General features: G+C 54.3%; 48 protein-coding genes (2 of these 48 only partly in view). 40 read left to right on the top strand and 8 right to left on the bottom strand.

What is annotated here, in order from left to right; translation table 11 throughout:
- The 5 genes from ACFQ2I_RS11835 to ACFQ2I_RS11855 all read left to right on the top strand — a co-directional run.
- Positions 1 to 1,343, top strand: partial view of a response regulator transcription factor gene (locus ACFQ2I_RS11835; RefSeq protein WP_377564420.1) — the 3' portion only. Its footprint begins 298 nt before the window's first position; the window shows 1,343 of its 1,641 coding nt (coding positions 299-1,641); its start codon lies off the left edge, out of view; the stop codon is at positions 1,341 to 1,343.
- Positions 1,344 to 1,526: 183 nt separating this feature from the next.
- On the top strand, positions 1,527 to 3,104 hold the full coding sequence (locus ACFQ2I_RS11840) for a HAMP domain-containing methyl-accepting chemotaxis protein (RefSeq protein WP_377564422.1): 1,578 nt from the start codon (positions 1,527 to 1,529) through the stop codon (positions 3,102 to 3,104).
- Between the two features lie 39 nt (positions 3,105 to 3,143).
- Positions 3,144 to 3,584, top strand: a complete 441-nt coding sequence (locus ACFQ2I_RS11845; RefSeq protein ID WP_377564424.1) for a chemotaxis protein CheW — start codon at positions 3,144 to 3,146, stop codon at positions 3,582 to 3,584.
- Positions 3,585 to 3,598: 14 nt separating this feature from the next.
- Entirely contained in the window at positions 3,599 to 6,172 is a 2,574-nt protein-coding gene (locus ACFQ2I_RS11850) for a chemotaxis protein CheW (RefSeq protein ID WP_377564426.1), read from the top strand.
- A 546-nt stretch (positions 6,173 to 6,718) separates the two neighbouring features.
- The gene (locus tag ACFQ2I_RS11855; protein WP_377564427.1) at positions 6,719 to 6,865 is read left to right on the top strand and encodes a hypothetical protein; all 147 of its coding nucleotides are present in this window, start codon (positions 6,719 to 6,721) and stop codon (positions 6,863 to 6,865) included.
- A gap of 236 nt (positions 6,866 to 7,101) precedes the next feature.
- Here the strand turns inward: ACFQ2I_RS11855 and ACFQ2I_RS11860 are convergent, their stop codons facing one another.
- Both ACFQ2I_RS11860 and ACFQ2I_RS11865 read right to left on the bottom strand, forming a co-directional pair.
- Positions 7,102 to 8,118, bottom strand: a complete 1,017-nt coding sequence (locus ACFQ2I_RS11860) for an electron transfer flavoprotein subunit alpha/FixB family protein (RefSeq protein WP_377564429.1) — start codon at positions 8,116 to 8,118, stop codon at positions 7,102 to 7,104.
- Positions 8,119 to 8,268: 150 nt separating this feature from the next.
- On the bottom strand, positions 8,269 to 9,075 hold the full coding sequence (locus tag ACFQ2I_RS11865) for an electron transfer flavoprotein subunit beta/FixA family protein (RefSeq protein WP_377564496.1): 807 nt from the start codon (positions 9,073 to 9,075) through the stop codon (positions 8,269 to 8,271).
- A 294-nt stretch (positions 9,076 to 9,369) separates the two neighbouring features.
- Here ACFQ2I_RS11865 and ACFQ2I_RS11870 point away from each other — a divergent pair, with 294 nt between their 5' ends.
- The 14 genes from ACFQ2I_RS11870 to ACFQ2I_RS11935 all read left to right on the top strand — a co-directional run bounded on the left by ACFQ2I_RS11870 (position 9,370) and on the right by ACFQ2I_RS11935 (position 24,948).
- The gene (locus tag ACFQ2I_RS11870; protein ID WP_377564498.1) at positions 9,370 to 11,643 is read left to right on the top strand and encodes a (Fe-S)-binding protein; all 2,274 of its coding nucleotides are present in this window, start codon (positions 9,370 to 9,372) and stop codon (positions 11,641 to 11,643) included.
- A complete protein-coding gene (locus ACFQ2I_RS11875; protein WP_377564430.1) occupies positions 11,640 to 14,096 on the top strand; it encodes a 3-hydroxyacyl-CoA dehydrogenase/enoyl-CoA hydratase family protein in 2,457 nt (818 codons plus the stop codon). Before ACFQ2I_RS11870 ends, ACFQ2I_RS11875 begins: the two co-directional genes overlap by 4 nt.
- A 74-nt stretch (positions 14,097 to 14,170) precedes the next feature.
- The gene (locus ACFQ2I_RS11880) at positions 14,171 to 15,388 is read left to right on the top strand and encodes an acetyl-CoA C-acyltransferase (RefSeq protein ID WP_377564432.1); all 1,218 of its coding nucleotides are present in this window, start codon (positions 14,171 to 14,173) and stop codon (positions 15,386 to 15,388) included.
- Positions 15,389 to 15,430: 42 nt separating this feature from the next.
- On the top strand, positions 15,431 to 17,233 hold the full coding sequence (locus ACFQ2I_RS11885; protein WP_377564433.1) for an acyl-CoA dehydrogenase family protein: 1,803 nt from the start codon (positions 15,431 to 15,433) through the stop codon (positions 17,231 to 17,233).
- 15 nt (positions 17,234 to 17,248) lie between these two features.
- Positions 17,249 to 19,099 (top strand): long-chain-fatty-acid--CoA ligase, encoded by a 1,851-nt coding sequence (locus tag ACFQ2I_RS11890; RefSeq protein WP_377564434.1) that lies wholly within the window; start codon positions 17,249 to 17,251, stop codon positions 19,097 to 19,099.
- 5 nt (positions 19,100 to 19,104) lie between these two features.
- On the top strand, positions 19,105 to 19,536 hold the full coding sequence (locus ACFQ2I_RS11895) for a PaaI family thioesterase (protein ID WP_377564435.1): 432 nt from the start codon (positions 19,105 to 19,107) through the stop codon (positions 19,534 to 19,536).
- A 230-nt stretch (positions 19,537 to 19,766) separates the two neighbouring features.
- Complete coding sequence (locus tag ACFQ2I_RS11900) at positions 19,767 to 19,979, top strand: hypothetical protein (protein ID WP_377564436.1); 213 nt, start codon at positions 19,767 to 19,769, stop codon at positions 19,977 to 19,979.
- A gap of 181 nt (positions 19,980 to 20,160) precedes the next feature.
- Positions 20,161 to 20,349: a hypothetical protein gene (locus ACFQ2I_RS11905; protein ID WP_068687297.1), complete on the top strand. Its 189-nt coding sequence runs from the start codon at positions 20,161 to 20,163 to the stop codon at positions 20,347 to 20,349.
- 452 nt (positions 20,350 to 20,801) lie between these two features.
- Positions 20,802 to 21,563: a type I methionyl aminopeptidase gene (gene map, locus ACFQ2I_RS11910; protein ID WP_377564437.1), complete on the top strand. Its 762-nt coding sequence runs from the start codon at positions 20,802 to 20,804 to the stop codon at positions 21,561 to 21,563.
- Positions 21,564 to 21,723: 160 nt separating this feature from the next.
- A complete protein-coding gene (locus ACFQ2I_RS11915; RefSeq protein ID WP_377564438.1) occupies positions 21,724 to 21,942 on the top strand; it encodes a hypothetical protein in 219 nt (72 codons plus the stop codon).
- 26 nt (positions 21,943 to 21,968) lie between these two features.
- Positions 21,969 to 22,688 carry a hypothetical protein gene (locus ACFQ2I_RS11920; protein WP_377564439.1) on the top strand — a complete coding sequence of 240 codons (720 nt, stop codon included), beginning with the start codon at positions 21,969 to 21,971 and terminating at the stop codon, positions 22,686 to 22,688.
- Positions 22,685 to 23,881, top strand: coding sequence for a glutathionylspermidine synthase family protein (locus tag ACFQ2I_RS11925; protein WP_377564440.1), 1,197 nt, complete (start codon positions 22,685 to 22,687; stop codon positions 23,879 to 23,881). Before ACFQ2I_RS11920 ends, ACFQ2I_RS11925 begins: the two co-directional genes overlap by 4 nt.
- A gap of 6 nt (positions 23,882 to 23,887) precedes the next feature.
- Positions 23,888 to 24,559 (top strand): signal peptide protein, encoded by a 672-nt coding sequence (locus tag ACFQ2I_RS11930; protein WP_377564442.1) that lies wholly within the window; start codon positions 23,888 to 23,890, stop codon positions 24,557 to 24,559.
- Entirely contained in the window at positions 24,556 to 24,948 is a 393-nt protein-coding gene (locus ACFQ2I_RS11935; protein WP_377564443.1) for a DUF350 domain-containing protein, read from the top strand. Before ACFQ2I_RS11930 ends, ACFQ2I_RS11935 begins: the two co-directional genes overlap by 4 nt.
- A 57-nt stretch (positions 24,949 to 25,005) precedes the next feature.
- Here ACFQ2I_RS11935 and ACFQ2I_RS11940 read toward each other — a convergent pair whose 3' ends face one another.
- Together ACFQ2I_RS11940 and ACFQ2I_RS11945 are read right to left on the bottom strand one after the other, a co-directional pair.
- Entirely contained in the window at positions 25,006 to 25,518 is a 513-nt protein-coding gene (locus tag ACFQ2I_RS11940; RefSeq protein WP_377564444.1) for a DUF4178 domain-containing protein, read from the bottom strand.
- An 8-nt stretch (positions 25,519 to 25,526) separates the two neighbouring features.
- Complete coding sequence (locus tag ACFQ2I_RS11945; RefSeq protein ID WP_377564445.1) at positions 25,527 to 26,195, bottom strand: PspA/IM30 family protein; 669 nt, start codon at positions 26,193 to 26,195, stop codon at positions 25,527 to 25,529.
- Between the two features lie 93 nt (positions 26,196 to 26,288).
- On the opposite strand from ACFQ2I_RS11945, the gene ACFQ2I_RS11950 reads away from it, so the two are divergent.
- Both ACFQ2I_RS11950 and ACFQ2I_RS11955 read left to right on the top strand, forming a co-directional pair.
- Entirely contained in the window at positions 26,289 to 27,302 is a 1,014-nt protein-coding gene (locus ACFQ2I_RS11950) for a potassium channel protein (protein ID WP_377564446.1), read from the top strand.
- Between the two features lie 710 nt (positions 27,303 to 28,012).
- Positions 28,013 to 28,885, top strand: coding sequence for an SDR family oxidoreductase (locus tag ACFQ2I_RS11955; protein ID WP_377564448.1), 873 nt, complete (start codon positions 28,013 to 28,015; stop codon positions 28,883 to 28,885).
- 29 nt (positions 28,886 to 28,914) lie between these two features.
- On the opposite strand, the gene ACFQ2I_RS11960 is transcribed toward ACFQ2I_RS11955, so the two are convergent.
- Complete coding sequence (locus ACFQ2I_RS11960) at positions 28,915 to 29,250, bottom strand: hypothetical protein (protein WP_377564449.1); 336 nt, start codon at positions 29,248 to 29,250, stop codon at positions 28,915 to 28,917.
- Positions 29,251 to 29,431: 181 nt separating this feature from the next.
- Here ACFQ2I_RS11960 and ACFQ2I_RS11965 point away from each other — a divergent pair, with 181 nt between their 5' ends.
- Positions 29,432 to 30,439: a helix-turn-helix transcriptional regulator gene (locus tag ACFQ2I_RS11965; protein ID WP_377564450.1), complete on the top strand. Its 1,008-nt coding sequence runs from the start codon at positions 29,432 to 29,434 to the stop codon at positions 30,437 to 30,439.
- Here ACFQ2I_RS11965 and ACFQ2I_RS11970 read toward each other — a convergent pair.
- The gene (locus tag ACFQ2I_RS11970) at positions 30,431 to 30,961 is read right to left on the bottom strand and encodes an MgtC/SapB family protein (protein ID WP_377564451.1); all 531 of its coding nucleotides are present in this window, start codon (positions 30,959 to 30,961) and stop codon (positions 30,431 to 30,433) included. The two genes, ACFQ2I_RS11965 and ACFQ2I_RS11970, sit on opposite strands and share 9 nt — an antisense overlap.
- A gap of 185 nt (positions 30,962 to 31,146) precedes the next feature.
- On the opposite strand from ACFQ2I_RS11970, the gene ACFQ2I_RS11975 reads away from it, so the two are divergent.
- From ACFQ2I_RS11975 to ACFQ2I_RS12010, 8 genes are all read left to right on the top strand, one after another.
- Positions 31,147 to 32,382, top strand: a complete 1,236-nt coding sequence (locus ACFQ2I_RS11975) for an aminopeptidase (RefSeq protein WP_377564452.1) — start codon at positions 31,147 to 31,149, stop codon at positions 32,380 to 32,382.
- A gap of 87 nt (positions 32,383 to 32,469) precedes the next feature.
- A complete protein-coding gene (locus ACFQ2I_RS11980; protein ID WP_377564453.1) occupies positions 32,470 to 34,488 on the top strand; it encodes a hypothetical protein in 2,019 nt (672 codons plus the stop codon).
- Positions 34,489 to 34,654: 166 nt separating this feature from the next.
- On the top strand, positions 34,655 to 35,701 hold the full coding sequence (locus ACFQ2I_RS11985; protein ID WP_377564455.1) for a fatty acid desaturase: 1,047 nt from the start codon (positions 34,655 to 34,657) through the stop codon (positions 35,699 to 35,701).
- 180 nt (positions 35,702 to 35,881) lie between these two features.
- Positions 35,882 to 37,021 carry a sensor histidine kinase gene (locus ACFQ2I_RS11990; RefSeq protein ID WP_377564456.1) on the top strand — a complete coding sequence of 380 codons (1,140 nt, stop codon included), beginning with the start codon at positions 35,882 to 35,884 and terminating at the stop codon, positions 37,019 to 37,021.
- Positions 37,018 to 37,623: a response regulator gene (locus ACFQ2I_RS11995; RefSeq protein ID WP_377564457.1), complete on the top strand. Its 606-nt coding sequence runs from the start codon at positions 37,018 to 37,020 to the stop codon at positions 37,621 to 37,623. The genes ACFQ2I_RS11990 and ACFQ2I_RS11995 overlap by 4 nt, the downstream gene beginning before the upstream one ends.
- 128 nt (positions 37,624 to 37,751) lie before the next feature.
- Positions 37,752 to 40,082, top strand: coding sequence for an ornithine--oxo-acid transaminase (rocD, locus tag ACFQ2I_RS12000; RefSeq protein WP_377564499.1), 2,331 nt, complete (start codon positions 37,752 to 37,754; stop codon positions 40,080 to 40,082).
- Positions 40,079 to 40,996 carry a proline dehydrogenase family protein gene (locus ACFQ2I_RS12005; protein ID WP_377564458.1) on the top strand — a complete coding sequence of 306 codons (918 nt, stop codon included), beginning with the start codon at positions 40,079 to 40,081 and terminating at the stop codon, positions 40,994 to 40,996. Before rocD ends, ACFQ2I_RS12005 begins: the two co-directional genes overlap by 4 nt.
- A gap of 774 nt (positions 40,997 to 41,770) precedes the next feature.
- Positions 41,771 to 42,454, top strand: coding sequence for a hypothetical protein (locus ACFQ2I_RS12010; RefSeq protein ID WP_377564460.1), 684 nt, complete (start codon positions 41,771 to 41,773; stop codon positions 42,452 to 42,454).
- Between the two features lie 187 nt (positions 42,455 to 42,641).
- Here ACFQ2I_RS12010 and ACFQ2I_RS12015 read toward each other — a convergent pair whose 3' ends face one another.
- Positions 42,642 to 43,421, bottom strand: coding sequence for an exonuclease domain-containing protein (locus ACFQ2I_RS12015; RefSeq protein ID WP_377564463.1), 780 nt, complete (start codon positions 43,419 to 43,421; stop codon positions 42,642 to 42,644).
- Positions 43,422 to 43,608: 187 nt separating this feature from the next.
- Between ACFQ2I_RS12015 and ACFQ2I_RS12020 the strand changes: the two genes are divergently transcribed.
- The 4 genes from ACFQ2I_RS12020 to ACFQ2I_RS12035 all read left to right on the top strand — a co-directional run bounded on the left by ACFQ2I_RS12020 (position 43,609) and on the right by ACFQ2I_RS12035 (position 47,856).
- The gene (locus ACFQ2I_RS12020) at positions 43,609 to 44,421 is read left to right on the top strand and encodes an undecaprenyl-diphosphate phosphatase (RefSeq protein WP_377564465.1); all 813 of its coding nucleotides are present in this window, start codon (positions 43,609 to 43,611) and stop codon (positions 44,419 to 44,421) included.
- 5 nt (positions 44,422 to 44,426) lie between these two features.
- Entirely contained in the window at positions 44,427 to 45,605 is a 1,179-nt protein-coding gene (locus tag ACFQ2I_RS12025) for an MFS transporter (RefSeq protein WP_377564466.1), read from the top strand.
- 74 nt (positions 45,606 to 45,679) lie between these two features.
- The gene (locus ACFQ2I_RS12030) at positions 45,680 to 46,888 is read left to right on the top strand and encodes a multidrug effflux MFS transporter (RefSeq protein ID WP_377564468.1); all 1,209 of its coding nucleotides are present in this window, start codon (positions 45,680 to 45,682) and stop codon (positions 46,886 to 46,888) included.
- A 422-nt stretch (positions 46,889 to 47,310) separates the two neighbouring features.
- A complete protein-coding gene (locus tag ACFQ2I_RS12035) occupies positions 47,311 to 47,856 on the top strand; it encodes a 50S ribosomal protein L25 (protein WP_377564470.1) in 546 nt (181 codons plus the stop codon).
- A gap of 173 nt (positions 47,857 to 48,029) precedes the next feature.
- Here ACFQ2I_RS12035 and ACFQ2I_RS12040 read toward each other — a convergent pair whose 3' ends face one another.
- Positions 48,030 to 48,710 carry a class I SAM-dependent methyltransferase gene (locus ACFQ2I_RS12040; protein ID WP_377564471.1) on the bottom strand — a complete coding sequence of 227 codons (681 nt, stop codon included), beginning with the start codon at positions 48,708 to 48,710 and terminating at the stop codon, positions 48,030 to 48,032.
- Between the two features lie 304 nt (positions 48,711 to 49,014).
- Between ACFQ2I_RS12040 and ACFQ2I_RS12045 the strand changes: the two genes are divergently transcribed.
- From ACFQ2I_RS12045 to ACFQ2I_RS12070, 6 genes are all read left to right on the top strand, one after another.
- On the top strand, positions 49,015 to 49,683 hold the full coding sequence (locus ACFQ2I_RS12045; protein WP_377564473.1) for a bifunctional 2-keto-4-hydroxyglutarate aldolase/2-keto-3-deoxy-6-phosphogluconate aldolase: 669 nt from the start codon (positions 49,015 to 49,017) through the stop codon (positions 49,681 to 49,683).
- A 72-nt stretch (positions 49,684 to 49,755) separates the two neighbouring features.
- Positions 49,756 to 51,141 carry a class II fumarate hydratase gene (gene fumC / locus ACFQ2I_RS12050; protein ID WP_377564475.1) on the top strand — a complete coding sequence of 462 codons (1,386 nt, stop codon included), beginning with the start codon at positions 49,756 to 49,758 and terminating at the stop codon, positions 51,139 to 51,141.
- A 170-nt stretch (positions 51,142 to 51,311) separates the two neighbouring features.
- Positions 51,312 to 53,279: an ABC-F family ATP-binding cassette domain-containing protein gene (locus ACFQ2I_RS12055; RefSeq protein ID WP_377564477.1), complete on the top strand. Its 1,968-nt coding sequence runs from the start codon at positions 51,312 to 51,314 to the stop codon at positions 53,277 to 53,279.
- A gap of 46 nt (positions 53,280 to 53,325) precedes the next feature.
- The gene (locus ACFQ2I_RS12060; RefSeq protein WP_377564478.1) at positions 53,326 to 53,961 is read left to right on the top strand and encodes a fumarylacetoacetate hydrolase family protein; all 636 of its coding nucleotides are present in this window, start codon (positions 53,326 to 53,328) and stop codon (positions 53,959 to 53,961) included.
- A 92-nt stretch (positions 53,962 to 54,053) separates the two neighbouring features.
- Complete coding sequence (locus ACFQ2I_RS12065; RefSeq protein WP_377564480.1) at positions 54,054 to 55,268, top strand: GntR family transcriptional regulator; 1,215 nt, start codon at positions 54,054 to 54,056, stop codon at positions 55,266 to 55,268.
- Between the two features lie 174 nt (positions 55,269 to 55,442).
- A protein-coding gene (locus ACFQ2I_RS12070; RefSeq protein ID WP_377564482.1) for an alpha-mannosidase crosses the window boundary here: on the top strand, positions 55,443 to 57,671 show its 5' portion. The gene runs 912 nt beyond the window's last position; 2,229 of the gene's 3,141 nt are visible here — the first part of the coding sequence; the start codon lies at positions 55,443 to 55,445; the stop codon falls past the right edge of the window.

Here is a 57,671-nt window from a genome sequence, read left to right on the forward strand (position 1 = left end):
GCCCGATCATTGAGCGGCAGAAGCGGGAACTGATCTATCATGCCTGTGGAACGGTTCGCGACAGCGCGTATATCCGGTTAGCTCTAATGGACATAGCGGATACGCCCGAAGAGCAGAAGCAGGAAATTCTCGAAAAGCTGTCCCAAATGGCGGGGATTTGCTCAACGATGATGCAACAAGCTGGAATGCTGAATGCAACGGAACGGAGACTGGACGAGCTGCACCGATATATACATTATGAGTATGCTGAAGCATATTCCACCGAAAAAGCGACAGAGCTTATGCGAGAAATGCTGGAGCTGGAATTTTCGGGTTATGCAAGTCTGGATGATCGCGACGGAAGATTTCGCATTATACATACTTCCGGCGGCTCGCCCTATCATTCGCTTGACGGCTGCCTTTTTTCACCGGGAGAGGGCTTTCTGGGCCAAGCGGCTGTTGCGGGTGAAGCGAGGCTGTGGGAACGTATTGCCTGGGACCGACGAACGGATTTCTTCGCAGAGCGCGGCATCTGGCTCAAAGGTCTGATTGTGTATCCCGTCAAGCATCATCAACGCGTCTGTGGCTTATTGTTCGGCGGGGTTGTCTCAGATGGGATGATGTCATCGCACGGGGTTGCGCTTGGCAGCGTACTTGCAGGCGCATTCGCCAGGATGCTGGGCAGCAAGCATATGGAGAAGCTGCTGCATAGAGAGAGCGCACATCTGCCCCTCTTAATGGAGGTGTCCGGCGCCCTACGCGCACGACGGGATATCGAGCATATGATGCATACGCTCGCGGAAGCTGTACTGACAATTGTGCAGGGTGCATCTGTATCGGTCCTCATGCAGAGGGGGCAAGAGGAGAGGCCCTCCTGTGTTGTAACGAGGGGACCAGAAGGCGACAGTACGGCATGCAAGCTGGAATTCCCACTGTTGAATGGCAATGACAGAATGGTCGGTATCCTCGAGGTGTGCCTGAACGGACATGGCATTAATGATGGACAGCGAGCCTCTCTGACCATGCTGGCATTGATGGGCGGCTTGTACTTGGAAGACAGACTTCATCGCGAAGGGCAATCCGATCCCCATCAGTCGTCCGGCTTCCCCTGTACGGATTCTGCTTCCGCACTGCTCTTGGGATTGAAGCTGGATAATCCGCTTACGTCCAGAGAGAAGGAAGTGCTGGAGCACGTCCTGCAAGGGCTGAACAATCAGGAGATCGCCCAGACTCTGTTCATAAGCGCTCATACGGTGAAGAATCACATGACCAAAATTTTTGAGAAACTGGAAGTGACCGATCGTACGCAAGCGATGGCCAAAATCTATGCAAAGGATGTACGTCGGCTACGGCTTCGCGCGTAATCCGGAAAAGCTTATTCCGCACGAAAACGGAATAAGCTTTTTTTCTGTTCTCTCCCGTCTATAGGAACAGCTTCCCGTATTGGTTTTCATTTGTGTGAAAAGGGATGGGAAGTGGCGGTGATATTCCTTTCACACTGCTCTTGTCACAATAGAACTACATTAATAACTAATAGGAGGGTCTACATGAAAATGACTGTTGGCAAAAAAATGTACGCTGGTTTTATCGGCTTATTGCTGCTCATGCTGCTGCTGGGGGCAACGGCCGTCTATCAAATGTCCAATATGGACAAGAAGACACAGTTGATTACGGAAAACTGGATGCCCGGCGTAGAGATGATTAACAAAATTAACTATCTGAAGGAATATATACTCACCTTGACGATGACACATATCGTATCTTCTGATGCGCAGGAGAAGGCTGAAGCGGAGAAAGACCGCGAGGAGATACTCGCTCAGTTGCAAGAAGCAGCTGATAATTATGAAAAGAGCATCTTTTTTGATGAGGATCGCGTATATTTCAATAAAATGGTCCAGTCATGGTCGGAATTCCTGCCGCTTAATGAGGAGGCGATCAGTGTTAGCCGCACGGATGATAAGGCGAAGGCTTATGCCCTCCATGAAGAGAGCTTGACAAAGCTGGGAGGTATGTTCGAAGGCTTGACGTTCCTGAACGACTTGAATCATGATGGCGCCGTACAGGCAAGCGAGGATTCCCACAATGCCTATCTGTTCGGTGTATGGCTGGCTATCATTCTAAGCATCGTCAGCATCGGGGGCGGCCTGTTCATCGCGTTCTTCCTCACTCGCTCCATTACGAAGCCGCTGACACTGGTGACGGAAAGTCTGAGCCAGGTGGCGAAGGGCGACCTGACTGTACAGCCTGTCCAGGTGAAGAACCGCGATGAGCTGGCACAGTTGGCGGACTCTATGAACGGTATGCTGACGACGCTGAGAGCGATGATCGGACGCATTCTGTCTTCATCGCAGAATGTAGCGGCAGCTGCCCAGCAGATTTCTGCCAGCACAGAGGAGATTGCGAGCGGAGCAGGCAACCAATCAGGCTCCGCTCAGACGGTGAACGAACTGTTCAATGAGCTGTCGGCGGCTGTCCGAACGATTGCCCACAGCGCTGAAGCGGCGGCTGAGGCGTCCACGGAAGCGAAGGATGTCGTGCTAGTCGGCGGCCGTACGATCGAAGCAGCGATGCAGGCGATGATGAAGCTGGAGAAGCAGATGGAGCTGCTGCAGGACGATTCCGGCAAGATCGGACAGATCATATCGGTCATCGACGATATCGCCGATCAGACGAATCTGCTCGCCTTGAATGCGGCTATAGAAGCAGCCAGAGCGGGAGAGCAGGGCAAGGGCTTCTCGGTCGTGGCCGATGAAGTGCGCAAGCTGGCGGAGCGCAGCGGGGAAGCGACGAAGGAGATTGCGGGCATTATTAAGGGCATGCAGGCGAATACCTCCAGCAGTACAGAAGCGGTGGCGCATGCGACCGGATTGGCGAAGCAGATTGAGGCGGCGTTGGAACAGATTATGCATAAATCGACGGATTCCGCAGCGCAGGTGAATGAGATCGCCGCAGCCAGCGAGGAGCAATCCGCACAGACCGATGACGTACTGACTGCTGTGGAATCGATCGCTGCGACAAGCGAGCAGACTGCCGCGGCGGCGGAAGAGACCGCCTCCGCTTCGCAATCGCTGGCCCAACTGGCAGAAGAGCTGAACGATGCGGTAGCCACATTCAAAATACGCTAGCTGTTCAAGAGACGGTTAGCACGAATATGGGGGGACGGCATGTCGGACGGCAATAATGACAAATATGTGGAAGTCGGTATACAAAACGAGCGGTATGCGATCGGCATACAGGATATTCATGAAATTATTAAAGTGCAGCATTTGACGGAAGTACCCAATAGCAAGTCCTATCTGCTCGGCGTTATTAACCTGAGAGGAACGATTGTGCCTGTCGTTAGCCTGCGTATGCGCTTGGGACTATCGGAAGCTGCGTCAACGCCGGCGAGTCGGATTGTCATCGTGAACGGCGGCGGAGAAGCGATAGGCTTAATGGTGGATAGAGTGTATCAGGTCATCTCCATCCAGCATATAGAACCACCTCCTGAACGGAACGGAAGTGCAGGGGGGCGCTTGCTGGACGGTATCGCCAGAGAGGGAGGCAGGCTGATCAGCCTGCTGAAGCTGGGACCTGTTTTGGATAGAGACAACAGCATAAGATAGGAAGGAGGGGGAACATGGACTTCCAGACTTCGGAATATTTAGGTATCTTTCTAGACGAGCTGGACGAGCAGCTCCAGCATTTGGACAGCGGCTTGCTCAAGCTGGAGCAGGACTGCCGTGACATGGATACAATATCCGTTGTGTTTCGGGCAGCGCATACATTGAAGGGCTCCTCCGCTGCAATGGGGTTTCACCCGCTGAAAGAGCTGACCCACAGCATAGAAAATATATTCGAACTTATTCGCAATCGCCAATTAGTCATTGATCGTCCGATGATGGATATCCTATTCCAGGCTATCGATTATATTAAAGTGCTGAAGGCTGCGATCTTGAGCGGAGACATCCACGAGATGGACATTCGTCCGCTCAAGGAGCAGTTGGAGCACATCTACCGGACAAGTCAGGATAACGGGGGAGGAGCGGAGCCGGACGATCGGGACGAACAGCCTGGAGAAGGGCGCTACGAAGGCATTCGGCTGGATGAGTATGAACGGAACTTGATTCTGCAGGCTTGCAGGAACGGCTATCAAGTGATGGCCGTGTCGATCTCGATCTCCAGTGCGGCGGAGATGAAATCCGTGCGTGCTCTTCTCGTGCATAACAGACTTAAGGTGTTGGGTGAGCTGATCGTCGCATATCCGGCGGCGGAGCAGATCGAAGATGAAGAAGCCTTCGACGGAAATCTCGTCTTTATGATTGCCACGAAGGAGAACAGGTCGACCATCCTATCTGCACTCTCGGAAATCTCCCAAATCAACAGCTATCATCTTACGCGAATGAATGAGCATACTCTGGATCCATACAGCGAGACGGTGTCCCTCGGCAGATTGCCAGCAGCAGCTGGCGCCGAAGCTGCTGCAGCCGTGTCGAGCGCTGTCAGGCCGGATAGCGAGGCGGACGGGAAGAGGAAGTCGGGGCAGACGGTGCGGGTCGATGTCGATCGGTTAGAGCAACTGCTTAATTTTGTGGGCGAGCTCATCATTGATAATACGAGGTTGCAGCAATTCCAGAGCCGCTTCCAGCGTCAATTCAAAGATGACGAAGAGGCTGGAGAGCTGAACGATATCGTTAGCCGGTTCGGCCGGGTTATCTCCAATTTGCAGGATGGCGTCATGAAGACCCGAATGCTCCCGATCGAGCATTTGTTCAGCCGGTTCCCCAGAGTGGTGCGCGATGCGGCGCAATCGGTAGGCAAAGAGGTAGAGCTGGTCATGGAGGGGAAGGAAACGGAGCTTGACCGCAGCCTGATTGAAGAAATCGTCGATCCTATTATTCATATTTTGCGCAATTCGGTAGACCATGGCATTGAAAGCCCCGAGGAGCGGGAACGTGTGGGCAAGACAAGGCGTGGCAGGCTTGTGCTGAAAGCGTCGCATCAAGAGAACGGGATTGTGCTTACAATCGTCGACGATGGACGAGGCATTAATCCGGAGAAGGTGAAGCAGGCCTCAATACGCAAAGGCTTCATAACGGCGGAGGAAGCAAGTCGCATGACCGACAAGGAGCTTGTGCAGCTTATCTTCCATTCCGGACTTTCTACCGCTGAGCGAGTGACTGATCTGTCCGGCCGGGGCGTCGGCATGGATATTGTGCGCTCTCATCTGGAGAGGCTGAATGGCGTTATCGATATCGAGACATCGCCCGGAGAGGGAACGGCGATTACGATCAAGCTTCCGCTGACGCTGGCCATCATCCGATCCTTGCTGGTGAAGCTTGGCGGCAGTACTTTCGCCATTCCGCTTGTCAATGTCGTCGAGATCGTACGGCTGTATGTCCATGAGATCGGTATGGTGCAGGGACGGGAAGTGTGTCATATTAGAGGCAGGACCTTTCCGCTCATTCGCATGCATCGTAGGCTACAGCTGTCAGAGCATGAAGATCAGCGCAGCCAAGATCGGTTATTCGTCGTGGTATTGGGCATCGCGGACAAGCGGGTATGCCTTGTCGTCGACAAGATGATCGGCAATCAGGAGATTGTCATCAAGTCGCTGGGAGACTATATTGGAGAGGTTCCTTATCTATCTGGCGCTACCATACTGGGGGATGGGAGTGTCGCCTTGATATTGGATGTAGGTGCGATTGTGAAGGAAGAGGGATCATTCTATGAATCTCATCATATAGAAACGAACGACGGGCAGGGTGAAGGCAAGACGGTTATGCAGATGGTTGCGTTCCAGCTTGCTGGCGGGCAATATGCGCTTCCAATCCAGCGAGTGAAGGAGATCATTCCTGTACCTCCGGTGACGCAGGCTGTTCATGCTCCGCCGCATATGCTGGGTCTCATTCATTTACGGGAGGCTGTATTGCCTGTCTTCAATCTTCGCAGCTTCTTCGGCTTACCGGAGCAAGCTTGTACACAGGATAAAGCTCGAATTATTGTCGTCGAGACGAATCGCCGGGATGTGGGCATTCGTATTGATGAAGTGACAGAAGTGCTGATGTTATCGGAGTCCGATGTGGAAGACTTGCCGCATACAGCGGACAGGCGAGGAAGGCATGAGGTTGTGAAGCGTCTGTATCGTCATGGAGAGCGGCTTGTGATGCTGATGGATATCGACTGTTTCTTGCGGGAGTGCGAGTACTCCTGAGCATTTCTTCCGGAATATGAGGGGGGAGACAATATGCTGGAGCAGGTGGGCCAATGTTGTAAGTGTCGGACATCAATTGTTTGCAGGGACGGCTTCCTGGACGGGATTGTGCTTGAGGATCAACGGCTGATCTGTTTCCCTTGCTCTGAAGAGGGCGGGCTTAATTCAGATGAGGATAAGGGGCTAGGGAGCAGCAGTAAGCGATGTGACCTCAGCTAGAGATTGGCAAGTGGACGAATGGGGAGCAATAAGCGATGTGACCTCAGCTAGAGATTGGAAAGTGGGCGAATGGGGAGCAGTAAGCGATGTGACCTCGGCTGCAATAAGGGAGTAAGTGTGAAGGACGCTGTCAGGCGGTTTTCTCAAGTAATGGAACGAATTCCTGATTAGTGTGAGCAGCATGCAAGCAATGCGACGGCGCCGGGTGATTGCTATCACCCGGCGCTAATGCGTTATTAAGGCGCAGATGCTAGTTTAGAGAGTTGCACGACACGACATATCATATAAAACGATGTAATGACGCATCTAGCTCGGAACACATTGGCAGTGACTCGTGACTCGCTGAATGTTGATACGCACGAGTTTGGCAAGCATAGTGTAACGGATCATCTGACGACGGATGAAATCATCGGACAGATTGCAGCCAATGCCGGGCTGGAGCTCGAACCGGACAAGCGAGTGGACACTCGTTGAGCTGTGACATGCTCCTGATCATATGGAATGGATTTTGTACAGTTTATTTTGTTGAAATACTCATTATGCAGGACAATAACTGGAAAATATACAGTTGCATGGAGAGAAACGGTGCGATATGGCACATGAAGGTCGAATTAGTGACATGAAATCCAGTTATTATGCATAAAAAGGCAAAAAAAGAAACGTTTATAGCAGTGAATCCAGTTAGCGCATGTAAATGAAAAGAAAGGTCATCAGCCAGGTTGGCGGACGCGCAGCACTTCTTCCGTGAGCAGGGGCACCGCCTCGAACAAGTCGCCGATGATGCCATAGTCGGCAACGCCGAAGATAGGCGCATCGGAATCCTTGTTGATCGCGATGATCGTGCGGGACTGGCTCATGCCGGCCAGGTGTTGGATCGCACCGCTAATGCCGCAGGCGATATAGAGCTGCGGCGTCACGACTTTGCCCGTCTGCCCGATCTGGAGGGCATAGTCGCAGTAGCCGGCGTCGCAAGCGGCGCGCGAGGCGCCGACTGCGCCGCCGAGCGCAGCGGCAAGCTGGCGCAGCGGCTCGAAGCCCGCCGCGCTGCGCACGCCTCTGCCGCCCGAGACGATGATGTCGGCCTCGGACAAGTCGAGCTGTCCGCCGGCGCGGCTGACGATGCCGCGGACGGCGGTGTAGAGCTTCGGCACCGTGAAGGAGAGCTCCTTCACGGTGCCGCCCCTGTCTGCGGCGTCCTGCGGTTCCGCCGCGGGCATATTGTTCGGGCGCACCGTGATGATCCACGGGTGGCCCGGGAGGAACTGCCGCCGCTCGAACGCCTTGCCGGCGTAGAGCGGGCGGATGAAGCCGACGTCGCCGTCATCGTCAATCTCGATGGCGGTGACGTCGGCAATGTGGCCGGCGCCATGGGCAGCGGCCACACGGGGCGCGAGCTCGCGCCCCGCAGCGGTATGGCCGAGCAGCAGCGCGTCCGGCCCCACCGCAGCCATGGCCGCGCCCAGGACGGCGATGTACGCCTCGGGCGCGAAGTCGCGCAGGGCGGGATCGTCGGCGACATGCACGACGTCCGCGCCCCGCGCGATAAGCGCGGCGGCGTCCTCCGCCGCGCCGTCTGCGCAGGCGATGACGGCATGGACCTGGCCGCCATCGCCTGCAAGCCGCCTTGCCGCGCCTAGCGCTTCCAGCGCGACGCGGCGCAGAGCGCCGTTCCTGCGCTCTGCGAACAGTAGTATCGTTCTGCTCGTTCTGGTCGTTTTGGTCATCATGCAGCAGCTCCTTTTCCTCCGTATTTCTCCAAGCTCGCCCTCTTCTCTCATCCCTCTACCCAGCCTGCCAGTCGCTTCTTATCGTAATTGCGTTACAAGGGCTGGTAACTCATGGCTCTTGTCATCTCTGCCGAATTGCCCGCCAGTCCGCTACAACAGCTTCGCTTCCGTCTGCAGCAGGCGGACGAGCTCGCGTGCCTGCTCCTCCGGGGTACCGCTCAGCCGCTTGCCGGCAGCCCGCTGGGGCGGCGGAGTCAGCTCCGTCCTGACTGTACGGGCCTCCTCCTGCTGGGCTGATATCGCCAGATCGGCCAGCGCAACGCTCTTGAGCGGCTTGCGCTTAGCCTTCATAATGCCCGGCAGGGACGGATAACGCGGCTCGTTCAGTCCTTGCTGAGCAGTAATGAGCGCGGGCAGCGGGATGCACACCGTCTCCGTATCCCCCTCGACATCCCGTTCGACGAGCGCATAGTGGGAAGCACCCTCCGCATGCGCCGCGCTAAGCTCCTCTTCCGTGCCGACCGTTAGCTTCAGCGCTGCGGACGCATGGGGCAAGCCTAGACGCTGGGCGACCTGCAGCGCCACGCTGCCGGAGCCCGTATCGACGGCGAACAAGCCGGCCAGTACAAGCTCCGGCGACAGCGGAGCGACGACGGCGGCGAGAGCGGCGGCTAATTGGCTCCCGTCGTCCGATATGGATTCATCGTTCAGCAGTATAGCTTCATCTGCACCTATCGCCAGCGCGGTTCGCAGCGCTTCCTTGGCTCTATCGGGGCCGCAGCCTACAGCAATGACCTCGCCGCCATGCTTCTCCTTCAGCCGAATGGCTTCCTCCAGAGCGTACTCGTCGTAAGGGTTAATCACATATTTGGCGTCACGTTCATCCACCGCACCATCGATTATTTTAATTTTCTCCTCCGTATCGAAGGTTTGCTTCAGCAATACGATCATTTTCAGCACGGCATCCATCACCTCCAACCGCGAATTGTCGTTCCTCCAGCTCCGGCAGCAATCGCTCTTCCATCAGTGCTACCTTATGTCACGATATGGAGGAATAGACCGTCAACAGGCACGTATTGTTCAGCATGTTGCTTGCGGGCGCCTCATATATATGTAAGACCGTCAACCTATTATGAAAGCGCTTTAATGCTTGTCCGGACGAATACGTGTACTTACATCCTTACACGGAGGAGGGAGTCGAAGATGACGTTAATAGGGATGCTTGACACAGCTCTCCAACTGATGGGCGGGATGCAAGGGATCGGAGCATGGATTCGGTGGAGTCTATTTGCCGTTGCGGTCATAGGCATGGTGTGGCTGTTCGCGGTGGTCGTACAGCGGCGGGTGGACAATATTCGGCTTGGTGTGCCCGTTCCATTCAGGCGCTACAAGCCGCAGGGCAGAGGGAAGGGAACAGCGGGCGAAGTGCTCGGTCATCGTCGGCTGCTGAATGATATACGCAGCGGGGCGATGCACCTTGTCTACTTCTATGGATTTATCGTACTGCAGTTCGGGGCGCTTGACCTCTTATGGAAAGGATTGAGTGGAGGCGATGCCTTGCCGCTGCCCTACTATCCGTTATTCTCCTGGATGCAGGAGATCACAGTTGCGCTTGTGCTCGCAGCTGTCTGTTACGGCGGATACAGGCGCTACATAGAGAGGCTTCCCCGCTTGAAGCGGGGATGGAAGCCTTCCATTGTTCTTTGGTTGATCGGCACGCTTATGATGACTATTTACTTGTCGCTTGCCTTCGAGCGATTGGCAGCGTCCGGTGGAGGCCATCTTCCCTCTGCGGCTTATGCTCCCGTCAGTGGTCCGATATCGGAAGCGCTGGCAACGGCAGGCATCGGCGCAGGCAGCGCCGCGGCTCATGTCGGCTTCGAGCTGTTCTGGTGGCTCCATCTGCTTGTGTTGCTAGGATTTCTTGTTTACGTGCCGCAATCCAAGCACTTTCATCTGCTGGTCGCTCCAGTCAACCTATGGTTCCGGCGTAACGATCCTCCCGGAAGGCTGGCGCCACTCGATCTCGAAGACGAGGATGCAGAGAGCTTCGGGGCGGGAGACATCCGGCATTTTACGCAGAAGCAGCTGCTGGACTTGTATGCGTGTGTGGAATGTGGCCGTTGTACGAATGTGTGTCCGGCATCCAACACCGGGAAGCTGCTGTCTCCGATGCATCTCATTGTGAAGCTGAGAGATCATCTGACCGAGAAGGGGGCGGCGATTACATCCCGGTCGCCATGGATGCCCGCAGGGCTGTGGCAGAGAGGCGAACCAGAGGCCGCGCATGCGATGGGAGCTGTTATCCCCTCGTCCGACACTGCGCCAGGCGATGAGTTGACGCGGAGCGAAGAAGGGATGCGGAAGTTCGCCACGGATATCGGTTCGACGATGGCGAGCCAGAAGACGGCCTGGAATGGGCAGAAGGGCAGACAGGCGGAGGAAGTCGCCTTGATAGGCGACGTGATGACAGAAGCGGAGCTGTGGTCGTGCACGACTTGCCGTAACTGTGAAGATCAGTGCCCGGTTGGTAACGAGCATGTAGACAAAATTATCGACATGCGGCGGCATCTGGTCCTGATGGAAGGCAAGCTTCCCGCCGACGGTCAACGCGCCTTGCAAAATATCGAACGGCAGAGCAACCCATGGGGCTTGCCGCGAGCCGAACGGGCGGAATGGATTGACGATTGCGAGCGGAAAACGGGAATACGCGTAGTCACGATGGCCGAATGTCTGCGAAGCGGTGGCCAGCCGCCGGAAGTGCTCCTCTGGGTAGGGTCCATGGGAGCCTACGATAACCGGAGCAGGCGTGTATTATACGATCTGGTGAAGCTGATGACACGCGCTGGTCTGCGCTTCGTCACGCTTGGCGAGGAGGAGCGAAGCTCCGGCGATACGGCAAGGCGAATAGGCAATGAGCTGTTGTTCCAGCAATTGTGCCGGGAGAACATCGATACGCTGCGGAAGTATGCGATTCGTCATATTGTTACGGCATGCCCGCATACCTTTAATACGTTCAAGAATGAATATCCGGACTTCGGCATGCCATGTGACATTGTCGTGGAGCATCACACCGAGCTGCTGAAGCGGCTTGTGGAAGAAGGGAGGCTGATGCCGGAATATCCGGTAGTGGAAAAAGTGACGATCCATGATTCCTGCTATCTGGGACGCTATAACGATCAATACGAAGCTCCCCGCACCCTGCTCCGCGCTATTCCCGGCGTCGTCGTCAGCGAGATGGAGCGGTCCCGGAGCAACGGGATGTGCTGCGGTGCAGGCGGCGGATTGATGTGGATGGAGGAGCTCGAGGGAACGCGGATGAATTATGCCAGGACGGCACAGGCTTTGGAAGTGAAGCCGTCCGTTATCAGCTCGGCTTGCCCTTATTGCCTTACGATGATGGAGGATGGGCTGAAGTCGCTGGCCAAGGAGGAGGAAGTGGCGGCCAGAGATGTGGCGGAGCTGCTAGCAGAGAGTGTATTCGGCGCATCGGGAGACAAATTGGGGCGAGGTGAACAGGAATGATGCCATCTCATGGGCGAATCAGGCAAGCGGATAGAGTAAGTAGATGTGTCGTGATCGGTTCGGGCATAATGGGCGCGGGAATTGCCGCTCACTTGGCCAATGCCGGCATGCAAGTGACGCTATTGGACATCGTGCCGGGCTCGTTGACGACGGAGGAGCGCAGTAAGGGTCTGACGCTGGGGGACGCCAAGGTAAGGAACCGGCTGGCGGATGAAGCCGTCAAGCGAATCCATCATGCCAAGCCGCCCATGCTCTACGATCCGTCATGGATCAGCCGGATTCGTACGGGCAACTTGAGCGATCATCTCTCCGCCGCGGGAGAAGCGGATTGGATTATCGAAGCCGTGGTGGAACGGCTTGATATTAAGCGCAAGGTATTAGAGAGCATAGATACGGCCAGGAGGCCAGGTTCGCTCGTGACGACGAATACGTCCGGGTTATCCGTTGGAGCGATGGCGGAAGGAAGAAGCGGCGATTTCAGGCAACACTTCGCCGCCACGCACTTCTTCAATCCACCCAGATACATGAAGCTGGTGGAGATTGTTCCCACCGCGGATACATCCCCCGAGACGGTCACGCTCCTGACGGAGCTATGCGAGCGAAGGCTAGGCAAGGGGGTGGTGCTTGCGCGGGATACGGTGAATTTTATTGCGAATCGGATTGGCGCACATGGGATGCTGGTGACGCTGGAAGAGGCGCTCCGCTGCGGATTGACGGTGGAAGAGACCGATGCGCTGACGGGAACCGCGATGGGCAGGCCGAAGACAGCCACGTTCCGGATGATGGATATGGTTGGACTGGATACGCTGCTGCATGTCGTGGACAATGTCCTGGATCGAAGCGCCGATCCCGCGGAAAGGGCGATATTCGCCAGGCCCCAGCTGCTGGTGAAGCTGGTGGAGTCGGGCAGGCTGGGGAGCAAGTCGGGAGCCGGCTTCTATCGCAAGACAGCCGGAACAGATGGCCGCAGCATGATTCAGTCGCTGCGGTTCCCCACGCTGGAATACGGATCGCCATCGCGTGCTTCCTCTCCTGTACTTGAGGCGGTGAAGGCCGCAGGAGGCGCAGCAGCCAAGGTGCGGGCGCTGTTATCGGCAGCTCCGAAGCATACGCACAGCCAGTTCGCATGGGCTTGCCTGAAGCGTACGCTTCTCTATGCCGCCAGCCTGAACGGGGTCATCGCAGATCATCTGACGGATATCGACAAAGCGATGCGCTGGGGATTCAACTGGGAGCTTGGCCCGTTCCAGCTATGGGATGCGATCGGTCTGGAGCAGTCCGTCCGGCGCATGGAGCAGGAAGGAGATGTCGTTCCGGCATGGGTGAAGGAATGGATTGCCGGAGGCAACTCCAGCTTCTATCGGTGTGAAGGAACGAAGCGCTTGTTCGCCCATGACGGTGGTTACCGGGAAGAGAGCGGCGAAGGCGATTGCATCTCCCTGGCGGGGCTTAAGGAAGCGGGGCGAACTGTTCTCTCCACGCCGGGAGCAAGTCTTATTGACATCGGAGATGATGTTGTCTGTCTGGAATTCCACTCGACAAGCAATGCGATTGGCGGCGATATACTATCGGCAATCACCTTGTCGGCCGAGGAGGTGTCGCGTAATTGGCGGGGACTCGTTATCGCGAATGAAGGGCGCAATTTCTGCGTGGGAGCCAACCTGGCCTTGTTGTTAATGGAAGCCCAGAGCGGCGACTGGGATGAGGTAGAGGACATTATTCGTTACTTCCAACGCAGTATGGGGTTGCTCGCTTCCCTGGACAGACCGGTCGTCGCTGCGCCGCATCGGATGACGCTGGGCGGCGGCGTAGAAGCGTGTCTGCCGGCCGACCGCATCATCTACTCGCCGGAGACATACTTCGGGCTGGTCGAGACAGGTGTCGGGCTTATTCCAGCAGGCGGAGGCAGCATGGCGGCGGCCATGCTGGCGGCCGATCGGGCACAGGCGGCGTCCGGCGGCCGGTCGGAAGCAAGTCCAATGCTGCTCCAGCCGCAGCTGAACCAGTTATTCGAGACGATCGCGCTGGCGAAGCATTCCACCAGCGGCTTCGGGGTGAGGGCGCTCGGCTTCCATCGTCCTGGCGACCGCGTCATTATGCGGCAGGATGCGCGCATCGGGGAAGCGAAGCATGAATGTCTGGAGCTTGACAGGCAAGGCTACTCTCCGCCGTCGCAGCCCCTCATCCCCGTAGCGGGAGGAGAGGGCAAGGCTGTGCTCGCGCTGGCGATTCAGTCCATGAAGCATAGCGGCTATATCAGTCCCCATGACGAGCTCATTGCCGGGAAGCTGGCGCATGTGCTGAGTGGAGGGGACGTGGCGTTCGGGACGAAAGTGAGCGGGCAGTATTTACTGGATCTGGAATGCGAAGCGTTCCTGAGCCTGTGCGGCGAGCCGAAGACGCAGCAGCGCATGAGCCATATGCTGGAGACGAACAAGCCGCTTCGCAACTGAGTGTGTAGACGTCAATGCACATCGCGCAGACGCATGTATCTGGCTCGTGCCTGCGAGCCGAAGGGAGGCAGTGCATGTCACTGAAATCATTGTTCGACAACTATGAACGAGACGCCGTTATCGTTGCCGCTGCACGAACGGCGGTAGGCAAGGCGAAGAAGGGCAGCCTGGCGGAGACGAGAGCGGAGGACATGGGCAAGGCCGTCATCCTAGGACTGCTGAGCCGGGTACCGGACTTGTCTGCAGGGGAGATTGAGGATGTTATTCTCGGCTGCGCCATGCCGGAAGGCGAGCAGGGGCTCAATGTCGCTCGCATCATCTCCTTGTATGCGGGTCTTCCACATACGACGCCGGCCGTCACGGTCAATCGCTTCTGCGCATCCGGGCTGCAGTCTATTGCTTATGCAGCGGAACGAATTCGTATCGGGGAGGCGGAGTGCATACTGGCAGGCGGCGTAGAGAGCATGAGCCATGTACCGATGACAGGCTTTCACTTGTCCCCGCATCCAGATATTGCAGAGAGCATGCCGGAAGTGTACATGGGGATGGGCCATACGGCCGAGGAGGTGGCCCGCCGCTATGGTGTGACCCGGCAGCATCAGGACGAGTTCGCCGCTTCCAGCCATCAGAAGGCGGCTTCGGCGATTGCGGCGAACAGCTTCCGGGAGGAGACCGTTCCTGTGACGGTAAGTAGATCAGGGAGCGACGAAGTCGGCAGGCCATGGAAGCGAGTATTCACGTTCGATACGGACGAAGGAGTGAGACCGGAGACGACCGTGCAAAGGTTGGCGCCGCTGAAGCCTTCATTCGCGCGAGACGGTACCGTAACCGCGGGCAATTCCTCCCAGATGAGCGATGGAGCGGCCGGCGTTATTATAATGAGCCGATCTGCCGCGAAGCGGCATGGCTTGCGGCCGCTGGCTGCATTCCGAAGCTTCAGCCTGGCCGGCGTCGCTCCGGAGATGATGGGCATCGGCCCAATCGAAGCCGTACCGAAGGCGCTGCATCGCGCAGGCATTACGAAGGAGCAAGTGGATCTGTTCGAGCTGAATGAAGCGTTCGCGGCGCAGTGTGTGCCCATTATTCGGGAGCTGGGGCTGAATGCGGAGCGGGTCAATGTGAACGGCGGAGCGATTGCGCTGGGCCATCCGCTTGGCTGTACGGGCAGTAAGCTGTCGGTATCGCTTATTCATGAGCTGGGTCGGCGCGGTGGGGGCGTCGGCGTGGTCACGATGTGCATAGGCGGCGGAATGGGAGCAGCTGGCGTATTTGAAGTGTATGCGAGCTATTAAGCGCGAGAGTGACATGTTATTCGGAGAGGGGGATGGCCGCATATGGCGGACAAAGTGCGATTCGGCGGGCGTTTTATAATCGAGGACAGCTTGCCGGGGGCGGTGGTGACGCCTGAGGACTTTACGGAAGAGCAGCGGATGATGTCGCAGGCGGCAGAGCAATTTCTGGCTGCAGAAGTAACGCCGCGCGATGCGGAGATCGAAGCGCTCGATTACGGGCTGACGGTGGAGCTGATGCGCAAGGCGGGGGAGCTTGGCTTGTTGGGGGCGGATGTTCCGGAGCCTTTCGGGGGGCTGGGATTGGATAAGGTAAGCACGACATTGCTGGCCGAGACGATGGCGAGATCTTCTTCCTTCGCTTTGTCGGTAGGCGCTCATACCGGGATCGGCACACTGCCCATCGTCTTCTTCGGCACGGCGAAGCAGAAGGAGACGTATTTGCCCGATCTCGCCGCCGGCACGAGAATTGCCGCGTACTGCCTGACAGAGCCGGCTTCCGGCTCCGATGCGCTTGGAGCGCGCACGACAGCGAAGCTTTCAGCAGACGGGCAGCATTATTTATTAAACGGATCGAAGCTGTATATTACGAATGCCGGATTCGCGGATATATTCATTGTGTATGCCAAGGTAGATGGGCAGCATTTTACAGCTTTTATTGTGGAGAGGGGTTATCCAGGGTTCAGCGTCGGGCCCGAGGAGCATAAGATGGGGATAAAAGGATCGTCGACTTGCCCCCTCTTCCTGGAGGATGTGCCGGTGCCGGTACACAATGTGCTGGGGCAGGTGGGCAAGGGGCACCAGATCGCCTTCAACATATTGAATATTGGACGCTTCAAGCTTGGCGCGGCCTGTCTCGGTTCATCCAAGGAGACGATTGAGCTCTCCAGCGGTTATGCTAACGCCCGCAAGCAGTTCGGCCGCGTTATTTCCTCCTATCCGCTCATCGGAGCGAAGCTGGCAGATATGAATATCCGCACGTTCGTGCTGGAGAGCATGGTGTACCGGACGGCGGGATGGATCGACAGCATGCTTAGCGGGTCTGAAGAAGCTAGCGGTGACGGTTCCGGCAATGGAGGGATGATGGCTGCGGAAGCGATTAGCGAATATGCGCTGGAATGCTCCATTGTGAAGGTATTCGCATCGGAGGCGCTGGATCACATTATCGACGAGGGGGTGCAAATACACGGCGGATACGGTTATATCCGCGAATACAAAGTAGAGCGCATCTATCGCGATGCTAGAATCAACCGCATATTCGAAGGGACGAATGAAATCAACCGAATGCTGATTCCCGGCACACTGCTGAAGCGAGCGATGAAAGGGGAGATCCCGTTACTGCATAAGGCGCAGGCGCTGCAGGCGGAGCTGATGCAGCCTATGCCGCTGCCGGTATTCCAGGAGCCGTTAAGTCAGGAGGCTTACCGAATCGCACAAGCGAAAAGGATCTGCCTGGCGGCGCTGGGTCTTGCGGTGCAGACGCATGGAACATCACTAGAGCAGGAGCAGGAGGTGCTATGCGTACTAGCCGATCTCATGATTGGAATATTTGCGATGGAGAGCGTCCTGTTGCGTACGCAGAAGCTGCTGATGCAGACAACGGCGTCGGCGGCAGTGGAGGCAAGCCGCGAGACAGCTGTTATAATGACGGAAGTATTCGTTCAGGAGACGATGGAGGAGGTGGATTCGCTTGCCAAGCGTGCCCTCTCTGCCCTTCAGCAGGGAGATGCGCTTCAAGTGCAGTTGTCGGTGTTGAAGAAGCTCATGCGCGCCCCGCTCAAGGATACGATCGGGCGGAAGCGGACAATAGCGGCCAGAGTGATTGCAAGTGAGCACTATGTGGTATAAAGGGGGAGATCAGTCATGTCGAGGATTGGACCGGAAGACTCGCCTATACCTAATTATTCTGATCCGGAGGAGAGCGGGGAGGAGGCTGTACAAGAGCAAGCGGAAGAGGAAGAGGGTTCCTCTGAAGCAGTCCTGGATGACGAGCCGGAGCTAACTCGTCCTTGGCTTAAGCATTACCCCGGGGAAGTGGAGCCGACGCTTGTTTATCCGGGCGGTAGCATTGCCCAGTTTTTGCTTGATGCTGTCAATCGCTATCCGACCCATCCCGCCGTACACTTCATGGGCAAGACGTTGACATATCGGGATATCCATACGGATGCCGTAAGGCTTGCCTCCAATCTGGCCGCGCTAGGCGTGCAGAAGGGAGACCGTGTGGCCATTATGCTTCCTAATTGTCCGCAAGCGGTCGTCTCCTATTATGGCGTTCTGCTATCCGGTGGAATAGTTGTGCAGACGAATCCGCTTTATGTAGAGCGGGAGCTGCAGCATCAATTGAAGGATTGCGGAGCATCGGCGATCATTACGCTGGATTTGCTGTATGACCGGCTAGCCCGTGTGAGGGGGGAGGAGCCTGACAACGGGCCTGTGCCGGACTTGAAGCATGTCATTATTACGTCGATCAAGGATGGCCTGCCCTTTCCCAAGAGTATGCTCTACCCCATCAAGCAACGGAAGGAAGGGTTCCGTTCCCGTATTCCGTACGGCCGGCTCGGCGTAAGGTCTTACCGCAAGCTGATGAGCGGGCGCATTCCTTCCGTTGAGCTTCCGCCGCTTGCACAAGGCGATGAACTGGCGGCGCTGCAGTATACGGGAGGTACGACGGGGACGCCGAAGGGCGTCATGCTTAGTCATGGGAATTTTGTCGCGAATACATGCCAGATTGCAGCCTGGTGCTACAAGGCGGAGGAGGCTAAGGAGAATTTTCTGGCCGCGCTACCTCTGTTCCAAGTGTTCGGCTTGACGGTGCTGATGAATTTATCGGTCATGCGAGCAGGCACGCTGACCTTGCTGCCGCGATTCGAGACAGATACTGTGCTACGGACAATTCGGGAGCAGAGACCGACCATCTTCCCCGGAGCTCCGACAATGTATGTCGCGCTTATCAATCATGCCCGATCTGCAGAGATGGACTTGACCTCCATCAATATTTGCATTAGCGGATCCGCAGCATTGCCGCTTGAGGTGCAGGAGCAGTTCGAGGCGTTGACCGGCGGACGGTTAATTGAAGGCTACGGCCTGTCGGAGGCGGCACCGGTGACACATGCCAATCCGATATGGGGACATCGCAAGATTGGCACGATCGGGTTACCGCTTCCTGATACGGATGCCGCCGTGATCGATCCGGTTACGGGCAAGAGGTTGCAGCAGGGCGAGCTGGGCGAGTTGGTTGTACGCGGTCCGCAAGTGATGCAGGGATATTGGAATCGACCTCAGGAGACCGCTCAGACGCTTCAGGACGGATGGCTGAGAACCGGCGATTTGGCGACGATGGACGAAGATGGATATTTTATTATCATGGATCGCATCAAGGACGTCATTATCGCCGGCGGATTCAATGTGTATCCCCGGGAGGTGGAGGAAGTGCTGTATGAGCATCCCGCCGTTCGCGAAGCTGCTGTTATCGGCGTGAAGGATGATTACCGAGGGGAGACAGTGAAGGCATGTATCGTGCTGAAGGAGGGCTGGCAGGTGTCAAGAAGTCAACTGGATAAATGGTGCAGAACCAGACTTGCAGCATATAAGGTACCCAATCACTACACATTCAGGGAAACGCTTCCAAAAACAATGGTCGGAAAAGTGCTGCGGCGCAAGCTGATTGAAGAGGAAACTTCTACTGAAGCGGCCGCAGACCAGCGTAAGGAATGAAGGACATGGGGAACGACAAGTGGATTCAGTTGAATGCGGATGACGCCGGTCAAATAACTCGACTTGCAGAACGCGCCAAATCCACCTTCTGGGGCCTGCTTGGCTGCGAGGTGACGCATGCCGACGAGAAGAGTGCGACGATCTCTCTTGAAGTTGCTCCTTCTCATCTGAATCTGCTGGGCATCGTGCACGGCGGCGTGTTGATGTCTATGATGGACAGCGCAATGGGCATTGTCGTCATGCTGGCGGAGACGAAGGAAAGTGCATTGACGACGAATTTGAATACCCACTTTCTAGCGAATACCGGAAACGGACTGCTGCTGTGCGAATCGGAGCTGATTCATCGATCCGGACGGACGCTGACCTTGCTGGCGGAAGTGAAGGATGAGGCGGGCAAGCTGCTGGCATGGGGCAGTGGAACTTATCGCATTCTGTAACGTATGAACCTGTTAAGCATATGATATGCATATTGCGGTCATGATGACATTGGGCGTTGAAGGTAACGGATAATAGCATGGAACGAAAGTGAGAGCTGCTAGGTTGTATGCGCTTCTTCAATTTGTTATAATTACAGCAAATATTTGGAAGGTGATATGTATCTCGGAAGCGCTCTACACAACCGCTGCCGGAAACCCGATATATGATATAGAAGAAAGGAGGCGAAGACTTGGTTCAAGGCTGGGTAACGACGCTTGTGCTTGCGTTCGGAATAGCGGTTGCCATCATTGGAGTTGTCGCCTACTTAAGGCTGTTCCGCAAGGAGAAGGCGTCGACTCATACAAGCGCTGAACCCTTGTCTTCCGCTTCGGCTTCAGAAGCTGCGGTATCCAAGGATTCCGGCATGAATGACATTTCCGGCGACGATAACAGGTGCGATTAAGAATAGTTTACTTTTCTATTGGTGACCGAACTGTTATAATAGTAAGAAAAATGAAAACATTGTGACTCGAATGGCCATGGAGTTGCCTGCACCGAAGGGGGGTTCTTGCGGTGTAAGAGCCGCATACGTTCTCGATTATTACTGTTTAGGACGACCATCCAGTGTATAAGGAGGAGATTTCATGGCGAAGCATAGCCAGAATGAAGTCAAGGAAAGCCTGAAGGAACTAACGAGAATTTTTCAACCCAAGGACCCAAGGAAGTTTGTGAAGGACTATATTCGCAAGTATCGCATTACGGGCGGATATGAGGACGAACTAACCTCGCTGGTAGAGGATGAACTAGGCAGGCTGAACTCCTCTGTAGGATAACAATTCGAATCGATGATCATTCCACAAGCCCTGTTTCCGGCAGAAGCCGGACAACAGGGCTTTCTTCTCGTGTAGGAAAGTATACATTTTCGGGATAATATTCGCTTTAGACAAGGTAAAAGTTGCGAGTCCTGAGCTGTAAGCAATGGAACGGTTACCACAGCGCTTAATTGGCGCTTAATTGGCTCCTAATGGGCTAATGGGCAGGTTAACGGTTGCCCTGGAGCTTATGGAGCCCAGAACGTGCGTTATCGTATGTTACTGTGTGAAATAGGCTCCAAGGCAACCGTTGCAGCAGCAAGAGATTTTCTTTTTTTATGTAGAATATGTACTAGACCAGCGGCAGAATAATGAATTTCTATCGCAATAGTTATGATCCCTCGAGTTACGGAATAGGGTAAGCATATACGCCTATTTTGCGTTATGGCTTATTCTTCGAGGAGGTATCGTACATGGCATTGGAATTGGAATTGAAGACAAGGGAGAACATCCGCGGCATCCGCAAGGCGGGTCGAATCGTGGCTGCATGTCACCGAGCGCTGTCAAGACGTCTAGCGCCGGGGGTGACGACGCAGGAGATCGACCGGTTCGTGGAGCGCTTCATGCTGGACCGCGGAGCGATTCCCGCTCAGAAAGGCTACAAGGGGTATCCTTATGCCACGTGCGCATCCGTTAACGATGTTGTCTGTCACGGATTTCCAGATACGGAGCCGCTGGAATCGGGAGATATCGTCACGATAGACATGGTGGCCGATGTGGACGGCTGGAAGGCGGACTCTGCCTGGACTTATGCGATCGGCAAGACGACAAGCTCGACCGACAAGCTGATACGGGCGGCCAAGGCTGCCATGCTGGCAGGCATCAAGCAAGCTGTCCCGGGCAATTGCATCGGCGATATCGGCCATGTTATACAGAAATGTGCGGAACGAGAAGGCTATAAAGTCGTGAAGATGTTCGTCGGTCATGGTATTGGCAGGGGTCTGCATGAGTATCCCCAGGTCGACCATTTCGGAGTGAAGGGAGACGGAGTCAGGCTGGAGGAAGGGATGGTCATCACCATCGAGCCTATCATTACGAAGGGAAGCGCGGACGTTTTCATCATGCCGGATGGCTGGGCAGCCAAGACGGTGGACGGAGCATGGGCCGCTCAATTCGAGCATACAGTGGCAATTACGAAGGGAGGGCCCATCATTTTAACGCGGTGGGAGGAGTAGAGCGGGCAAGTGAATCGTTTACGATGACAAGCGGAGCATTTATGCTCTGCTTTTTCCTTGTTCCCATTCTTTTTCCAATTGCATGGAACATATGCCGCTTCCGACCGTAATAAGGTATAATCTTATCATGCGAATGTGCTCGGAGAGGAGGTAGACTGCAATGGATCAAGGCTTGAATGTTGTACTAATCGAGAAGCTCCCAGGGGGCGAGATGAAGGAGATTGAAACGCGTCGCTGGAGCATGAATATGGTGTCTTCTCTGGAGCATGTCAATTATCTGGTTGTGAGCGATCAGGAATACGAGACGATTGAAGGCAGGCTGAATGTCGATCAGGAGAGGCTCGAGCTTCTGCTGGTCAAGATGAAGCACGACAGCTAGTAGTACAAGAGAGGGAGGAATGCAGCTTGAATCAAGAGCAGAGCAACAATAAAACGGCGTCGCCCAAGCTGTTCGCAGCAGACGGCAAGCCGTTGAAAGTATTGTCCACATCGCTCGGCGTCGCCCTGCTGGCCAATGCCGTATTCAGCTCTGGCGCGATGGCGACGAGCGGTACCGCCGGCAGCTCCGATGAGCAGCCGAAGCTGGTGTCATGGTCAACGGAAGAAGTGAAGAAGTATTATGATGCGAAGGTGGATTGGAGTCTGCCGATTACGCCTGAAAGCTTGGCCGTACAGCAAGAAGAGGCGGAAGGATCCGGTTCCGGAGAGACGACGGTTATCCATCGATACGAATCCGGCTTCGGCTGGGACGATCTGCTTCTGTATCATCTGTTATTCAATGCCGGGTCCAGCTATTCGTCGAAGGGCTGGTACAACAAGCGTCCGGCTTACTATACGAAGTCGTATTATTCGAAGTCGAAGCAATCGTACCAGCCCAAGACCTATACGAGCGATATGTTCCAGAACAAGCAAGTTGCCGGCACTTCCGTACGGCCGAAGACGTCTACGACGACAGGCTCAGTGACGAGAAGATCGACATCGTCTCAGCCGGGCGGTATTGGTGGCAAATCAAGTGGATTAAGCTCCTCGGGCACATCTGGAAGCAAAAGCAGCAGCGTTAGCTCATCAGGTTCCAGCAGAAGCAGTTCCACTAGCTCTAGCAGAAGCAGCGGGTTCGGAGGATGAGTAGGGAAGTATTCCGTATGCTGACCGAGCCGCAGCCGAATCGGGAGGAACGAGTAGAGGCGCTGGCGGAATTGGGATTCACTTGGGCCAATCTGGAGGAAGAAGAATACTGGATTGATGCTATCGTGGGGATGGACAGAGCGTGCTATGAAGAGCTTCGACAGGCATCTGTGATGCTGTGGAAGGTATTTCACCGTGCAGCACGATATGTTCATCGCAATCACGGACTATATGATCTGCTCGGCATACCGGAGATTCTATGGCCGATGGTCGACGATATGGAGCTGCCGGAAGAGGACTTCATTAGCCGTTATGCCCGCTTCGACTTCGCGGTATCGGGCGATGGTGTCATCAAGCTGCTTGAGCTTAATGCGGATACACCGACAGGCTATGTGGAGTCTGCGATTGCTACGCCTTGGCTGTGTGCGGAGGCCGGTATCGACTCCCCTAATGCCGCTATGAAGGAGCATGTAGCTGCCGCATGGGGCGAAGAGCGGCCGCAGATCGCCGCCTGCGTCGCCTATGGCGAGCATATGGAGGATTCCGGAACGATTGAAGCGTTGGTGCGGCATAGCGGCCTGGACATGCCATGCAAGGACTGTCTGGAGCTGTACGTCGATGAAGGCATATTGCGGGATGGGCAAGGAGAAGCCATACGCAGCATGTTCGCGCTCTACCCGAAGGAGTGGATGGCGGTTGACGATGGCGGTGATGCGCTCGCCTACGCGGTGGAGTCGGGCAATCTGAAGCTGTTCAATCCGCCGGCCAGCATATTGCTGCAGTCCAAGGGGTTGATGGCAGTCATATGGGGGCTGTATGAGCTTGGCCAGTTGTATACGGAAGAAGAGCGCGAAGCGATTGCCACATATATGCTTCCCGCTTACAATAAGCCGGTATTCCAGGGCAGCTTCGTGTCGAAGTCGATGTTCGGGCGCGAGGGCGGTTCGGTCCGTCTGTATGACGCTTCCGGCGAGCTGGAGCTGGAGGACCGTGACGGATTCGACACGAGCAGGCTGTTCCCAACCGTCTATCAGAAGCGCGCAGAGCTGGCGAGCATTGTTACGCCAGTGGGAGAGCTTCGTCTGCTCACCGGCATGTTCGTCATCAATGGACAGCCGTGCGGCCTGCTAGGCCGTGCAGGAGGCTTGATTACCGGGAACACAAGCCATTTTATAGCGATAGGAGTGAATTAATTGCGAATGACGAGACGATGGGGATTAAGCAGGAAGCGGGGCAGAGCCGTGTGGATGGCTGGCGCGATTAGCTTGATGCTGGTGCTAGCGGGCTGCGGCAGCAATTACCCTTCTGTATTTAACAACTCTGCTACGTATACCGTTGACTCCGTATCATCCAAGCCGGCCAATGAGGCGGTGCGTGTGCCTTGGGATTACCGCATTGTAGAGGGCACGGTGGGCGATCTGATCGGAAGTGATATGACGCTGTTGCCGAATAACGAGTTGATGCCTAATGATGGCAATTATGCGACAGGGGATAAGGCATGGATATTGCAATTTATGGATGCCGAGCTCGTAACCGGCGCAGACGAACGTAATGAGATCAGATTGTCAGCATGGCGAACCATCAAGTCCTTCAAGGACGAGTCGACGGCCAAGGGAGATCTGGAGCAACTGAAGGTAGCGATAACAACGGAAGTCGATCTGGTCGGCGTATACAAGACCGAGTATAAAGGCGAGACCCGCAATTTTGCGATTGTGGAGCTTCCTTCCGGTAACCGGATTAAGCAGCCGATCGACGATGCCAGATATACGGATTTTGAGAAGAAGAAGACGGTAGACGTACATTTGGAGGAAGTGCACGATTTTGCCGATTATGACTTGGCATATGCGAAATTTCGGGGGTGGGCGAATTGACGGTAGTCATTAACATTGTAGTTAGCGTGGCGGTCATTATTTTGCTTCAATTGGTCGGTATGATTATATTTAATCTCATTACGCCGTTCAAGGATATGGAAGAGCTGAAGAAGGGGAATGTTGCCGTAGGGCTCGCGCTTGGCGGCAAGTTTATGTCCACCGCCATTATTCTAGGCGTGGCGGCTTATACGAATTCATCCATTTGGTTTATGATGCTTTGGTTCGCCATCGGCTACGTGTGCTTGCTGGCGGCGTACTTCATCTTTGATCTGCTGACGCCGGGGTTCAAAATATCGGAGCAGCTCATTAAAGGCAATACTGCGGTAGGAACGATGCTGTTCGCCGTCTATGTCGGCTTCGCCTTTGCGATTAGCAGCCTCATTATTTAATCATATGAAAAAGGCTGAACTTGATTGCTCAAGCTCAGCCTTTTTGTACGGGATGGATTAATTCGTCCCGCCCCGAAGCACGTGAACATCGGCCGTAATGATGCTGTCGCCTTCATAGAGCATGAAGCGGCCGTCCAGCCATTCGATGCGCAGCAGCTTACGATCATCGGACTGATACTGCCAGACGGACTGCTCGCCGCCTTGCATGAACGGGGTATTCCCCGTAGTGGTGATATGTCCGGCATATTGCTCCTCCATATGGTACATGCGTCCGTCCAGCTCCAACTGAACGGGCACCTCGTGGATGGAATCAAGCCGTCCGTCGATGGCATGATAGAGAGCATACTGCGTGGTCGCCCGATTCTCAATGAGCAGATAGCGGGTTGAGGCGCCATCCTGCAAGGTGAGCATGATGGTGCCGCGACGTTGGTTAACGGTACGGCCCGCGACCGTATAGAGCGTCAAGGACACTTCGCATACGTCTCCGGGGCCGATGGTGAAGATGCTTTTCTCTTCCAGTGGAGGCTCAGGCTTCTTCATGATATTGCGAATACGTTTAAACAGGCTCATCGATGTCCCTACTTCTCATATTGTTTCAACAGTGCGGCTAGCTCGTCATCAACGGCCTTATTGCCGCTTCTGGATGCGAACTCCTCGTCGATCGATTTGCCTTTGGAAGCGGCAAGATCGTTGCTGGCTTCCGCCATCGCTTCGGCCTGGCGCATCTTGTCTTCCATCCGCTTCATGCCAGCGGCCGCTGTGCCGGAGCCGAAGCCTGACATTGTCTTGTTGATCTGCGTCTGCGTCTTGGCCGCCTGATAACGCGCGACGAGCGTGTCGCGCTTGTTCTTCATCTCTTCCAGTTGCTTGCGCATCTCGTCCAGCTTGGCCCGAAGATTGTTCGCCAGCAACTGATTCTCGGAATAAGCTTCCTTGTATTCGATCATCTTTTTCTCTACTGCCTGCTTGTCTTCGAGAACGCGGCGGGCAAGCTCGATATTCTGCTCCTGGGCGGCAATATGCGCTTGCTCCGTTCGTTTCTGGAATAGCGCCTCCTGTTCTTCATAGAGCGCCTTGAATTTCTTCTCCAGCGCGATTTGCTGCGCTACGGCTTTCTCGGCATCCTCCAGGTCTTCGGTCATATCCCGGATGTATTGGTCCGTAAGCTTAATAGGATCTTCCGCTTTCTCGATCATGGCGTATACATTGGACAAGGTCAAATCTCTCAAACGTTTAAATAGTGACATTCAGAAATTACCTCCTGTAACATAGGGATGTTATACTTTACGTGTTTATCCTGAATAGGTTTCGAAGTGCGACGATGGAAAGGAGAAGTAAACATGCATTTTATTCGATTGATATCGTCCAGGCTGATGAGAATGAGCAGGCTGTCTATCGCTGCCATCATCGTAATGGTCGTGCTCTCGAGCGCTACAATCTCTTATGCGCTGGAGCCGGATACGTTCGGCAGCTGGTTCAACGCGATGTACTGGGTGCTCACCACGATGGCAACTGTGGGTTACGGAGACTTCAGTCCCGCTACGGTGGCGGGGAAAGCGTGGACCATGCTGCTCTATATATTCGGTATCGGCATGTTAAGTTTGGTAATCGGTAAAATTATTGATGCCATAGCGCTAATTCAGAAGAGGAGAGGAGTAGGCAAATTGAACTATTCCGGCAGCAACCATATTGTTATTATTAACTGGAGTAAAAAGGCGCAGACGGCGGTGGAGGAGATATTGTCCTACAAGCCGAAATGCGAGATTGTCATCGTGGACGAAAGCAGCCGTCACCCTCTGGAGCATCTGCCTACGGTTCATTTCGTTAGCGGCGATCCGGCGGAAGATGAGGTGCTGGCCAAGGCGGGTATTGAGCGGGCGAAGTCGGCGATTATCTTCTCGGATATCCGCATTGACGAATCGGCGCTGATCGATGGCAAATCGCTGTTGATCGCTTCCAGCGTGGAGCGGATCGCGCCGCAGGTTCATACGACGGTAGAAATAGTGCAGGAGAAGCATATCCGCAATTTCCATCATGTGCAGGTGAATGAATTCGTGCTGTCCCATGACGCGATATCGCGGCTTGCCGTCCGCTCGGCGTTGCACGAGGGGAATTCAGAGGTGCTTAGGCAGCTTCTTAGCAGGCAGTACGGCGACGATATTTACGAAGTTCCGGTCAATCGCGCTTGGCGTACTTATGCGGATGCGTTCCGGGGTCTGCTGGAGCAAGGCGCGACGCTTATTTCCGATCGCGGCGATCTGAGCATTAACCGGAAGCTTAGCGAGAATATTCCGTCGGATGCGCGGTTGTATATCATATGCGATGCGGATACGTATCAGCGATTGGCGAAGTAAGCGGCATTCCTCTTTAAAGTGTAGCCACGAGTAAGCCGTATTAGTGTATGAATCAATCATACACTGGAGCGTCGAAAAGGGGCGTGTGCAGCAGGAGAGTAGGACGGCGATAGATAGCCGTTTACGCTTCAATAGGATAAGGCAATGAAGCTGGGGGAGGGGGTCAATCTAACTGTATTTCATGTCATTAATTTATCGGAATACTTCTGCCTATGACAAATGAACTGGATTTTATGCTATTAATCTGGCCGCGAGACGAGATTTCATGTGATAATGTTTGATTTAACTGTACATTTTCCACTTGTAGGGCATAGGATGGGGATTTTTACTATAATAACTACTCAAAATCCATCTAAGAAGCCTCCAACTCCGTATGAAGCGCGAGAGTTGGAGGCTTCTTTCTTTCACGCCACTTGATCTTGTTATTGTTCGTGCTCCAGATGCTCGGCCATTCATTCCACCAGCGCTAGTGGGGAGAGATGATGTAACCGTGGTTGCAGAATGGGAAGAAGCTAGTTGGATAGAGAGTGGGGCTGTAGGCGATGTGATCTTTTGTTGCACAGTGGGGAGAAGCTGGATCAGGAGCTGCAAGGCAAGCATGTAGCATCGGTTGGAGCGCTGATAGCATTCAGGAATGGAATGGCTGTTTTTGGGCACAGTAGATTGAGAATTTGTTCCCTATCAGCAAGTCTTGAAGGAGGCCAATTATTGTGACAAGCCAATCGGGTCAGAAGAGGGAAGTGTTCCCACAGCAAAATCAAAGCCGTCAGCCCGGAATCGAAGCGGAGATGGCACCTCTGCCAGTATTTGATTCTGGCAGCTACAAAGCCGCAGGAAAGCTGGCAGGCAAGGTGGCGATTGTAACGGGAGGAGACAGCGGCATCGGCAGAGCGGTAGCGGTCGCATATGCCAAGGAAGGAGCAGCTGTGGTGATCGTGTATCTGAATGAGCACGAGGATGCGAATACTACGGAAGCGCACATAAGAAGGGCGGGAGGCGAGTGCTTGCTGCTGCCAGGGGATATCGGAGACGAAGCCTTCTGCAAGGATGTCGTCAAGAAGACCATTGGGCAATTCGGCAGGCTGGATATTGTCGTCAACAACGCGGCAGAGCAGCATGTCCGACAGAAGCTGGAGGAAATTCCGGCGGAGCAGCTGCAGAAGACGTTCCGGACCAATGTGTTCAGCATGTTCTACTTGACCGCTGCGGCAATGCCGCATCTGAAGGCGTCCAGCGCAATTATTAATACAGCCTCCATCACGGCTTATAGAGGCAATCCCACGCTAATCGATTATTCATCGACGAAGGGGGCGATCGTCTCGTTCACGCGCGCGCTGGCCGCTAATCTGGCAGGGCAAGGCATACGGGTGAACGGCGTTGCGCCAGGCCCGATATGGACGCCGCTCATTCCATCCTCGTTCGACCCGCAGGAAGTATCCACCTTCGGATCGGATACGCCGATGGGACGCGCAGGCCAACCGCATGAGCTGGCGGCGGCTTATGTGTATCTGGCTTGTGACGACACCAGCTATATGACGGGACAATTCCTGCACATTAACGGCGGTGAAATTGTGAATGGCTAAGTGGATAGGGGTTATTGCGGCGGCGTAGCCTACAGAAAGCCATGCTGCTTGGCGTAGTTGCCCCAGTGCGGCCTGCGACCGTCGATGTCAGTGATGTTATAGCGATCGGACAGTTCCCAGCCGGGAAGCCCCCGTCCATTCAGGCTGAGAAGCTCTGGATCGGCCGAGAGCGCCGCCATGCCTCTGCCTAAGAATCGCGGCGTCTCGGATTGGTCGAAGTGCTCGGCATGCGGCTTGCCGCTGTGAACGGCATCCTGCCAGTTCGCTTCCGTAACGCCGAAGTAATCCAGCATTTCTTCGGAGCGCAGGAAGCCGGGCGATACGGCAAGTTTACAGACCCCGGACGGCTTCAGCTCTTCCGCCATCGCTTCCGCCATATGAATAGCGAAGATAGCAGCCCATCCTGTTCCTTCATACGATGTAGTCGGGAATGGCCGAAGCCGCTTCCTGTGTACTCAAGGATGATAGGTGACAACAGCTGTCATATATGCTGAAATATAATAATAATGTGTAAGATGGATATGACAGGATAGGTGGGGGAATGCAATGCGAGCCGGCAGACTGCTATCAATATTATTATCGCTCCAAAATGAAGGGAAATTAACAACGGAGCAATTGGCCGATCGCCTTGAAGTGTCGAGTCGCACGATATTGCGCGATATGGATGAATTGAGCGGCTCCGGCATTCCGGTCTATGCCGAGCGTGGCTCACAAGGGGGATGGCAGCTATCGGAGGGCTATCGAACAACCTTGACCGGCATGCAGGGGGATGAGGTGGTCGCGCTGCTGCTGGCCGGCAATTCGCAGCTGCTGAACGATCTGGGCAAGGAGAAGCAACGGGAAGATGCACTGCAGAAGCTTCTTGCTGCCGTATCTGCCTCAGCCAGAAGTGACGCAGCTGTCGCAAGGGAGAAGATTCATATTGACGGTGCGGGATGGCATCAATCCGGACAGTCCCGGGAAGCGGTGCCGTGGCTTTCTATTGTTCAGGAAGCTGTATGGGAGGAGCGGCGCTTGAAGCTGACGTATAAGCGGGACGGTGAAGAGTCCCAGCGTACAGTATGTCCTCTGGGACTAGTGGCGAAGGGAAGTATTTGGTATCTTGTAGCAGCTGTAGATGAAGAGTCGGAAAGGGAAAACGGAATAGATGGAAGCAAGCTGCGTACATATCGCATATCCCGTCTGGTCGGAGCGGAGAAGTTGCCGGAGTCGTTCACCCCTTGGCATGACTTCAGGCTGTCGGAATATTGGGAACGGTCGGTAGCAAGCTTCAAGGACAGTCTGCCCCGATATCCTGGCGTTGTGAGAGTCAGGCTGCAAGATATCGAGCGGCTGGCTGCAACACGGTTCGTCTCCGTAAGAGAGCAGAAGCCTCTTGGCGGAGAGTGGGTGGAAGCGAGAGTACAGTTCGAAACATTGGAGTCAGCTCGCGAGATCGCTCTTTCATTCGGAGCCGGCCTTGCTGTCCTGTCTCCGCCGGAATTAAGAAGGGCCGTCGCAGATGAGCTGGCAGCGGCCTTGCAGTGGTATCGGGAAGAGATGCGGTTAGATTGAGCTTGAACTCGAATGCTCGTTGTCGGCGTTTTCGTGGACTTTCTTCTGACTTAGTCTGAATTTGCGCTTCTCCATCAAGTTGCCTAAGCGGGCCAGAAGCGTTGACAGCAGTACTGTGAAGATGACGAAAGCGTAAAATCCTGCCCCGATGCCGATGCCTACACCTCCTGCGAACAAAATCATAGCGGCTGAAGTAAGTCCTTTCACTTGAAGCCCGTTCTTCAGAATGACGCCGGCACCAAGGAAGCCGAGCCCCGATACGATCTGAGCCGTTAGGCGCATAGGGTCCATCATGATTCTATCGGAGATGTGACTGAACTTCTCTACGCTGTATATGGAGATAAGCGTTATAAGCGCGCTGGCAACGCATACATACATATACGTTTTTAACCCGGCAGGCTTGTGCTTGGCCTCCCTGTCCCAGCCAATCAGGAAGCCTAGTACCGCGCTCAGAGTGATGCGGATATAAATTTCGTAATGCTCATAAAAATGCTGTTTAACAGATAATAGCAGTTGATCCAATTCGGCAGTCCCCCTTATTTCGATGAATATGGTACTGTGGTCGGTTAAATCTTCCTTATTGTATCAACATATTCATCTGCGGAATAGCCCATACAGATGAAATTAATTGGCGCGGAATGATATACTATAATTGTGCAACCAACAAACATCAGATTCCAACGATATTAAGGCAAGGAGATGTACATATGACACAAGCATGGAAAGCGCAATTGGAAAAATATGCAGAGCTCATCGTTCGTACGGGCGTAAATGTGCAGAAGGGGCAGCATGTATTCGTTACGGGAGCTGTCGAGATGGTCGATCTGGTAAGACTGATTGCTGCCAAGGCGTATAACGCCGGAGCCGACAACGTTCATGTGGATTGGACAGACGATAAACTGTCCCGGCTGAAATATGAGAACGCAGCAGAGGAGATCTTCGCCAAGTATCCGGAGTGGGAAGCGGCCAAGCGCACCGCATTCTTGGAGCGCCGTGCGGTATTCATCAGCCTCGTCTCATCCAGCCCGGACTCCTTGAAGGGAATCCCGTCTCAACGTATCTCCGCGTTCCAGAAGGCATCCGGAGAAGCGCTCAAGGAGTTCCGCAGAGCGATGCAAGCGGATAAGGTGAGCTGGACAGTTGTAGCCGGGGCTGGTCAGGAATGGGCGGAGAAGGTATTCCCTGACGCCTCGCCTGAGGAAGCCGTAAGTATGCTGTGGGAAGCGATCTTCCGCTCTGTCCGTCTGAATGCGGCCGATCCGGTGCAGGCATGGAGTGATCACAACGATACGCTGCACAAGCAGGCCGAGAAGCTTAACGCACGCCGCTTCCGCAAGCTGCACTACCGTGCTCCCGGAACTGACTTGATCGTGGAGCTGCCGGAGAAGCACATATGGGTGTCGGCAAGCAGTGAGAATGAAGCCGGACACATGTTCATGGCCAATATGCCGACGGAGGAAGTATTTACTGTACCGTACAGGGCGGGAACGAACGGTTATGTGTCCAGCACGAAGCCGCTCAGTTACGGCGGGAACATCATCGACCGCTTCAAGCTTACGTTCGAGAACGGCCGAATTGTGGAAGCGGAAGCTGAGGAAGGCGAGGAGTTCCTGAAGCAGCTGGTGGAGACGGATGAAGGTGCGCATTATTTGGGCGAAGTGGCGCTAGTGCCTCACAAGTCTCCTATCTCGCAATCCGGCGTACTGTTTTACAATACGTTGTTCGACGAGAATGCATCCAACCATCTGGCCATCGGCAGCGGCTATGCCTTTAATCTGGAAGGCGGCAAGACGATGTCTGCGGAGGAATTGGAACAGCATGGCGTGAATGCGAGCATTACGCATAATGACTTTATGATCGGTTCAGCCGATATGGACATCGACGGCATTCAGGACGACGGTACGATTGTTCCTGTATTCCGCCAAGGGGAATGGGCGATCTGAGTGGAATGAGGATGAAGCGAGCGGGCTTGACGATATGTCGGTCCGCTTTCCTATTATTGAGCACGTGCAAGCAAGGAGGGATTCCGGGTGCCGGATTGGTCCTATCAAACGATATTTCGCCCGATCTTGTTCCGACTGCCGGCCAGAATAAGCCGCGCCTTCACACTGGGAGCGATGGGGGCAATTGGCCGTATACCCGGAGGATCATTCGTCATCCGGACATTGGGCCATATGGAGCTGTCTCCGCTGCTCGAAAGGAATATAGGTGGTGTCGATGTTGTCGCGCCGGTAGGCTTGTCCGGCGGGGTCGATCCCTGCGGCATCGCGCATCGAGCGCTGGCTCAATTCGGCATAGGCTGGATCGAACATGGGCCGATAACGCTAGCGCCTATCGAAAGCAACGAACCGATTATGAACGACTACCGGTCGGAGCGTATTCGCTATCCGTCATACTTCGAGAACGATGGTGCCGATGCGATAGCGAAACGGATTCAGCGACCGGGCCATAAACTTCCCCAATTCGTGCGTATCGCGCCTATGCCGGAAGTCTCACCCGAGGAAGCGCTGGAGCAGCTCAGAAGCTTGATGCGCAAGCTTGAAGCAAGCGGCGCGGAGGGATTCTACCTCGATATAGCATCCTCCGCCGTGCGATCGTGGCATGACGTCCTCGCGATCTACAGTCAGCTGCCGGAGTTAGCGGAGCGATGGCAGATAACTGTTCCGTTATTCTTATACGTACCGCTGGATATGAATGATGAACGAATGTTGGAGCTGCTGGGAAGGGCGGAGTTCAACTTATGGAGCGGCATCGTCATTGGAGAGTCCAGTAGGGTTGGCGATGATCCAAGCGACATAGCAGTAATGACTGAGGCGGCCGCCAGGATAGCATTGCAGAAGCAGTCACCGGTAACGGGCGATTACGCCGTGGAGGTGGGGCGGGACGGATTGAAGCTGGCCGAGACCAAGATACGGCTGATTCGTCAGGCTTGCGGACCGGACATAGCAGTGAAAGCTGGGGCAGGCGTACACCAGCCAGAAGATGCGCTTCAGCTGCTGGAAGCTGGAGCGAACGGCATCATGCTTCATAGCGGTCTGATATATGCGGGCCCCGGACTTCCGAAGCGAATGAATGAAGCTGTCATCTATGAGCAGGCGAGCCTCGCGCAAGCGCCGGAGTTCCCTTCCTTCTGGCGCAATTGGGGCTGGATGTGCCTGCTAGGCATCGGAATGATCATCGGAGGCCTGCTCGCATGGCAGATTGGCGCGACCAGCGTCCTCCTTCCGTACGATACGGCTTTTCTGGGCATGACGGCTGCAGAGATTGTCGGTGCCAATCGTTATCTTCTCTACTTCATGTCCCATGACCGCATTACGCTGGCCGGCACCATGCTGTCGATCGGAATTCTATACTATGGATTGGCGCGATATGGACTGAGAGCCGGTCAACATTGGGCAAGAACAGCGCTCGTCACATCGGCTTCGGTTGGTTTTTCCAGCTTTTTTCTTTACTTGGGCTATGGTTACTTCGATCCGCTTCATGCACTCGCAGCGGCGGTGTTGCTTCCCTTGTTCCTGCTCTCCTTGCGAGGGCACAAGGACCTGCCGAGCAGGCTGCCTGTCAATCTTCGCAACAGCCGAACGTGGCGTATGGCCATGTGGGGCCAGTTGTGCTTCGTCATATTGGGATTCGCACTTGCAGCGGGAGGAGTCATTATTGCAGGAGTAGGCATTACGCATGTATTTGTGAAGACGGACTTGGACTATCTGTGCGCAACGCCGGAGGCTCTGAACGCGATTAACCCGAAGCTGGTCTCGTTGATCGCTCACGATCGCGCCGGGTTCGGTGGAGCGCTGCTGTGCGACGCACTTGCGATTCTCATTATCGCGTTGTGGGGCATATCGCAAGGAGCAAGATGGCTGTGGTGGACGCTGCTGCTTGGCGGAGCACCCGGTTTCTATGCCGGCTTTAGCGTACATATCCGAATTGGCTACACTGATTTCATCCATCTGTTGCCAGCGTACATCGCACTGATTCTATACATAGCAGGACTCATTCTCCTTTATCCTTATATGATGGGTGCGGCTGACAGCAAGTCAACTGGTTAGATGGCTTGGTCAAGAGAACTATGACCTGGCAGTATTTCCTATATTTTGTATGATACCCAGTGACCTATATGACATTTGTCATATAGGTCACTTGACGTTTATGACTTTTCGGAAGAGGGGGATATTAACTACAATAAGGTTATAGACTTAAAGGAGGAAGACTGACATGGTAGACCCGAAACAGGTACAGTTGAAAAAAAGTGTCATGCCGTATGAAAACCATGAACGCGGCATTAGCATAAGACAAATGTTCAATACTTTGGTGCCGCTTGCAGCACTCTGGTACGCGGCTTATTATTGCTTGTCCATCTCTTATTGGCTTACGCTTGCCATTGGAGTAGTTGCCGCCGGTTTTGTTATACGAACGTTTATTATTTTTCATGATTGCTGTCACGGCTCGTTCTTCCGGAGCAAACGAGCCAATGACATCGTTGGCATCATAACGGGTGTGATTACGTTTGTTCCTTACCAACAATGGAAGAATTCGCACGCCATCCATCATGCGACGAGCAGCAATCTGGATAAGCGCGGCGTGGGCGATCTATGGATTCTGACCGTGGAAGAGTATGTGTCCGCGTCTTGGCTGACGAAGCTTACTTATCGGTTCTATCGCAATCCTCTTGTCATGTTCGGACTTGGCCCGATTTTTGTATTTCTGCTGCAATACCGGTTCAATCGCAAGGGAGCGCGCAAGAAGGAACGGATGAATACGTATCTTATGAACGTACTGCTTGTAGTCACTTATGGCCTGCTTGGGTGGGCTATCGGCTGGAAGGAACTGCTGCTTGTGCAAGGGCCGATCTTCTATCTGTCCGGCGTGCTGGGCATATGGCTGTTCTATGTGCAGCATCAATTCGAAGACAGCTACTTCGAGCATGAAGAGGAATGGAGCTATGTGAACGCCGCTGTAGACGGCAGCTCATTCTATAAGCTTCCCAAGGTGCTGCAATGGTTGACGGGCAATATCGGCTTTCATCATGTGCACCATCTCAGCCCGAAGGTACCGAACTACAAGCTGGAAGTGGCGCATGAAGCAACACCGCCGCTGCATAAAGCAACTACCATTAATATTCTTCAGAGCTTGGAGTCGCTAAAATTCCGGCTATGGGATGAAGAAGGCAAGCGCTTTGTCAGCTTTAAACAAGCCAAGCAGCACATGAAGCAAGCTTCAAGGATCGGCAAGGGAAAGCTGGGCGAGCCGAGGGCAAGCTAATAATGTGGTACAATAGCGATAGCTATTGACGTTGAAAATCCTGCCGATAGCCGGCAGGATTTTGCCTACTGCAAGTGCATGCAATATTGCTGGCATGGTGGATAAGAAGAATGTGGTTTACCGGATTTAATTATGTTTAAGGATGCGGAGTTGAGGGGTATGAGTGCGGATAGACGACCTATGAATAAATGGTATCAAATTTTTCATCGCAATACGGGGTTGAGTCCGTATGTATGGATCGTCTTTTGCATCTTGCCGTTTTATTTCATATTCCGCTCGTCGTCAACGCCGGAGGTTATCGCCGGCATTGTCATGATCGGCTTGTTTTTTATATGCTATCGGCTATCCTTTGTGTCGAAGGGATGGCTCGTTTACTTTTGGACGAGCGTGCAGATTATTATTTCCGTGGCGATGACGCTTCTTTACAGCTATGTGTACTTTTCTATTTTTCTTGCCTTTTTCATTGGCAATATTCAGAATAAAGCAGGCTTCTACACCTTGTATATCATCCATCTCATTAGTACCTTTATTACGATAAACTATGGATTCGCGACACAGACGCAATTGTTTTTCACACAATTTCCATTTATCTTGATTAGCTTGATTGTCGTCATCCTGCTGCCGTTCAATACGTACAACCAGAAGAAGCAGGGGCAGTTGGAGGGGCAGCTGGAGGATGCGAATAAGCGCATCTCGGAGCTGGTGAAGCTGGAGGAACGCCAGCGCATTGCCCGGGACCTGCACGATACACTCGGCCAGAAGCTCTCTCTGATCGGCTTGAAGAGCGATCTGGCCGCGAAGCTCGTTCATAAGCAGCCGGACCGCGCCCAGACAGAGATCAGCGACGTGCAGCAGACGGCGAGAACAGCGCTTAAAGAAGTGCGCGAGATGGTGACGAAGATGCGGGGCGCTCGACTGGACGAGGAGCTGTATCCAATCCGTCAAATTCTTCGGGCTGCAGGCATCGAGCTGGAGCTTGAAGGCGATCCTTTGCTGAAGAATACGACACTGTTGAACGAGAGTGTGCTCAGCATGTGCCTGAAGGAAGCGGTCACGAATGTGGTGAAGCATAGCGGAGCTGAGAAGTGTCTGATCTCCATCGATTCCACGGATACGGAGTTGATTGTGAAGCTGCAGGACAATGGTTCAGGCATGGATTTGAAGAAGGCGTTCTATCGCGGCAACGGACTAAGGGGAATGAAGGAACGCTTGGAATTCGTCAATGGCAGTCTGTCCATAGATGCAAGTGAAGAAGGGACGACTGTGACGATGAAAGTGCCCCATGTGGCGAAACAACCCGTGAAGGAGTGGGGCTTATGATATCGATCGTAATAGCAGAAGATCAGCGGATGCTGCTGGGAGCGCTCGCTTCCTTACTGGATCTGGAGGACGATATGCAGGTCGTCGGCAGGGCGGGCAACGGCGAAGAAGCGATTCGGCTTGTGCATCAGCTGAAGCCGGATGTGTGCATTATGGATATCGAGATGCCTGCGAAGAGCGGACTGGAAGCGGCGGAAGAGCTGAAGGGGCTAGGTTGCAAAATCATCATATTGACGACCTTTGCCAGAGCGGGCTATTTCGAGCGCGCCTTGAAAGCGGGGGTAAGCGGCTATCTGCTCAAGGATAGCCCGAGCGAGGAGCTGGCCAGCTCGATCCGCAGTGTCATCGCAGGGCGGCGTATATACGCTTCCGAGTTGATGGATGAAGCCTATAGCGGCAGCGGCGATAATCCGCTAACGGAACGGGAGAAGGAAGTGCTTGGCCTCGTCGCCGACGGGAAGAATACGAAGGAGATTGCCGATGAGCTGTTCCTTACAACGGGAACGGTGCGCAATTACATCTCCGTCATTCTGGACAAATTAGGCGTCAGCAACCGAATAGAAGCGATTACGCGATTCAAGGAGAAGGGCTGGTTCAAGTGAACCGGCCCTTTCGTATGCAATAGGGGGAATTAGTCGTTCATTTATTCCTGTCTCGCAACGGGCTTGCTCTGAATAGGATGGAGTAACTATTCCTGAATGAGGAGGTTACGACGATGCCCAATCCGTCCATGTCTACGTCTGAAGCGATTGCGATGTGCGAACGCTATGCTGCACGCAATTATCATCCTCTTCCCATTGTGATCGCTGAAGCGGAAGGGGTATGGGTGACGGACCCCGAAGGCCGCAAGTATATGGATATGCTTAGCGCTTATTCCGCACTGAATCACGGACATCGCCATCCCCGCATGATTGAAGCGCTTAAGCGGCAAGCGGACAAGGTGACGCTGACCTCGCGCGCCTTCCATAATGAGGTGTCAGGTCGATTCTATCGGAAGCTGGCCGAATATACGGGCAAGTCCCGGATTCTCGCCATGAATACGGGAGCTGAAGCAGTGGAGACGGCTCTGAAGGCAGCCCGCCGCTGGGCCTATAGACATAAGGGGATTCCGGAAAATGAAGCAGAGATTATCGTCTGCTCCGGTAATTTCCACGGCAGGACGATTACGATCACGTCATTCTCCTCTACGGTCTCCTGCAAGGAGCAGTTCGGCCCCTTCACCCCCGGCTTCAAGGAAGTTGAGTACGGCCATATTGACGAATTGAAGGGAGCCATTACGCCTAACACGGCAGCGCTGCTCATTGAACCGATTCAAGGCGAAGCGGGCGTCGTCGTACCGCCTGACGGTTATTTGGCCCAAGTAGCCAAGCTATGCGCGGAGAATGGGGTACTGCTCATAGCCGATGAGATTCAGACGGGCTTCGGTCGTACCGGCAGACGGTTCGCCTCCGATTGGGAAGGGGTAACGCCGGATATTTATGTGATGGGGAAAGCGCTGGGAGGCGGCGTGATGCCGATCTCCGCCATTGCGGCGGACGATGAGGTAATGGAAGTGTTCGAGCCGGGCTCGCACGGCTCCACCTTCGGCGGCAATCCGCTTGCTTGCGCCGTGGCGGAAGCGGCGCTGGACGTGCTGGAGGACGAGCGGCTCGCAGAACGGGCGGAGCGGCTTGGCCGGTACTTCAGGGACAGGCTGGCGCAATTGGACAGTCCGCTTATCGCTGATATTCGAGGGCGCGGACTGCTGATCGGCCTGCAGCTGCATGAGCCTGCAAGGTCTTATTGCGAGCAGTTGATGCGGGAAGGTCTGCTGTGCAAGGAGACGCATGAGACGACAATCAGGCTGGCTCCGCCGCTTACGATTACGGAGAAAGAGATCGAGTGGGCAATCACAAAGCTCGCGAAGGTGTTGCAGGTGAAGTCGAGCGGCAAGCGCGTGGCGTGTATTCAGGTGCCTTTCGGACGGGGCGGGAGCATGGGGGGAGCGGAGCTTGGACCTGACGCGCTGCTGCAAGCGGGACTGCTGGATAAGCTGGAACGACTGGGGTGCCGACTTGAATCGCATATTGTCGATGTGGGAGATGGCGATAATGTTGACAGTGTTGCCGGCGTTGACGGCGGGAGTAGTGGAGATGGCGTGAGCAGTGGCGATGACGGTGGAAGTGGCGATGGCGGGAGCAGTGGCGATGGCGGGAGCAATGGCGATGACGGTGGAAGTGGCGATGGCGGGAGTAGTGGCGATGGCGGGAGCAATGGCGATGACGGTGGAAGTGGCGATAGTGTGAGCAGTGGCGATAATGGTGACGGCATGGCGCAGATGGAAAGCGCTGCCGGGATGAAACGCTTCGGCGAAGTGCGCGATATGGGCGAGCGAGTGGCTGGGGCGGTCGCCAGCGCGGTGCGAGACGGAGCGTTCCCGCTTGTGCTCGGCGGGGATCACAGCGTCTCGATCGGCTCGCTCGCCGGACTGCTTCGGCAGCGCCGTAAGCTGGGCGTCATCTGGATCGACGCCCACGGCGATTGCAATACGGAGGCGACGTCCCCGTCGGGCAATGCGCACGGCATGGTGCTCGCGGTCGCTGCCGGCTTGTCGAAGTATAAGCTGACCGATATGCCGGGCGTGAGCTGCGGCATTCAACCTTCGCGCATCGTGCTGCTGGGCGCACGCGAACTGGACGATGGAGAGAAAGCGATGATTGCCGCGCACGGCATTCACTGTCTGACGGTCGGCGACATCGACCGGATGGGGATTCATGCGGCGGCGGATCAAGCGCTTGCTCTGGCGGGAGACGGTGCGGAAGCCATTCATCTCAGCCTCGACATGGACGCGCTGGACCCGCTGGAGGCACCGGCTGTGGGCACTCCGGTGCCCGGCGGTCTTACCTTCCGCGAAGTGCGCGGCGCACTGGAGCGGCTGGGGGAATCGGGACGCATCCAGTCGATGGATATCGTCGAGGTCAATCCGCTGGCCGCCAGTCATGAGCGGACGGCGCTGCTCGCCTCAGAGCTTGCGGCGGCGCTGCTGGGCAAGCGGCTGGGAATCGGCGGTGATCACCGATGATGGAGGCGCTGCTTAGGAAGTTGCTGCTGGCCGCAGGAAGGAATGCGGCCTTGTCCAGGCTGATGCGCAAGCACGGCATGCGTCTCGGAGCGCGGCGCTACGTAGCGGGAACGGGGCTGTCAGAGGCGATAGCGACAGTACGGCGGCTGAATGGGGAAGGGAAGCTCGCAACGCTCGACCACTTGGGAGAATACGCCGGGTCGGCCAGAGATGCGGCCAGAGCGGCGGAGATGTGTCTGAAGACATTGGATGCGCTGCACCATTCCGGCGTAGATGGGAATCTGTCGCTGAAGCTGACCAGTCTTGGTCTGGATCTCGATATGACAGCATGCGAGAATTACATGCGCGCGATATTGCAGAGAGCGGCGGAATACGGCATTTTCGTCAGAATCGATATGGAGGATTCCAAGCGGTGTGAGAGGACGCTGCGCTTGTATGACAAGCTCAGCGGGGAATTTCCCGGTGTCGGCGTCGTTATACAGGCTTACTTGCGTCGATCTCCGGAAGACTTGAAGGCTCTCGGCTGCCACGGAGCCAACGTCAGACTGGTGAAAGGCGCGTACAAGGAGCCGCCGGACGTCGCTTATCCAGACAAGCGGGATGTGGATAGCGCTTATCTTCGTCTGGCCATGACGCACCTGTCGTCGGAAGGATATACGGCAATTGCGACACATGACGAGATACTGATCGGGCATGCAAGAGACTGGATCGCTCAGCAGGGCATACCGGACAATCGCTATGAGTATCAGATGCTGTATGGCATCGGGGAAGAACTGCAGAACCGGCTTGTGAAGGACGGCTGCAAGGTGAGGGTATATGTGCCCTTCGGCGAAGACTGGTTCGGCTATTTCATGCGCAGACTGGCGGAGAGACCCGCGAATTTGTGGTTTGTTCTGAAGCATTGGCGGAAGTAAGGAACAAGCTGTATGTTAAGCTATGATTGCTTATTGGATGCAATTGCGGTCTGTCAGTACAGGTGCAAAAGTGCCGGAACGATCGCCCGAAGTAGACGATTTGTACGAAAAATCGTACAAAAGCGGCCGAATGATCGTCCCGAAGAGGGCGGTTTGTACGAAAAAACGTACAAAAGCGGCCGAACGATCGCCCGAAGAGGGCGATTTGTACGAAAAATCGTACAAAAGCAGCCGAACGATCGCCCGAAGTAGACGATTTGTACGAAAAATCGTACAAAAGCAGCCGAACGATCGCCCGAAGAGGGCGGTTTGTACGAAAAATCGTACAAAAGCAGCCGAACGATCGCCCGAAGAGGGCGGTTTGTACGAAAAATCGTACAAAAGCGGCCGAATGATCGTCCCGAAGAGGGCGGTTTGTACGAAAAAACGTACAAAAGCGGCCGAATGAGCGCCCGAAGAGGGCGGTTTGTACGAAAAATCGTACAAAAGCGGCCGAATGAGCGCCCGAAGAGGGCGATTTGTACGAAAAATCGTACAAAAGCGCCCGAATGAGCGCCCGAAGAGGGCGGTTTGTACGAAAAATCGTACAAAAGCGGCCGAATGATCGCCCGAAGTGGGCGGTTTGTACGAAAAAACTTTACTTGAATCTCGAGGAAAAATGGATTAAGCTAGGGTTAACTAATAATCATCACTGTGGCGAAGCACGCCCCGAATTTCCTTTCAAAAAAAGGAAGTTTGGGGCTTTTTGTTTGCCGGAGGGAGAGGGAGGGCTGTATGTCTTTTGAGATTGAACATGAGAAATGGATAGTGAAGCACATGTCGAATCGACGGGGGGAACAAAGAGATGCGTTGAGCAGAGGGCATGGGTACGGAAATCGCTTGTTTGTCGAGAAAATATGGTGGGTGCTGATGGGACATTTCAAGGACTTGCATCCAGAATATGAGGTGAAAGATTGGCGCGGACGATCTTACTTCGTGGACTTTATGTGGATATTGAGTGGGCTGCGATTTGTATTCGAGATTATGGACTATGGTTCACATGGAAAAGATAGATCGAAATATCGTTTGGATCTGAATCGCGAATTGTTTCTGCAATCACAAGAATATCATGTGATCAATATTTCTTTGGATGAGCTGAAAGAAAATCCTTCGCTTGTATTAGCAATGGTACGGAGTATTCTGTCACCTTATCTTGCAGCTGATCAGAGCGAGAGCGGAATGCGTGATCGGAAATATGTTAAAACCGAGCGGCAATTGATGCGCCTGGCCATTCGGAACAAACGTATCGTTTGTCCATCGCAAGCTGCTAAAGAATTAGAGATACACAAGCAAACCGTCATTAAATATTGCCGCAAATTGGCGGAACAAGGAAAGTTCCGCGCAATTCCGACGGGAACACAGGGTAAAGTATATCAGTATGAGTATATTGGCTCGCTCCAAAGTCCCGACTTATTGTAGAAGAAGTGCAGTGGCTAGGCATGCGGTGTAGTCCTTTGTAGCCAATAAACGTCATTTGTGATGCTCTATAACTTGCTCATGGCGTAAGCCGGTATTTGTAAGGCAGCGGCCCATCGACCGTGCTTGCCGCTCTTCCAACATTCTCCTCAATGGGTCATCTTCCGATTTCGTAGCGGCTTCATACCGCTCATTGAGGCTTCTCCGCTGCTTTCTGTGCCAGCTTGTTCGCTTCCGCTTCAAAGTATTGCATCATTTCTATCTTCTTGCGGGGGTCTTCAAGCTTTACTTTATCCTTCAAGAAAGTCTCTTCAAATACGTCCCACTTCAACTCTTGCTTCTTGGAACGCATCATCCGGACTGCGCTCTTAATCATTCGACGTTCCTTCGCGTTCGTGAAGAGGTCCTTGTAATGCTGCTTGTATTGGTCGAAGTCCATATGCTCGTACACCTTGCGGAAAATGTCTGCCGTCATCCGAGCGTCGTCTAGCGCGCGGTGCGCATTGCCTTCCGCCGGAAGCTCCAGATCCTGCAGTGCAGCTTCAACGCTGACGTCATTAGTCAGACCACGATAACGGAGGAAGCCTTTCAGCAGATCGAAGTACTGCGCGGATAGCCAATAGGTGTCATCCAGCTTGTGCATGCGCGTATCCAGCACGATCCGCTTCAAGTCCTCTCCGCCCCAAGTGATGAGGAGAAAGGAATCGTAGTCTCCCAGCCACTGCAGGAAGTCTCCGATGACTTTGGGAAAGCGGGATGCGGAGTCAATCGAAGCTTGGGGAATGCCTGTTTTCTTCTGTATGAAGCTGTTCAGCTTGGTGAAGTAGAGGGGTTTGATGAATGCCGTGAATTCATCTATCGCCTCCAGCTTCTCGTTCAAGCGCACCGCTCCGATCTCGATGACTTCCATCGGTAGCTCGCTCGCGAATTTGCGCCCGTTGAATTCAATATCCAGTACGATATAGTCCAAGTAATAACCTCCGTTTAAAAAGATGCCTCTTCCATTTTAGCAGATTAAGTCAGGCAATGCTCGAGTGAAGTCTCGGCAATTTCAATCCGGCTCATAATCGTTTATACTATAGAAGTTGCGCTGGCCGTGATTTCATGACGCTAACAAGAATGGATAGGGAAGTACTCTTGGGAGGGCTAATAGAAATATGGATGAGCTAATATTGTGGTTGAAGTATGTTTTTCTCGGCATTGTTCAGGGATTCACGGAGCCTATTCCGATTTCCTCGAGCGGGCATCTCATTATCGTGCAGCGTCTGCTCGGGATGGAGCAGAAGGGACTTTCATTCGAAATGTTCGCGAATACGGCATCATTTCTCGCAATCGTGTTTATATATCGCAAGCTGATCAGTCGCTTGTTCATGAACGGATTGAGCTATATGCAGACACGCAAGCCGGAGCATCGTTCCGATTTCATGTTTATCGTGTACATAGTTGTAGGTACGATACCAGCGGTTATCATCGGCCTGCTATTCGAAGACTGGATTGCCGAAGTATTGACCAATGTGCGCACAGTAGCGATATCACTTCTTGTGACAGGCGTCGCTTTGTGGCTGATTCGTAATCTGCGGGGCGTCAAGCGTGAAGGCGATCTGAGTGTGAAGGATGCACTGCTCGTTGGCTTGGCTCAAGCGGTGGCGATCATTCCCGGCATCAGCCGCTCCGGCGCCACCGTTATCGCCTCGCTTGCCGTCGGTATGAAGCAGGAGACGGCGCTTCGTTTCTCGTTCATGCTGTATATTCCTATCAGTCTTGGCGGCCTAGTACTTGGCTTTTCGGACATCTCCAGCGATCCCGCCATGTCATCGTTAATTATGCCCTATGTGCTCGCTTTCATAGCGACAATGGTGATGACGTATATTTCCATGAAGTGGCTCATGGATATTATGGAGAAGGGCAACCTGAAGTATTTTGCTTATTACTGCTTCGTTGCGGGCGTGCTCTTGCTAATTTTCCTGTAATGGGTATGAAATTCGCATTCATTAAAGGTTTTAATTTTTTCGTATACGGAGCTATCTCGGTGTATAGCACGTTCTTCGCGCTGTATCTCCAGGGGCTCGGTTGGTCGATGGTGGAGATTGGCGCTCTGCTGGCGGGCGGACCCGTCGTCTCCATTGTGGCGAATCCTCTGTGGGGCTATCTAAGCGATCGTACGCGCAATTTGCGTCTCATTCTAATCATTATGCTGTCCGGCGCGATGATGATGCTGTCTGTTGTCTTCGCAACAGAGTCTCCAACGGTCATTTATTGTTTTATGTTGTTTTTCTTCTTCTTCCAAATGCCGCTATTCTCCCAAAGCAACAGCTTGATTCTGAACAGCATCGAGGGGACCTCTCACAATTTCGGAGCATTCCGGCTATGGGGCTCGCTGGGATGGGCTGTGCTAGCCGTCATGTCTGGTCCCATCATAGATCTGGTAGGCATTGGGAAGCTGTGGGTGCTTGTTCTCGCTATGATGCTGATGTCGATTCTGTTTGCGCTGGGACTTCCGCGAGGCAATGTCGCAGACACCAGGCTTGGTGGAGGCCCTATGAAGTCATCAAGCTTCCGTTCTGTTTTCTCCAATGGGTTCTTCTTGCTATTCCTGTTCCTTGGACTGGTTCTTTCCATTCCCAATGCGATGAATCAAACCTTTATCTCCATCTACATTGCGGAGCTTGGAGGGAATGCGAATATGATGGGATGGGCGGCGTTCTTGTCGTCCGTATTTGAAATTCCTGTGTTTCTGCTGCTGGACAAATATTTGAAGCGGAGCAAAGCCACGATGATGTTATGTCTTGTCGGGGCAAGTCTACTGTTCGCCGTGCGATGGGGGCTGATGGCTGCAACGAATAGTGCATCTGGCGTGTTAGCCGTTCAAGTGATGCATTGCATCACGTTCGGCGGCTTCTATTATATCGGAACGAGAATGACAGCAATGCTCGTGCCTTCCCAATACCGAGCATCCGGCCAAGCTCTCTATGCGTTGATCTACGGCGGAATGTCGGGAATAATAGCTGGCGTATTCGGCGGCTGGCTGTTCCAGGAGCATGGCGCAAGGGCGATGTATTCGGTAGGCGTCGGGCTGGCTTTGGCAGGAATCGTTGGTTATCTGCTCATGTATCGTCTCGTTCTGCGTAGAGAAGCTGCGGAAGCGTCAGGGTGAGAGAGGGCTTGCTGCGAGTGGATAGTGTTGTGGAGCTCGTACATCACGACTAGACAGAGAGGTGAAGAGGATATATGAATACGGAATCATTGAGCCGACCGGCCACCCCTTCTCGTCGGTTAATCATGGCAGTTATGCTAGGCGCACTGGCCAGTATCGGTCCCTTGTCGATCGACATGTACTTGCCAGCATTGCCTACATTGGCAGAGGAACTGAGTTCAGGGCCGTCCATGGCTCAGCTTAGTTTGACTGCGTGCTTGATCGGCATTGCTTTCGGACAATTGATCGTAGGTCCCATCAGTGACGTAAGAGGAAGAAGAGTTCCTCTTCTCATCGGAGTGTCCGCTTATGCCATCATTTCATTATTATGCGTATTTACGCCGGGCATCCTTTCCTTTATTGCGCTGCGCTTCCTTCAGGGCTTTGCAGGCGCCGCCGGAATTGTCATTGCTCGGGCTTGCGTGCGCGATATGTACTCCGGCGTGGAGCTGACGAAGTTCTTTGCCCTGCTTATGCTAATTAATGGAGCCGCGCCTATATTAGCGCCTATGATCGGCGCCGAGGTACTGAACCATACGACGTGGCGAGGCGTATTCGCTGTACTGAGCGTGCTTGGTGTGCTTCTGCTGTTAGGCGTGCTCCTTGTACTGAAGGAGACGCTGCCTCCAGAGCGCCGTTCCAGCGGAGGGCTTCGAACAGCGCTTGCCACCTTCCGCAATCTGCTCGGCAACTCCCAGTTTATGGGCTATGCCTTGACGCAAGGTCTCGTTATGGCAGCTATGTTCGCTTATATTTCCGGTTCCTCATTCGTCTTGCAGGAGATTTATTATGTTACGCCTCGCACATACAGCTGGCTGTTCGGATTGAACGGCGCCGGGTTGATTCTTGCCACACAAGTGGCGGGAAGGCTTGCGGGCAAGCTGGATACGCGTTCGCTTCTGAAGGGCGGACTTGCCGTGACGTCGGCTGGCTCTCTGCTATTACTGGCGGCTGTGCTGCTGGAGCTCGGGCTTGCCGCAGTCGCGTCTGCGTTCTTCCTTGTCGTCTCCAGCGTGGGCATCATCGCGACGGCGACAACATCGCTGGCGCTGCAGGATCAAGGGCGCACGGCGGGAAGCGCATCAGCATTGCTGGGGATGATGTCCTTTATCTTCGGGGGTGTTGCAGCTCCACTGGTCGGACTGGGCGGCGAGGGTACAGCCATTCCGCTTGCGATTGTTATCGCGCTGTTAGTCGCTGGTGCGGTGGCAAGCTATACACTGATGACGAAGTCGAAGGGATGAGCGAGAGAGGTGACTGACCCGCCCTATGTGGCTCGTCCGCACCCAAGTAGCTCGTTCTCCCTAAAGCGACTCGTCTGCCACGAAGGTGTGGCTTGTCACGCAATTTGACACCCAGTTTTAATCGGGATGATTATTTCGCCCTTTTGGGGCGCTGAAATGAATGCAGAAGTGTGATAAACGCAAGGGAAAGCATTGGACAGAACCATCTTTCTGTGCTATGGTGGCATTAACATATGATTTCAATCATTCATTAGGCATCCCGCCTTAAAAAGCGGGGTGCCTTCCTCTATATTGTGGATTTTTTACATTAAATGTATGATGGGAGGCGGTGATGCTATGTTTCTCTTTGTGGCCCCAATCGGGGAGAGTTGGTGTTGGTGTAAAACGCACAGCCATTCATAGTAAAGAGGAGCGGATCATAAATGAATACATGCTTACAAGCTGAACGGCGCACACATTTAAATCGTTCAGGACTTCGGAAACTGCGTGAATCGGGACAAGTGCCCGCAGTTGTGTTCGGTAAAAATACGGATGCTGAGATGATTCATATTTCGTCAATCGCATTTAGAAAGTGGATGCGAGACAGTGGGAGCGGATTTATTCAGCTTCAGTTCGGTGAGGAACGCAGTCTGTCTGTCTTGTTGGAAGATTACCAGCATGATCCTGTTACAAATGATATCATACACATTGACTTTCAAAAGGTGCAGGACAAAGAAATTATTCGCACGAAAATTCCTGTCAAGTTTCAAGGCACGCCTGCTGCGACTAAAAATGGAGGCGTCGTTCAAGTTCAGAACACATTTATCGAGGTCGAATCGTTGCCGAAGTTTCTCCCAACAATGGTAGAACTCGATATCAGAGAGCTGGCAATGGGCGAGACACTGTTTGTTAAGGATGTTGCTTTTGCACCGGAAATTACCGTCGTTTCTCTGCCTGACGACGCCTTGATTTCGGTAGTCAAGCCATAACGAGTAGGAAGAGCAAGCGGGTTAAGCAAATGATAGAATGATGCATATAAGAAGACGGCTTTTGCTTCATTATCGAAGTGAAAGCCGTCTTTCATTGCAGCTCCTTGCAGATCCCTCCACGGTGCAGAAAAGTTAATCTCATACCATAACGGCAATACGATAACGGTAATGTTCTAATGGGCGGCACGTCCGAAAAACACTGCAAATTCATGATGCTTATAGACGCAATCAACGTCTCTAAAGCCGGCGTTCCGCAGCCACTGCAGCTGATCGATCAGGTGGGCGTTCTGATCCTGCTCCTTGCGCCGCCTGGAGGCTTCAATGGCAGCCGAATCCAATCCGCTTGCTTCCACATCTTCGTCCCATAGCTTATAGTATTGCTCATCAATAGAAGGAGTCGAACTGGATGCTTGATCAGCATTGACGAAGCAGCCGCCGGGCTTTACTATACTGCGAATAGTGCGGAACAGTTCTTGTTTCTCCGTATGGCTCAGATGATGGATGGACAAGGAGGGCACAACTGCATCGTATTTATCGTCGAACGAAAATGCCGTATAGTCAGCCGAAATATAGCGAACGTGGTTGGAGCTTTCCAACCTCCTCTTCGCCATTGCCAGCATATCTTCGCTGAAGTCGATTAAGGTCATGCGAGCTTGCGGGAGTTGGCGTAACATGAGCGCTGATAACAGACCGGTGCCTGCACCCAAATCCAATATGGCGGGCGATTCACTTTCCACTATAGTCCATCTGACAGCCGCTCCGTAGAAATCATCAAAGCAAGGAATCAAGCCTCTGCGCTGCTCATCGTAATGCTTCGCCACTTCGTTGAACTGTTGTTTGACCCTATTGCTCATATCAATTCCTCCCCATTCGTCATTTGCGATTAACTATACGGTAGATTGTTTATATATTGAAATATATAAAATGAATATTATTTATAGTTTATTACTATAAGTGAATTTCCTGAATTTGCGATGAGGCAACCAATTGTGTCATGCAGTCACAGCTCTGAACGATTTCCTTTACGGTCGTTCAGTTATTTGCCCTCCCTGCTTCGTAACTCTCTCTCGTTGAAGGCATCCTGGAAAAGGATTATAATGAGACAGGAAGCATGGTACGTTCGAAAAATGAATAGTGGAGAAGGAGAGGAGTCCGAACATGAAGAAACTGAAAGTGCTGCAGCAGCTTACGGACGCCGGCGTCGTTGCCGTTCTGCGCGCGGATTCCGCCCAAGAGGTTGCCGAGATGGCTCGCCGCGCCATTAAAGGCGGGATCAAAGCGATCGAGATCACGATGACCGTTCCTTTCGCCTTGCAGGCTATTGAGGAACTAGCGAAGGAATATTCCAGCTCTGTAAGCGCTGACGCGGACAATTATGCGATTATCGGCGTCGGCACGGTGCTTGATCCTGAGACTGCACGTGCTGCCATTATGGCAGGAGCGGAATATGTGGTCGCACCTGCGCTGAATCCGGACACGATTCGCTTGTGCAATCGCTACGCCATTCCCGTCATGCCGGGGACGATGACCATTCAGGAAATTCAAAGCGCGCTGGAGCTTGGCGTCGATGTAGTGAAGCTGTTCCCCGGCAATCTGTATTCGCCGAGCGTCATTCCGTCCATTAAAGGCCCGCTGCCGCAGGCGAACATTATGCCGACGGGCGGCGTATCTCTGGATAACTTGAAGGATTGGATCAAGGCGGGAGCCGTAGCGGTAGGTATTGGCTCCGATCTGACGAAGGAAGCGGTAGCCAAGGAGGACTTCTCCATTATCGAGCAGAAGGCTGCCGCATATGTTGCTGCATACCGCGAGGCGAAAGGGCTGTAGCATGAAGCCGGCCAGGACGCGCGCAATTGAGAGTTCATCATTCATTACCTCAGCAAAGGAGTCGTTATAACGATGGATTACCGGATTGAGAAAGATACGATGGGTGAAATTAAAGTTCCGGCGGACAAGCTGTGGGGAGCGCAAACCCAGCGCAGTCTGCAAAACTTCAAAATCGGCGGCGAGCGCATGCCAATCGAAGTCGTATATGGCATGGGGATTGTGAAGAAGGCTTCCGCCTTCGCGAATCGTACGCTTGGCGTACTGGATGGAGAGAAGGCGGCCGTCATCGGAGAAGTGGTGGATGAAATTCTGAGCGGCCGATGGGACGAGCACTTCCCGCTTGTCGTCTGGCAGACGGGCAGCGGCACGCAGACAAATATGAACGTGAACGAGGTTGTCGCCAACCGCGCCAATCAATTGCTGCAGGAGCGGGGCAGTGAGACGCGCATCCATCCTAACGACGATGTGAACCGTTCCCAAAGCTCAAACGACACATTCCCGGCGGCGATGCATATCGCAGGCGTCATCGCGCTGGAGGACAAGCTGCTTCCGGCGATTGACGTGCTGAACGGCACGCTTCGCGAGAAGATGGAGAAATACGCCGACCTCGTGAAAATCGGCCGCACCCATCTGCAGGATGCTACGCCGATTACGCTGGGTCAGGAGATCAGCGGCTGGTCGGTCATGCTGGACAAGTCGCGCGCCATGCTCATGCAGAGCGTGGACACTATGCGAGAGCTGGCGCTTGGCGGCACAGCGGTGGGAACGGGCTTGAACGCGCATCCTGACTACGCGGAGGCCGTAGCGGAAGAAGTGACGAAGCTGACGGGCAAGCAGTTCGTCACCGCGATTAACAAGTTCCATTCCTTGACGAGCCACGATGCAATGGTCTACACCCACGGCGCCATCAAAGCGTTGGCTGCGGATCTGATGAAAATCGCCAACGACGTCAGATGGCTGGCAAGCGGTCCGCGCTGCGGCATCGGCGAGATTACAATACCGGAGAACGAGCCGGGCAGCTCCATCATGCCGGGCAAGGTTAACCCGACGCAGAGCGAAGCGCTCACGATGGCGGTGTGTCAGGTGATCGGCAACGATACGGCGATCGGCATGGCGGCCAGCCAAGGCAACTTCGAGCTGAACGTGTTCAAGCCGGTCATCATGTACAACTTCCTGCAATCGCTGACGCTGATGGCGGACGCGATGATCTCGTTCAATGACAATTGCGCGGTCGGCATCGAGCCGAATGAAGCGGTCATCCAGCGCAATCTGGAGCAGTCGCTTATGCTGGTGACGGCGCTCAACCCGCATATCGGCTATGAGAATGCGGCGAAGATTGCCAAGAACGCTCACAAGAAAGGCATTACGCTGAAGGAATCCGCATTAGAGAGCGGTCTTCTGACTTCCGAGCAATTCGAGGAATATGTGCGTCCAGAGAATATGATCGGAAAACGTTAATCGAGAAACAAGATAGAGAAGAAGCTGACCAGACATGGCGTTCGGTCGGCTTCTTCTTTGTAATGATAGTGAACCCGGATCCGGCATGCGTCTGATTATGCAGTGTGCTATCATGATAATGTAGCTGCCTCGCAGGCAGCACCACTATATGGATAAAGTAGGTTTGCGATATGCACTTATTATCGGTTGAACATATTTCGAAGAGTTATGGCGAGAAGGTATTGTTCCAAGATGTAACGTTCGGTGTGGAGGACGGCGACAAGATCGGCATAATCGGCGTGAACGGCACGGGCAAGTCCACCTTCCTGAAGGTGATTGCGGGCATGGAGCCGCCGGACTCCGGAGCCGTGTCGAAGGGCAATGGGGTCGTCGTCCGCATGCTCTCGCAAGATCCGCAATTCCAGGACGGCGAATCGGCTCTGGAGCATGTGCTTGGCGGAGATTCCCCGCAGCTTCGCGCTGTGCAGGCGTACGCGGCGGCCATGGAGGCGCTGGAGCTGAATCCCGGCGATGATGCGCTGCAGCAGAAGCTCATTGCGGCCAATGCGAAGATGGACGAACTGGGCGCATGGCAGCTGGAAAGTGAAGCCAAGACGGCGCTGTCGAAGCTCGGAATTGCGGATTATCATGTCGGCGTGGCTACGATGTCTGGCGGTCAGCGCAAACGTGTGGCGATGGCGGCGGCACTGCTGCTGCCGTCGGATATTCTTATATTGGACGAGCCGACGAACCATATCGACAACGAATCGGTCGCCTGGCTGGAGGGGATGCTGCAGAAGCGTACCGGAGCGCTGCTCATGATTACGCACGACCGCTACTTCCTGGATCGCGTCAGCAATCGGGTCATTGAGCTCGACCGTGGCAGCGCTTATTTCTATGAAGCGAATTACAGTCGCTTCCTGGAGCTGAAGCTGGAGCGGGAGGAGAGGGAAGCGGCTTCCGAGGCGAAGCGGCAGAATCTGCTTCGTCAGGAGTTGGCATGGATATCCCGCGGCGCCAAGGCGCGCACGACGAAGCAGAAGGCGCGGATTGAGCGGTATGAGACGCTGAAGGAAGCAGGCCCAAAAGCGGGCAGCGGCAAGTTGGAGCTATCCGTTGCATCGTCGCGGCTAGGCAGAAAAATCGTGGAGCTTCATGATGTGTCGATGGGTTTTGGCGATAAAGCGCTCTTCTCCGACTTTAGTTATACTGCAGTTCCTGAAGACCGGGTAGGCATCGTAGGGCGCAACGGAAGCGGCAAGTCGACGCTGCTGAAGCTGATCGGGGGCAAGCTGGAGCCTAAGGAAGGCGACGTCGAGCTTGGTCCAACGGTGAAGCTGGGCTGGTTCTCGCAGGAACGTGAAGAGATGGACGAGTCGCTGCGTGTCATCGAATATATCCGGGAGGGGGCAGAGCAAGTGAAGACAGCCGACGGGACGACGATCTCCGCCGGGCAGATGCTGGAGCGCTTCCTGTTCTCTCCCAACATGCAGTGGTCGCCGATCGCCAAGCTGTCGGGCGGCGAGAAGCGCCGGCTGCAGCTGCTGCGGGTGTTGATGGATGCGCCTAACGTGCTGCTGCTGGACGAGCCGACGAATGATCTGGATATTGCGACGCTGACGATCCTGGAGGATTATCTGGATGATTTCCCCGGCGTTGTGTTCGTGGTCTCCCATGACCGCTACTTCCTGGACCGCACAGTGGACAAAATTATCGCGTTCGAGGGAAGTCCGGAGTTGACGGTGCACACAGGGAACTATTCCGATTATGTAGCATACACGGATAAGCGGCAGAAGGGGGAGGGCGGTTTGGATGCGGCGGAAGGCAATGGAAGTGCAGCGGGGTCCAAGTCCAAGGCTGGCGCAGCCGTTTCGAATGCAGCGCAAGATGGAGGGAAGTCCCGAGGGAGCGAGAAGACGCTTCGCATGTCCTATAAGGATCAGCGGGATTACGAGCAGATTGAAGATTGGATCGCGGCGGCGGAGGCGGAGCTGGAAGCTGTCGAGCAAGGGATGGAAGCGGCGGCTAGCGATGCGATGCGGCTTCAGGAGCTGGCGGAAGAGCAGCAGCAACTTAATGAGAAGCTTGAGGGGCTGATGGACCGCTGGGCGGAGCTAAGCGAGCTGGCCGAGCGCATCGCCGAGCAGAAGAAGAGCTAATGGCCTTACGGAGAGCCAACTACATTCAAGAAGGCAGGTAAGTGACATGGACAATTGGAGCAAGATTCGTAATATTTACTGCATCGGACGAAATTACCGCCTGCATGCGCTGGAGCTGGGCAATGAAGTGCCGGATGAACCGCTTGTGTTCATGAAGCCGAGTCACGCCGTGGCAAAGATGGACGGAGGCAAGCTTCTGTTGCCGGGTCATCTGGGGGAACTCCACCACGAGCTGGAGATTGTGCTGGCGGTCGGTCGGGACTATGAGCCGGGTATGGCGCCGGATGCCTGTATATCCGGCATGGCGCTCGGGCTTGATCTGACGCTGCGCGATGTGCAAGCGAAGCTGAAGGCGAAGGGACAGCCGTGGCTGGCGGCGAAAGGCTTCAGGCATTCTGCACCACTTGGTCGATGGATGGCTTACCCTGGTACAGCGGCACTAGGTGAGAAGACGTTCGCGCTTCTGCGCAACGGCGCTGTCGCACAGGAAGGAAGCGCACGGGATATGCTCTTCCCGATCGCCGAGTTGATTCGCTACGTGGGCACGCATTATGGGCTGGGCGAAGGAGATCTTCTGTATACGGGAACGCCGGCCGGCGTATCCGCGCTGCATGACGGTGACAAGCTGGATCTGCTGTGGGACGGTCAAGCGGCAGGCAGTTGTACAGTGCGGTTAGTATAAGGAATGATGACATAAGTGGCAGTATGTCACATTATCCGAACATTTGATATACTTAATTGCATCGATAGGTAGGGAAAGGGTAGAAGCTGCTCATGGAGCCGAGAAAACGAACGTTGTACAGCCAAATCTATGAAGAATTGAAAACGAAAATCGAGCGGGGCGAGCTGACGGAGGAGGAACAGCTACCGACAGAGGTGGCATTGGCCGAAGCGCATGGCGTCAGCGTGATCACTTCCAAGCGGGCATTGCTGGAGCTGGAGCGGGACGGCTATATCTACCGACGTAGAGGCAGCGGCAGCTATGTGAAGCGAAGAGAACCGGAATCGGAAGAGCAGAAGGGCTATGCCGTCTCGGAGGGAAGCTTTACGAATGACGGACGCGGCGTGTCGACAGTCGGGGCAGTCAGAGCAGGAGCTGCTGCAGGCAATATCATTGCGATGGTGCTGCCGAATGAGGATTCAAGCGGTCTGATGGGGTATATTCAGGGCGCGTCGGATTACTTGAACGAGAGAGGCTACTATCTGACGGTGCATCATACGCAATCCTGTCCGGAGAGAGAGCGTGAAGGTCTCTATCTATTGACGAGACGGCCGAATATTGCAGGTATTATCTTATATCCAACCAGTATCCATAGTAATACCGACATGCTGTATGCCCTGTATATGAACGGCTTCCCGATCGTCTCCATCGACCAGTATTATGATCATCTGCCCATCGAAAGCGTAGTGTCGGACAATTATCAAGGAGGCCTTATGGCTGGAACTGAGCTGATTGCGCTCGGTCACAAGAGAATCGCGTTCGTATCCGGCAACGGCATCGCATACCGCAGCTCCGTTCGGGACCGCTTCTACGGTTATTGCGCTGCTCTTAAAGAAGCGGGTCTGAACATAGAGCCCGAACTATTCATTCACGCACATGAATATGCGAAGGGCAGAGCCGGCGACGAGAAGATCTGTCAGACTATTATCGGCCGTCTGTTGGAGTTGGGCGTAACAGCTGTTCAAGCGGAGAATGATCATCTGGCGTTGGAATTGCTTCGCGCATCGGGAGCGCAAGGGATCGAGGTGCCGGGAAGGCTGTCGATTGTCGGCTTCGATAATCATCCTATCGCTGCCAGCGCAGAGAGACCTATTACGACTGTTGCCCAGAACTTCCGAGGTATCGGAAGAGAGGCGGCTGAGCGAATAGTGGTCGGAATCAAGCAGGGCTATCGGCAACAAGTGTGCGTGACGAAGCTGGACGTAACTTGGATCGCAAGAGATTCCATAGGTGCAGTTCCTTCCCCTTTGCCGATGAACAATGAATAAAGGAGTCGGTTTGCCGGACACTCTACTACAAGGCCTGTAGCAGAGTGTTTTTTTGTTCAGCAGAAACAGAATATATGTATTTACATTGAGGCAACGAAAAGATATAATTTTTTCATGAAAAGCAATGTAATTAAATATATGTAATTGTTACATTCGATCCAGGGAGGACATACGATGTTTCTAACGGAATCCAAGCTTGAAGCGCGCATACGCGAATCATCGGAGCTGCGGTATCGGGACGCCATGCCTATCGCGGCATGGGATAGCCAGATCGATAGCGAGGGAAAGATTGGTGCTTATCCGCCGGCCGGAGGCGAGTGGACGGTCATGCGCAGCGGAGAGCGCTGGACGGGACGCGACCTGTATATATGGCTTAAGAGCAGCGTATCGGTACCGAGGGAATGGGCTGGCCGGAAGGTGCTGGGCCGATTCGACTTCGGAGATACGGGAGCTGGCAACAATTCCGGCTTCGAATCGCTGCTGTTCCTGGAAGGTCAGCCCTATCAGGGCGTAGACTCCAATCATAAGGAAGTGTTCCTGCCGGAGACGGCGGCGGGAAGTGAATTGGTGTTCGCCTTCCGTGTATGGTCGGGGCTGGAGGGCGGAGGCGTGCCGCGAGAGCAGGCGCATACGATTCAGATATCAGAAATATGCTGGCTGGATGAAGCGGCTGACGATTTCTACTATACGTCTACGGCCGTACTGGAGACGGTGAAGCTGCTTGACGAGCATGCGACGGAACGTCCGATGCTGCTCAGCGCACTGGACGGGGCGTACAGGCTGCTGGACTGGTCGCGACCAGGCTCGGACGCTTTCTACCAATCCGTCGAAGAGGCAAGAGGCGTGCTGCGCGCCAAGCTGGAGGAGATCGGCAAGCATCATCCCGTCACGGTACATGCCATCGGCCATACGCATATTGATGTTGCATGGCTATGGCGGCTGAGACATACGCGAGAGAAGTGCGCCCGTTCCTTCTCGACGGTGCTTCGATTGATGGAGCAGTACCCGGAATATGTCTTCCTGCAGACGCAACCTCAGCTCTATGCGTACATCAAGGAGGACTATCCGGACATCTACGAGAAGATGAAAGAACGTGTGAAGGAAGGTCGCTGGGAAGCCGCTGGTGGCATGTGGCTGGAGGCAGACTGCAATCTGACGAGCGGGGAGTCGCTCGTCAGACAGATCCTGCTGGGAACACGCTTCCTGCGTGATGAGTTCGGCGTAGAGTGCGATTACTTGTGGCTGCCTGACGTATTCGGCTATAGCTGGGCGCTGCCGCAGATACTGAAGAAGTCCGGCATTCATACGTTCATGACGACGAAGATTAGCTGGAACCAGTACAACCGAATGCCGCATGATACGTTCCAATGGCGGGGCATTGACGGTACGGAGATACTGACGCATTTCATCACTACACCTGAGCCTTGGTCGCAGCCGGGCTCATGGTTCTATACGTACAACGGCGTTGTCACTCCGAAGTCGGTGAAGGGAATATGGGACGCATACCGCGACAAGGAAGTGAACCGCGAGCTGCTGTTGTCTTACGGCTATGGAGACGGAGGCGGCGGCGTCAATCGGGAGATGCTGGAGATGCGCAGACGACTGGACGATATGCCGGGACTTCCGCATGTGAAGACGTCTACAGCCGGCGATTATTTCCGCGAGCTGCATGAACGGGTGGAAGCGACGGATCGTTATGTGCATAAGTGGGACGGCGAGCTGTATCTGGAGTATCACCGGGGCACCTATACCTCACAGGCTTACAATAAACGGATGAACCGCAAGTTGGAGCTGCTCTACCGTGAGACGGAATGGCTGGCCAGCTTGAGGAGCGCCTTGTCCGGCAACTGGCAGTCTTATCCGCAGCAACGTCTTAACGAAGGATGGACGATTGTGCTCCGCAATCAGTTCCATGATATCATTCCGGGCTCCTCCATATCGGAAGTGTACGAGGACAGCACATTGGAGTATGCGGAGGCTGAGAAGCTTGCGCAAGCGGAATGGCAATCGGCTGCCGCTGGATTATCAGGAGCTGACGGGGAGGGGAAAGTTACCGTATTCAATAGCGCGAACTGGAACAGGACGGAGCTTGTGAGCGTAGAGGCGACCACTCCACAGTATGGCGTATGGCTGGATGGGGAAGGGCGTACGCTTCCAGCTCAGCTTGCAGGTGAACGATGGCTCGTGCAAGTGGCTGATGTGCCGTCCATGGGCTGGTCGACGATCCGATTCCAAGCGGGTGATGCGTCTGCGGCCGGCGATCAACGGCTGCCATTCGAGCTGCGTGAGCGGGGAATCGCTACGCCTTACTATGACATCTTGTGGAATGAAGCGGGGCAATTGACTTCTGTCTTCGACCTGGAGGCGGAACGGGAAGTGCTTGCCGAAGGGAAGCGCGGCAAC

The sequence above is a fragment of the Paenibacillus chungangensis genome, from assembly GCF_042675905.1.
GTDB classification, from domain to species: domain Bacteria; phylum Bacillota; class Bacilli; order Paenibacillales; family Paenibacillaceae; genus Pristimantibacillus; species Pristimantibacillus chungangensis.

Coding starts and splice junctions, on each gene's coding strand:
- ACFQ2I_RS11890 (WP_377564434.1), top strand. CDS start 17,249: ATGTCGAGGATTGGACCGGAAGACTCGCCTATACCTAATTATTCTGAT.
- ACFQ2I_RS12055 (WP_377564477.1), top strand. CDS start 51,312: ATGCACTTATTATCGGTTGAACATATTTCGAAGAGTTATGGCGAGAAG.
- ACFQ2I_RS11975 (WP_377564452.1), top strand. CDS start 31,147: ATGACACAAGCATGGAAAGCGCAATTGGAAAAATATGCAGAGCTCATC.
- ACFQ2I_RS11945 (WP_377564445.1), bottom strand. CDS start 26,195: ATGTCACTATTTAAACGTTTGAGAGATTTGACCTTGTCCAATGTATAC.
- ACFQ2I_RS12065 (WP_377564480.1), top strand. CDS start 54,054: ATGGAGCCGAGAAAACGAACGTTGTACAGCCAAATCTATGAAGAATTG.
- ACFQ2I_RS11990 (WP_377564456.1), top strand. CDS start 35,882: ATGAATAAATGGTATCAAATTTTTCATCGCAATACGGGGTTGAGTCCG.
- ACFQ2I_RS12030 (WP_377564468.1), top strand. CDS start 45,680: ATGAATACGGAATCATTGAGCCGACCGGCCACCCCTTCTCGTCGGTTA.
- ACFQ2I_RS11965 (WP_377564450.1), top strand. CDS start 29,432: ATGCGAGCCGGCAGACTGCTATCAATATTATTATCGCTCCAAAATGAA.
- ACFQ2I_RS11930 (WP_377564442.1), top strand. CDS start 23,888: ATGACGAGACGATGGGGATTAAGCAGGAAGCGGGGCAGAGCCGTGTGG.
- rocD (WP_377564499.1), top strand. CDS start 37,752: ATGTCTACGTCTGAAGCGATTGCGATGTGCGAACGCTATGCTGCACGC.
- ACFQ2I_RS12010 (WP_377564460.1), top strand. CDS start 41,771: ATGTCTTTTGAGATTGAACATGAGAAATGGATAGTGAAGCACATGTCG.
- map (WP_377564437.1), top strand. CDS start 20,802: ATGGCATTGGAATTGGAATTGAAGACAAGGGAGAACATCCGCGGCATC.
- ACFQ2I_RS11880 (WP_377564432.1), top strand. CDS start 14,171: ATGTCACTGAAATCATTGTTCGACAACTATGAACGAGACGCCGTTATC.
- ACFQ2I_RS11860 (WP_377564429.1), bottom strand. CDS start 8,118: ATGATGACCAAAACGACCAGAACGAGCAGAACGATACTACTGTTCGCA.
- ACFQ2I_RS11985 (WP_377564455.1), top strand. CDS start 34,655: ATGGTAGACCCGAAACAGGTACAGTTGAAAAAAAGTGTCATGCCGTAT.
- ACFQ2I_RS12020 (WP_377564465.1), top strand. CDS start 43,609: ATGGATGAGCTAATATTGTGGTTGAAGTATGTTTTTCTCGGCATTGTT.
- ACFQ2I_RS11995 (WP_377564457.1), top strand. CDS start 37,018: ATGATATCGATCGTAATAGCAGAAGATCAGCGGATGCTGCTGGGAGCG.
- ACFQ2I_RS11950 (WP_377564446.1), top strand. CDS start 26,289: ATGCATTTTATTCGATTGATATCGTCCAGGCTGATGAGAATGAGCAGG.
- ACFQ2I_RS12035 (WP_377564470.1), top strand. CDS start 47,311: ATGAATACATGCTTACAAGCTGAACGGCGCACACATTTAAATCGTTCA.
- ACFQ2I_RS11845 (WP_377564424.1), top strand. CDS start 3,144: ATGTCGGACGGCAATAATGACAAATATGTGGAAGTCGGTATACAAAAC.
- ACFQ2I_RS11850 (WP_377564426.1), top strand. CDS start 3,599: ATGGACTTCCAGACTTCGGAATATTTAGGTATCTTTCTAGACGAGCTG.
- ACFQ2I_RS12005 (WP_377564458.1), top strand. CDS start 40,079: ATGATGGAGGCGCTGCTTAGGAAGTTGCTGCTGGCCGCAGGAAGGAAT.
- ACFQ2I_RS11905 (WP_068687297.1), top strand. CDS start 20,161: ATGGCGAAGCATAGCCAGAATGAAGTCAAGGAAAGCCTGAAGGAACTA.
- ACFQ2I_RS12060 (WP_377564478.1), top strand. CDS start 53,326: ATGGACAATTGGAGCAAGATTCGTAATATTTACTGCATCGGACGAAAT.
- ACFQ2I_RS12040 (WP_377564471.1), bottom strand. CDS start 48,710: ATGAGCAATAGGGTCAAACAACAGTTCAACGAAGTGGCGAAGCATTAC.
- ACFQ2I_RS11840 (WP_377564422.1), top strand. CDS start 1,527: ATGAAAATGACTGTTGGCAAAAAAATGTACGCTGGTTTTATCGGCTTA.
- ACFQ2I_RS12045 (WP_377564473.1), top strand. CDS start 49,015: ATGAAGAAACTGAAAGTGCTGCAGCAGCTTACGGACGCCGGCGTCGTT.
- ACFQ2I_RS11870 (WP_377564498.1), top strand. CDS start 9,370: ATGCAAGGGATCGGAGCATGGATTCGGTGGAGTCTATTTGCCGTTGCG.
- ACFQ2I_RS11925 (WP_377564440.1), top strand. CDS start 22,685: ATGAGTAGGGAAGTATTCCGTATGCTGACCGAGCCGCAGCCGAATCGG.
- ACFQ2I_RS11885 (WP_377564433.1), top strand. CDS start 15,431: ATGGCGGACAAAGTGCGATTCGGCGGGCGTTTTATAATCGAGGACAGC.
- ACFQ2I_RS11940 (WP_377564444.1), bottom strand. CDS start 25,518: ATGAGCCTGTTTAAACGTATTCGCAATATCATGAAGAAGCCTGAGCCT.
- ACFQ2I_RS11960 (WP_377564449.1), bottom strand. CDS start 29,250: ATGGCGGAAGAGCTGAAGCCGTCCGGGGTCTGTAAACTTGCCGTATCG.
- ACFQ2I_RS11875 (WP_377564430.1), top strand. CDS start 11,640: ATGATGCCATCTCATGGGCGAATCAGGCAAGCGGATAGAGTAAGTAGA.
- ACFQ2I_RS12025 (WP_377564466.1), top strand. CDS start 44,427: ATGAAATTCGCATTCATTAAAGGTTTTAATTTTTTCGTATACGGAGCT.
- fumC (WP_377564475.1), top strand. CDS start 49,756: ATGGATTACCGGATTGAGAAAGATACGATGGGTGAAATTAAAGTTCCG.
- ACFQ2I_RS11895 (WP_377564435.1), top strand. CDS start 19,105: ATGGGGAACGACAAGTGGATTCAGTTGAATGCGGATGACGCCGGTCAA.
- ACFQ2I_RS11915 (WP_377564438.1), top strand. CDS start 21,724: ATGGATCAAGGCTTGAATGTTGTACTAATCGAGAAGCTCCCAGGGGGC.